Raw genomic sequence first — 42201 nt, 5'->3', positions numbered from 1 at the left:
GGATCAGCAAAACCAGGATAACAAGCAAGATCAAGATCAGCAGAAGAATCAGGATCAACAACAATCCGACAACCAGGACAGTGATTCGCAAGACGAGCAAAAACAAGATCAGCAAGACCAACAACAATCGCCTGAAAATCAGGATAAGCAGCAGGAAAAATCCGACGAAGAGAAAGCTGCTGAAGCCGCTCAGCGAGAAAAAGAAGAGCAAGAGGCTGCTGAAGAAAAGATGCAGCAAATGCAGGCAGGCGAACCAAAAGACGATGGCATGACAGATGAAGAACGTCAGGCGATGGAACAATGGTTACGCCGCGTGCCTGATGATCCGGGCGGATTACTACGCAACAAATTTCACTACGAATACAACAAGCGTAATCGGGACATATTGAACGGTGATTGGGAGCCGCCCAAAAACGGGGCTGAAAATCGCTGGTAGTAAAATACAAATTTAGAGTGATTAATATTTCGCTCAACATTGCATTGGAATAATACGATGAAACAGGCTCCATTAAATTTGCAGAAACAACTCAGTCGACTGGTTGGTTTTTTGCTAATGATCACCGGTTTGCATGTATACGCAGGAAACCTCACCGCCAGTGTGGATCGCGATACGCTCGGGCTGGAAGAGACTTTTATCCTCACACTTCGCTACGACGAACAAGTTAACGCGACGCCAGACTATGAGTTATTGCGCAAAGACTTTGATATTTTAAATACCCAAAGCGGAACGCAAATGAGCATTATCAATGGCAGCATGGAAGCCTCGACCGAATGGAAAATTGCGCTTGCCCCGAAGCGTATTGGCAAAGCATTGATTCCGTCATTTACGATTGACGGTGCTGTTAGCGATGCTATCGAAATGACCATTGAAGGAAAAAGTAAATCCCCTAAAAATACCGATAGCGATGTCACGGTAGAGATAGAAACCAGCAAAGATACTGGCTATGTGCAAGAGCAAATCATTATAACCCTGCGCCTCTACACCACCACGGGATTAAGCGGAATAGACCTGCAACCACTGCAAGTAAAAGATGCTTTAGTAGTACAACTGGATGAAAAACAATACCAGACAAAAATTAACGGACGCCCCGGTGCCGTAGTAGAAACACGCTACGCATTGTTCCCACAGCAAAGCGGCGAATTGGTTATTCCCAGCATGCTGTACCAAGTCGCCCTTGCATCAGGTCAGCGGGATATTTGGGATAGATTTTACGGCAACAGACAAAACAATATTTTACGCCTGCGCACAGAAGAACAACGCTTGAATATTCTTCCCGCTCCTGCAAACGTTGCATCTGGCGATTGGTTGCCCGCAAACAATGTCAGCCTGTCTGACCATTGGAGTACCAGTCTCGACTCGCTGAAAATTGGAGAACCTATTACCCGCAGCATCACTATTAAAGCCGACGGACTTACAGCGGGGCAAATCAATCCACTGCACTTTGATAACATTGACGGCCTGACGTTCTACAATGACCAGGCACAAAATGATGACCAAAAAACAGCAAATGGTGTGCAAGGCACGCGTGTTGAAACGCTTGCGATAGTTCCCACCAAGGCAGGACATTTCACCCTGCCTGAAGTTAAAGTCAATTGGTGGGATACCAAAAGCAATAGTGTGCGCACAGCCACCCTGCCCGCCGTTAATGTAACTGTTGGCCTTGGTGATATGACGCAAGTTCCCGCCGCACCGGTAGACCATACTGAAGCAGCCACTGACATTGCTAAAAACACAGATTCAATCCCCGCCCAATCGACACAAACGATTGTTCAGGCAAAAACGCCACTTTGGCTTTATGTCACCAATATTTTAAGTTTGTTGATTGCGATTTTCTTTGCGGTACGCTTCTTACAACTCAAGCGCGACCTGCGTAAAGCAAGCGATTCCGAGAGCAAGGAAAGAAATGAATTTAGCAGCAATGAAAGCGAAACCTGGAGCAACTTCAAGCGCGCCTTATCAGAACAGGAACTTGCCGGATTGCGTAAATCATTGATTTTGTGGGCGCAGGCTTACTGGAGAGATTCCACTATAAACAGCCTGCAAGCAGTCGCCGATCATGCGCAACAACCTGCGCTTACGGAAGAATTAAATAAACTGGATGCAGCAATTTTCAGCACCCATGCATCAGCACCGGACAAAGATGTACTTTTGCAATTATTAGCCAATTTGCGCATGAGCAAACGCAAGTCAGCTAGTGCTGAGGGGCTACAACCGCTTTATAAAAGTAAATAGCAGGATCAATTCAATTGCGGTAATACTGCAACCGATCTATTTGCCGATCAAACTGATCCAGCACATGCTCAATACAACGGGTTGCGAGACTAAAATAATCACCGGCTTGAATACTGGGCCTATCAACAACGAGCTGCGTTTCAATACAGCGCAGCAGTTGTTGGATTTCTGCGCGCGATTTATCCGGCCAGGAAGAGTCCACACTTGACGCAATTTTATTGCGCAAATGATTGAGCTGAATCCGCAACACACTGGAACACTCACCCTTTGCGGCAACCCCGGTACCCAAAGCCCGAGCCTGCCCAATGTATTCTGCAATCGACAATAAATAGCGCCAATCGGTATCCATCGCATCGCCTGTTATCTTTGACAAATGATGCACATCAGCAACGTCATCAATTAAATATAATAAGTTAGCAATTAGAAAATTGTGCTGCTTAAAGTTTTTATCTGCATCACCCTGTAAATAAATAGCCCCCAAGCGAGTCCAATGGTCAACCAGACTCGACCATTTAACGTTCTCACGCATCCAATCTCCGGCCGCATCCACATCATCTATAGTGCGTTTTACTTTTATCGCCAATGCTTCAATATCAACCTTTGCACCCTGATTGCCATTAATAAAACCAGTCGTCAATCCTCGATGCTGCTGCACATAGGTCAACAAGTTGCGCAGCAGTTTTATATATTCAATTCCCTGCGTGAATTGCAAGGTGGCATAACGTTTTTTACGGCTGAGTGAAGCCATTAAAAACAGTAAAACTCCCACCGGAAAAACCAATAAAATTACCATTAGTGAAACAGGAGTTTCCATAATGTTACTCCGATTGATGAGTCAATCTATGCAAGTGGTCGGCAATTTCGGCAGCTTGACCGGCGCGAAAACTATTTTGATTCGCCAGGTCCGCTACCGTTTCTATATGTTTTGAAATTTCTCGCGCTGCAACACTTTGTTGTCCTGCAGCTACTGAGATCTCATCAATCAACTCAAACACATCATCAGTTGTTGTTAGAATTGCTTTTAAAGATTCATCAGCACTGAATACACCTTGCAATGACTTATCTGTTTTATCTACCACGTTGGTCATGCTTACCAATACTTGCTGCATACTCTCCTGCACACGCGCAACATTGGCGGATATCTCACTTGCAGAGCCTTGGCTACGTACTGCCAGTGCCCGCACCTCATCAGCGACTACCGCAAAACCACGGCCGTGCTCTCCTGCACGGGCAGCTTCAATAGCAGCATTCAACGCAAGCAAGTTGGTTTGCCCCGCGATATCACTAATCACCTGCGACATTGCGGTAACATTTTGCATCAGTGTTCCCAACTGGCTAACCCGAACTTCAGTCTCACGCGCAAGATTTGCGACTGCAGTTACTTCGCGGCTAGCGCTCTTTAATGCATCCCCTCCTGTTTTACTATAGTCACACGCTTTCGTTGCTGCATCGCGAGCAGAGGCTATGCGACTACTAATATCATCAATACTGTGGCTAATTTCAGTAATCGCCGCCGCACTGGATGTAGTGGCATTGGATTGGTAGGCGGCACTTTTTGAAACTTCTTTCGCATTTTTCGCCAGCTCTAACGATGAATGCCCCATTTCTTTTACGGCATCACTGTATTCAGCATTACGCCGCTGCCGCGCTTTAAAAACCTCAATAAAAGTATTGTGCAAACCATTCAGGGGACCAGCGACCAAATGATTCCAATCCACTGACTCATCTTTATTCACCGAAATTAGATATTGCTTTATTCCACGCACATCCCTGGTTACACCACCAATAATGCCTAATATCAAAACCACTACTAACGCGAGCGGCATTAGCAACCAGTAGCTATTACTACCGAATAGAATCGCACCCGCCACCAAAATTAAATTACAGAAAATTGCGACTAGTAAAACCCATGATTTCACGGCCCCTACTGCTTGCCCCAAAAAACGCACCATCTCACAACCTCCAACCGCACCCTGCAAAAATAATCAGGCAAAAATGCGCACACAATTAGTGCGAACAAAATTATTATCGCCATCAATGCAACAAAAAGGGGCGCAACTTATCGCGAACGTTTACTTATTGGTAATACTGTAGGTATATCAATCAACATTCATGCCAGCCGCAATCGCTCGATTATTCAGCGAGCAAAATCTGGTGAGCAGGGTTATTGAGATAAAAGGAAATGCTGGCGGGAATTCGTTTTTTGACCAATAAAAAAGGCGGACAAATCTAATTTATCCGCCTTTTCAAGTCCAGTGATTGTTCTACACCAGGCTTTTACTTACCACTTCAAATACATCTTTGGAAAGATTTGGCTCAGCAATAATTCTTTCCAATTCTTTTTTCATTAATGCCTGACGTTCCGGGCTATATTTTTTCCACTTGGTTAGCGGTGTTAATAGCCGTGAAGCAATTTGCGGGTTTTGCGTATTCAGCAAAATAATCTGATCCGCAAGAAACTGATAACCTGCCCCCGCATTAGCATGGAAATTAATCGCATTGCCGCCACAAAAGCCGGCGATAAGTGCACGGATTTTGTTGGGGTTTTTTCCGTCGTAGGCAGCATGGTTTTGCAGCCCTTTGACTTTATCCAAAGTGTTAGGGAGCAAACAGGTTGCCTGCACACTGAGCCATTGGTTAACAACTAATGATTCATGCTGCCAACGCTGATAAAAATCAGCCAATGAGGTTTCAGCCAACTGCTGCGCTAGCGGAGCATCGGCATTTACCAATTGTGATAGCGCCGCCATCACATCAGTCATGTTGTTTGACTCGCGATATTGTTGTTCGCACGCACGAATTAAATCGTCTTCACCCAACAGCATTAAGTACCCAAGTGCAACGTTCTTTAAGCTGCGACTGGCAATTGCATCAGCAGTTGCGGCATACACTTGCTGGTGATCATAAGCATTATAAATACGCACAAAATGATCGCGCAGTGCGCGTGCAAGCGCTTTACGCACTGCCATACGACTGTGGTGAATTGCTTCAACATCAACCACGTCAGCTAATTCACTCAGGTAAGCTTCTGATGGCAGGCTGAGCATGTAAGCGACCATAGCCTGATCGAGACTATCGTCCTGCAGCACACTGCTGTATGCAGACAACAGATCAGCATCAAGTTGCAAACCAGCCAGACTTTCGCCACGCGCATAAGCTGACATTGCATGATAGATCGCCTGCAGACCTAACTGCTGACTCGCCTCCCAACGATTAAAACCATCGCTATCACGACTCATTAACACAATCAAATCATCGCGACTGTAGTTGTACTGTAATTTCACTGGAGCAGAAAAACCACGCAACAAACTCGGCACCGGTTTTTCCTGCACCCGTTGAAAGACGAAGGTTTGCTCTGCAGCAGTTAACTCCAATACTGTGTGAGTATTATCACCGGTTTCAAAGTCTGGTTCGGCATCTTTCAGATAGAGCGGCAAATCCCCTGCACTGCCTAAAAGCCCAAGTGCAACAGGAATATGAAATGGTAATTTCTGCTGGCATTCAGGCGTTGGTGGGCAGGATTGTTTAATGGTGAGCGAATATTCTTGCGCATCTTCATCGTAAGAATCGGTCACCTGCAAACGCGGAGTACCCGCTTGCGCATACCAGTTTTTAAATTGCGTTAGATCGCGCCCGGATGCATCGGCGAGCGCCGCAACAAAATCTTCCGTCGTCACTGCTTGACCGTCATGACGCTCAAAATACAAATCGGTGCCCTTACGGAAATCGTCTTTGCCAAGCAAGGTCGCTAGCATACGAATTATTTCCGCACCTTTTTCATACACGGTCATGGTATAGAAATTGGAAATCTCGATGTAGGACTCAGGGCGAATTGGATGCGCCATGGGGCCAGCATCTTCTGCAAATTGCAGCGTACGCAACAGCGTGACATCCTCAACCCGTTTTACGGTACGCGAGCCCATATCAGCAGAAAATTCCGAATCGCGATAAACAGTAAAACCTTCTTTCAAACTTAATTGGAACCAATCGCGGCAGGTGACACGGTTACCGCTCCAATTATGGAAATATTCGTGTGCAACAACGCCTTCTACTCGCTGGAAACCGGCATCAGTCGTTGTTTCCGGTTTTGCCAGTACGCAGGAGGTATTAAAGATATTCAGGCCTTTGTTTTCCATTGCGCCCATATTGAAATCATCAACGGCAACAATCATAAAAATATTCAGATCGTATTCACGGCCGTAGACTTCCTCATCCCAGCGCATAGAATTTTTCAGCGATTCCATTGCATGATCGCATTTATCCAGATCTTTTGGCTCGACGAAAATTTTCAGAGTGACATCGCGACCAGAGCAAGTAGTAAAGCTATCTTCAATGTGCGCGAGATCGCCAGCTACTAGTGCAAAAAGATAAGCCGGCTTTTTAAATGGATCGTGCCAAGTGGCGTAATGGCGGTTGTTTTGTGGATTGTTTTCAGCATCGCCTTGATCAATCAGGTTGCCATTGGACAAGAGCACCGGATATTTTTTATCAGCCACCACTGTTGTGGTGAATTCACTCATCACATCAGGTCGGTCAAGATAGTAAGTGATCTTACGGAAGCCCTCTGCCTCACACTGGGTGCAATACATAGTCCGCGAGCGATACAGACCTTCGAGCGAGGTATTTGCCTCGGGCTTAATGCGCGTGATAGTCAGCAATTTAAATTCCGCTGGCGTATCAAAAATAGTCAGACTCTCTTCACCAAATTCATAATCGCTAGTGCTGAGCTGTTTTCCATCGAGCGCAATCGAAATTAATTCCAGATCAGCACCCTGCAAAATCAGCTGCGTTGCAGGAGTTTGCGCTGTGGGATTTCGATACAAATGCAACATCGCACTTACAATGGTTTCACCATCATAAATTTCAAAACGTAAATCCGTTGTTTTAATAAGATAACCAGGAACCTGATAATCTTTCAGGTAAATTGTTTTGGGTTGATCTTTGGCAGGCAGTGATTGTTCAACGGCAGTCATGATGAAATCCTTAAAATTTATTCAACCCACTTGATTGGTTTATCGTGCGGTTCATGGTCGTGCTCATGATCGTCGTCGCCACAATATGTGTGTGGTTCTGGCGGGATGTAACCGGTGTGCTGGTCTGGCGGAAGATTTTTATGCTCATAAGCAATAACCGCTTGCATACACAATTGTCGCTGCTCAACCGACAATCGATTTCCATCAGGCCATTTTCCCAATTCAACGGCACGTTTTAGATTTTGGTAAATTTCCGGCGTAAGACTGGAAAGTAATTGTTGTAAATCCATAAATCATTCACTCAACTGCTGAAGCGCACATGATTAGCGCTGATATAAATTTTTAGTGAGTAGCGCGTACACAACACCGGCAATCAAACCACCCACATGCGCCGCATTGGCAACTGAACCGGAGATAAAATAATCCACTACTCCCGTCATACATAACACTAACCACACCAGCATAAAACCGATCAATGCTGAAGGCACAGCTACTAGCGGATGCGGAACCAAACGCTGGCGAACAGCAATAAAACCGACCAGCGCGTAAACCACACCCGACATACCGCCAAAATTAACACTACCACCCCACCAATATTGCGCGATATTTGCCGCTATAGCGGTCACTGCAAAAAACAGCAGAAAGTGCCAATGCCCCATCAAAAATTCCAGGCGACGACCTAAATCCCACATCCACAAACTGTTGAACAACACATGGAAAATTCCAAAATGCAAAAATGCCGGTGTAAGCAATCGCCAGATTTCTCCACCCACACTTGCATCACCAAAACCTGCAAAATAAAAATGGCTGGCGATTGGATGGCCGACGGCCAAGGCGCCCAATCCACTCAAAATAATAAGCGAGATAACAACAGGAGCCATTTTTGCCTGCTCAAACAATCCTGGCCCTGCATGCAGCACTTGCGGACTAACCACTGCAGGTTGCAACTCAACTTGACCTTGGGCGTATTGATTGAGGAAATCTTGCAGCGCGGGAATCACCGCCTCATCAAGCACCGCCAAACATTGCTGGCCATTTTCTTCGGTTATACGATGTTGTAGTCCGCGTTGGTGTAAATAATTGCTAAGCGCGCTCAAATCCTGATCAAGAGGGAAAAGTTTTACGGTAATCCAGTTCAATGATGAGTATCCAGTAGAAGAAAGTAATTGCAGATATGCGGCCCAAATCATGGGGATCAACCCAATCGCCACTAGGGATCGACATAAACCCATACAAATTTATCTGACTGCAATTGTGCCTCACCGTCCATACGATATGCCACCAATCGCCCGTATTTAACCGCACTGTAATCCAGGCAGGCGAGATTGGGAGCAAGCGGCCGTGGCTGCCCCTTGAGCCAGTAATGCCCAATAAACAATGGCGGTAAGGATTTGTCGTAGTGAACCATTTGCGCGCGATGCTCGTCCGAAATTTCGGCGCGGGCGATGTGCTCGGGGATGGGATCTGGCTGGAACAATAACTGCCCGTAGGTACGAGCGGTGTGCCCCCAAAACTTGGTGCGGAACGCGTGGCGCACGTAGCCATCAGAGGAAGTCATTGTCTCACCTTCCGGTAAGGGGATGTCGACTCCTCCCGTCAAACGCTGCTTGGTTCTGGCTTCGAGACTGCCTTTTTGGACGGAGCGGTTGATGAACTGCCAATCGATATGACCGTCACCATAGGTCGCGCGGTGTAAATCGATTAATTGCTGATCCCAACAGGCGTGCACTGCGCGGAAGATTTGTTGGGTGTTCGGATGCTGGATTTCCAGAAATAGCGGTAACTCCACAAACCAGCGCAAAAAAGCCTGCCATTCCTGGGAATAATTGGCGAACTGCTCAAGGGTTTCGGTCGCTTGGCGGACATTAGCAGGCGTATGAGGCCGCAAATATTCACCCATTGTCGCCGTGGGAGTTGAATAGGTGATTGCATTGAATTCGTGATTGCCCATCACCAACTGTGCGCTGCCCTTTTCCACCATATCGCGCACCAGATGCAAGGCTTCGCGGATGCGTGGGCCACGGTCAACAACATCGCCGAGAAAAATGGCTTGTCGGTTGCGATGGCGGTACACACCGCCAATCTTTTGATATCCAAGAAGTTGAAGCAAACGCTCCAACGTCTGGGCGCAACCATGTACATCACCGATCAAATCATAACCGCTCGCCTCACCCATCTGAGGCTTGAATCGGGCTACGCCTGACAAGGACTCGATCATATTACTCCTTCAGCAAATGACCACCCCACCCTAACTTGGAGCGGCAACGTTCATAAAAGTTGTAATCCAGCGGATGCAAAAGCTCCAGACGGTGAGGCTTTTTACGAATTGAAATTTCGTCGCCAGTTTGCACATCCACATGGGAATGACCATCACAGGTAACCATTGGTTCAGCGCGATTATGCTCACCCACTACGATACTAATTGCGCTATCACCCGCCACCACAATCGGGCGACTGCTCAGGGTGTGCGGGTTCATTGGCACCAGCACAATTGCGTCCAGCGTAGGATGCAGGATTGGGCCGCCACCGCTGAGCGAGTAAGCGGTAGAACCCGTCGGGGTCGACACAATCACACCATCCGAGCGCTGACTGGTCACAAATACACCATCGACTGAAATTTCAAACTGCAACATGTGAATAAATTGACCCGGGTGCAATACCACATCATTCAACGCATCCGCTGTAGCAATCACTTGCCCCTGGCGTTTGACCTCCATATCCAGCAAAAAGCGCTGTTCGGATTTGAATTTACCCGACAACACCTCATCGACCTTGTTCTCAATATTCTCCGGGGTGATGTCAGTCAAAAAGCCGAGGCGGCCGCGGTTAACCCCGAGCAATGGCACGTCATATTTGGCTAACGCGCGCGCGCCACGCAGCAAACTGCCATCGCCACCAACCACAATGACCAGATCACATACTTGCCCCAGTGCTTCCATATCCATGATTTGCTGTGCAGCCGACACCATTGATGCATCGGTAATCAGAGCAGCAGTTTCAGCTTCAAGCACAAAAGCTTTATTACGCGACTGCAAAAAGCGAATTAATCGCTTGATGGAGTAGACCGCACGCTCGTTATTAAGGTGACCAATCAGGCCAATCGTTGAAAAATGAGTCATATAGTTTCACTGAGTGAGCGGTTGCAGAAATGAATAATTAGTAAACAGCTTATGTAGGCTATTATAGCCTGCAGATCAACCAAGGCTTAAATTTATGCCAAATTCGATATATGAAGCATTCAAAACACGAATACATGAACTTGAGCACCAAGCCGTACGCGATCTCGCCTGGTGCTGCTTCAGTCCGCCGATAATAGATAAGTTGCCAGATATCGAGGCGACAATCTTGCATTTTGCTCATGACGATTTATGGGGTTGGCTCGAAGAACTTGATCAACACCCGGATGAGTTGCTCGCTCAAATTGCCCAAACCAAAAGCACGCGCCTCGGCATTTATTACGAAACCCTGTGGCGTTTTTTCTTTTCTCATCGACCAGACTGGAAGCTGCTACATCATAATTTGCAAGTTGAACGTAATGGCATCACGCTCGGCGCGTTTGACTTTTTATGTCGCCATCTGAATGAATACTGGCACATAGAAACCGCAGTAAAATTCTATTTATGTATTAGTGAAAATGCACAAGATGCACTCAAGTGGGAAAGCTGGATTGGCCCTGCCAGCCACGACCGGTTGGATCTAAAACTCAAACACTTGAGTCAGCACCAACTACCTTTGCATCAATCTCCTGAAGCAAAAACACAACTGCAACAAGCTCATCCTGAAAATACAAACTGGAAGACAGGTTTGTGCATGCAGGGCTATTTATTTTCGCCAGCTCCGGAAAGCTTCCACCCGAAACACAGCAATAAAAATCACGGCAGTGGTTACTGGTGGTTTCTTAGTGACTTCTTGCACTATATTAACAATCATGCGGAAACAAAATGGATCATTCTTGATCGACAACGCTGGTTGTCGCCCGCGCATAGCAGCGACAGCGATGAATTGATTCAAGGGGATAATCTAGTCGGACAATTGCAAAAACAAATTGGAGAAAACAAAAGGCCGCTATTGTTAGCGGCCATGGAAGAGAGAAAATTAATCAACAGTGAGAGAATTATCTGGCAGGAATTTTTGCGCTGTTTTGTGGTACCAGACAACTGGCCGGAAAACTAACCCTGCCCCAATACGGCAACACCATCGCGCAACACATAATTATTAGTGTCGGACAAATATTGCTGCACACCAGACGGAGTAAATAATTGCTGGCAATTTTCCAGCGCAAGGGTGCGATAGCCGTGCTGCGCCAACAAATGTGCTGCGGCTCGGCTGCGACGACCGGTATCGCAATAAAAAATATACAGTTTATCTTTAGCCAGTAAGCGCGATTTAATCGATAGAATATTCAAAGGAATATTCACCGCTTTTGCCAGATGCGTTTCGCTGTACTCCTCTTCACTACGCACATCAACCGCAACAATACCTTTAGCAATATTTTCTTCTAACTCACCTAATGCCAGCGTTGCCACACTTGGCTCTTTCAGCAAACGATAAAAATCCTGCTTTTCCAAGCGCATCAATACACCATCGGTGCGCATCATAACTGTGGCGTTACGCACAGTTTCGTTGACCAAGGCATCTTCACCGAAACAGCGACCAACACCAATGGCTGCAAGGTGCTGGCGTTTGTTGTCATTGTGGCGAGTCACGTCGGCCTCACCTTCTTTAATAAAATAACATTGATCTCCCATTTCACCCTGACGAATAATCACATCGCCCGCATACACAACTTGCGGGGTGAGGCGTGAAAAAATTTGCTCAACGTTCAATGGGGGAACCTTAAAAAACAAATTGGATTTTAAAACAACCATCATCCAATCCACATCTTCATCAAGATCGCGCTCGCGCGAAATAATCAACTGGAGATAATCAGCCACTTGGCTCCAGGTTAGCATTTTGTCCAGGCGCTCACTCTCAATACGCAACACGCTACAATCTGTTTCAGCGATAGCAGTATATTGGCGCGGCTGCTGGTGGGCGATGGGAAATAGTGAGGAGCGACCTTTGATGCGAGTGCGACTACCATCGTCAATCACGAGAGAGACATCACCGTGCAGCAGATAAACATGCTGAGCATCGTAACTACCGGCAGTAAAAAGAGTCTGCCCTGCGCAAACTACTTCAACCACTGCATCATCTAGTAAGGCCAGCAAATGACTTTCACTCATGTCCTTTAGCGGCACAAGTGTACGAGTTAAATTCAGATCGAATTCAACGGGCGGCACATTGGCAGTAGTTTGAGATGTAGCAGTTTTTTGAGCTTGCATAACAACATCCTTCAAAGTGAAAGCGACAACTTAAGACACTCACTCGCGTTACAATAATTATTTTATAGAGAGCCAAAACCACGTCGTCCTTGCAAGCCGCCGGAGTGGATCGCAACAATCCGGGAGCCACGCGACCAATAACCTTGTCGCGCAAGAGAAACAATTCCCCAAAATAGTTTCACGGTGTAAACAGGATCGAGCGCAATGCCCGTTTGACGCTCAAAATCCCGCCAGAATATCGATAAATAATCCGGATGCTTTTTGCCATAACCACCAGCATGAAACCCGGAAATCAAACGCCAATTTGCGGCCTCGTTTGAGGCACCAAGCTCGCGGTAATTAGCGGCAATCACTTCGCCTAAATCGCCCGCCCCCTTCAATACCGAAAACCCGATTGCCGGCTTTGCAACATCAATTCCAGCCGCCAATCCAGCCAAACTCGTTCCTGTGCCACAGGCTGCGCATATTGCAGTATAGTCACCTTTCAACTGCTGCTCTAGCGCCCTGCCAGCCACCTGCATACCTTGCGCGCCCGCTAAATTAGCACCGCCCTCGGGAATGAAGTAAAAATCGCCATACACTAACCGTAAATCTGCAATTAATTCGGCGCTGTTTTTATCGCGATAGTCAGTACGGCTCAAAAACACCAACTGCATTCCCCACGCCTCAGCATCGGCGAGTGTTGCACTTAACTGTGCTGGCCGCTCACCGCGCACCACACCCAAGGTTTTAAAACCGTAACGATTTCCTGCCGCAGCTAGCGCATGCAAATGATTCGAATAAGCGCCGCCAAAGCTTAGCAGGCAGTTCAATCCCTGTTCACGTGCAGCCTGTAAATTGAAAAACAACTTGTAAAACTTGTTACCGGATAATTGCGGATCAATCAAATCATCGCGGCGCACCAACAATTCAATCCCTGCCCCCGCCAATACGTCCAGCTCAACTCTCTGCACCGGTACACGGAGCGCGACACCCAATAAATCATCTGCAGAATCGATTAACAACACGCCAGCCTGCCCTTAACACATACAAATAAGGCAGGGTTAACGTCGCTCTGCCACCAATTGATAAGCTACCGCCTGATGCTGCGCACAGCGGTCACTCTCACCTGGATGGAATTCTATCGGAGTTTCGATGGTTGGGATGCTTTTGCCACATATTTGACCCCGTGCATCAACTGCACTGCAGCACGAGGTTTTGTGATGCTCCATCCACGCAAAATAAATCGCCTCGCTGACGCCGGCTTTATCCGCCGCATATGCTTGCGGATCTTCCAGGTAACGGCCGATATCATCCAGCGCTATTGCGACTTCGCCTAATCCCGGCAGGAATACCACCATGTTAACGCCAGCTTTGGTCAGGCGCCCAAGTAGTTGATCGCCGCTATTTTTGAGCAAGAGTTGGTTCTCACGTTTGAGATTAACAATCTCCTCTTTTAGCGCGCTTTCATTTTGGTGGCGATAAAACAATTCCACCTCGCGCATATCGAGCATTTCACGCAATTCCGCAGTTGCAGCGCGGATTTTTGCATCCATTTCCAAGGCAAAATTTTCTTGCAACACCTGCACCTGGCTGGATTCATCTTGCTGTTGCGCCTTGAGTTTGTGCGCAAAATATTCACGCATCCCTTCAATTTTGGTGGCCTGCACATCAAGGGTGTCTTTGAGATTGCGATTGCGCTCAGCCAGCTCCTTGTTTTGCTTCTCATATTGCTGATGCTTTTGTTGATAGGCCAACAATCGCTGCTGATGCTCATGTTGCACGCCATGGAATTTGGCCTGATGCTGATTCATCAGCGTCGCAATTCGTAAACGCTGCTCCTTAATTAGCAGCGCCATTTTGTCGCGCAGCTCCTGAGTGTAATGCTCATGAAGCTTTTGTTCGATTGCCGCCTGTTCGCGCTCAGCGTCCTCTATCGACCGAACAGCCTGAACCGGAGCGGCCGGCTTTTGGGGTTTCGCTGCAGGAGGCTTAACAATTAGCCCCAGACGATTTGCCTTAACCACCTTGCGCAACGCGACAAAACTATTCTTGCCACGCTGCATTAATGGATCCCACAGACTTTTCTGATGCCAGGCAACAGGACACTGGGAATAGCAAGCCAACCGAATAGCGCCCGCCCCCATATCTGGCCCAGTGCCAGCTGACTCAATTAGTTGACGCAATGGCACATTCCAACGGCGATCAACCATGCCTTTGGCATCAAACCCCAATAGGAAAAAGACCACTCCAGTTACACACAGGGAATGATCCACCTGAACATAAGCGGCCTTAGCCGAACCATTAGCGAAATCGGGAACAGGAATAAAACCATCCAGGATGGCTTCAAATTCGGGATAGAGTAGCTCGCGGGAAATCTGTTCTTCCTGAAATAGAAAGACCGCTTCGAGTTGCTCTGCGGGGGCATTTGGCATAGGTAGTCGCCTCAAACTATGCGGAAGATTACTTTCAGTATAAGAAAGCAACTACCGTGAAAACGTGAACAACTACCGGCAACCGGGACTTTTGCGCAGATTTGCGGCCTACTCGACGAAAAATGACCGCATCAAACCAGTCGTCAAAAACAACCAGTTATAGAGACCGACAAGAAAGAGGAAAAGGGTTATGAAAAATGGGGAAAAACATAAGGAGGGAATTGCTACCACGAGCCTTGCAGCAAATTGCTGCAGCAGCCCGGGTTAAATATCTGAGTAATCCTCAGTGATTTCATCGTCGGCATCGTCGTACAGAACATCCAACAGGTCTTCGATATAGTCTTGCATTAGCTTGTTACTCCTTTATGGAAATAGAGATGAGGCATTCTGCCCTATCAGAGACAGCCAAATGATGTGGCCGTTCAGGGACTTTACTCCTCGAAAACCAAATTACCAACAGAAGATGACAATATTATGTATAACAATTTTTTATTAGCTAATACCCAACGCCTGGCGGGCACTGGCGCGGGATAAAATAGGAAGGGGAATAACAGGCAATAAAAAACCCGCAACAAGTGCGGGTTTTTAAATAGTGGCGGACCGGACGGGACTCGAACCCGCGACCTCCGGCGTGACAGGCCGGCATTCTAACCGACTGAACTACCGGTCCGCATGCTTTTCTCAACACCTTCGTTTTGCTTTTTGCCCTTGTTCATGAGAGCGCAAAATGTGGTGGGCGGTACAAGACTCGAACTTGTGACCCATGCCTTGTAAGGGCATTGCTCTACCAACTGAGCTAACCGCCCCTCGTTGAGAGGTGCGCATTCTATCGAATCTGACATGAGTGTCAAACACTTTTTAGCGAAAGATTTAAACTTTTTCTAAATTGCTTAAAAGGCCATCAAGGATGGATAAAAATGCGGCGCATTCGTCCAGAAAACAACCCAAACACTTATCGCCATTGAATTCGGGTCGATATATTCAAGAGCAAAGAGTAGATTAGCCACAAAACAATCAAGACTAATGATGCTTATGAGCGCACAACCTATCATTACCGGCCTATCGCAGACTGACTCCGCCCCTTGGATGGGCATGATAGTAATACTGTTACTGGTCTTGCAGACCCTGTTGATCATCGGTCTGCAACGCAGTCGCCTGAGCAATAAACGCGCACGCAAAGCCTTGAAAGAATCGCAAAAAGCACTAGAAGAAAAAATTCGTGAACGCACCGAAAGTTTGTATACCACCAATAATTTATTAATTGATGAAGTCGCACGGCACGAACAAACCGGACGGCAGCTACGCGAGACCAAGCTTTACTTGCAAAGCATGATCAACTCAATGCCCTCGATTATTATTGGTGTGACGTCTGCTGGTGAAGTCACTCACTGGAATGCCTCAGCTGAAAATACTTTTGAAATTTTTTCCAATGAAGCACTCGGTCGAAAAATTATCGATTTATTGCCACTATTTCCTGTCACTATCAATGCGATCAAAAATTCCATTCGCAATGGCGAACCACATGCGATACAGCACACGCAATATGAAGAAGAACAGAAACGCTATTTTGAAATTACTATCTACCCATTAATCTCCAGCACCCAACAAGGTGCCGTTATTCGGGTCGATGACGTTACCCTAAAAATAACAATCGAAAATTTAATGATTCAAAATGAAAAAATGTATTCACTCGGAGAGGTTGCAGCCGGAATCGCCCATGAAATTAACAATCCATTAAGTGTGATTTTGCAAAACGTGCAAAATATTACGCGCCGTACCGATATTAATTTTCCGATTAACCACACTCGCGCACAAGAACTGAATATTGATTTTCCGCAGGTCAATAATTACTTGCAAGCGCGTGAAATTCCACAAATGCTCGATTCGATCCGCGAAGCCGGTGAACGCTCAGCAACCATAGTGCGCAACATGCTGGAGTTTTCCCATAATTCACAACGCAAAACCAGTTTGGTCGATATCAAACACTTAATTGAACAAACAATTGCGCTGAATCGCAGTAGCTATCCCAAAGCGGCAAGCGATCATTCATTGCAGATAAATACCGAATTCGCTGAAACATTACCTCCATTGCATGCATCAGCCCCTGAGCTTCAACAAGTTCTGCTCAACCTGTTGCGCAATGCAAAACAAGCACTCGCAGACAATAACATCGAATCACCTACAATCTGGATTAGAACCTATGCACAAGAACATCATCTTGTGATCGAGGTTCAGGACAATGGCCCCGGGATGACCGATACTGTTCGCCAGCATATCTTTGAACCGTTTTTTACCACCAAGGAATTGGGTTCGGGGACAGGCTTGGGATTGTCAGTCTCGTATTTCATTATCACCGAGCGCCACCAAGGAACGATTGATGTTAAAACTGCACCAGGTAAAGGCAGCAACTTTATTATCCAGTTGCCACTGCAGTAACCAGAATCTATAAATAAAATCATCGTTACCGAGGAAAAATAATGATCAACCAAAAATATTTGTACATTGCGGCATGTAGCGCACTTTTTATTAGCGGCTGCGGAACCCAACCCACAGCCCCGAGCGGAAACAGTTTGGAAATCGCTGCCACGCAAGTATTGAATGAAGCGGTTTATCACTCAGCATTATTTTCAACTTGCGCAGAGTTGGGTGGAGACATAGAGCTTGATGTTATCGACATTCAGCAAGATTGGCTCAATGAAAACTCAAAGCTCATCGCCGCTGCCGATAGTTATTACAGCCAGCAACACGCCAACCATACGTTTAACTACGATGGTAAAACATTAGCGCCAGCGGCCATTCGCCTCGCTCGTGAAGCGCGCACGCGTGCCATTAACGAGCTCGCACTGGCGCAGCGCAGCCCGGCCAATAAACAAAAGACCTGCAAATTTAGAATTGCACAAATCAGCGGTAGCAATTTACCCCTGGCAAACATCGCCTCAATCACTCCCTACGCAAGCGAGTTGCTGATGTACCTGCCACTAGACATCAAAGCAGCTGAAGCCCCCCAACTTGCCGCAGGACTCATAGGTACCACACCAGGCGCAACCTACTACAGCATTGCCAAAGTGCACGAAAAGAGCTGCCCAGCTGCCTACACCTTAAGCATTACCAACCAATGGCCAAATGAGGCTTATGCAAACTTCTGCGGGGAAAAGGCAACTGAAGTCCTCACCTGCGAATGGGGCAAATGCACCTCGAAGAAGTTATAATGGGTGATTGCGAGCCTCGCTGAACCGGGGCTCGATTATTTATTCATGAGCCCCAGTATGACGCCCACCGATTTTTCTACCGCGAGTTACCAAGCCCAGCTAGCGACAAAGCTCGCTAAAATCCAGCAAGATTTCGCCGAATTCTCTCTACCAGATATCACCGTTTTCGCTTCACCTGAAAAGCATTACCGCATGCGCGCCGAGTTTCGTGTATGGCATCAGCAAGAGCGCACTGAATATGTAATGTTCACCCAGGACGAATTCAAACGCCCCTACCCCATCCATGAGTTTCCAATCGGTTCGGCGCTGATGAATGAGCTGATGCAACGCTTATTGATTGAAATTAACAGCGATGAGTTGCTGCGCCACAAACTGTATCAGGTTGATTTTTTAACCACCCAGAGTGGCAAAGCATTAGTTACGCTGATTTACCATAAAGCGTTGAATGAAGAATGGATCGCCCGCGCGCAAATACTCAAGCAACAATTGGGAATTGATATTGTCGGACGCAGCCGCAAGCAACGTTTATTGGTCGAGCGCGATCATGTGATCGAACGCCTGCAAGTTGCAGGGCGTGAATATTCGTACCAGCAAGTGGAAGCCAGCTTCACCCAACCGAATGCAACGATTTGCGAGGCGATGCTTAGCTGGGCAGTAGAAAACAGCAAGGGCTTGAGCGGGGATTTATTGGAGCTGTATTGCGGCAACGGCAACTTCACTCTGCCACTGGCGCAAAATTTTGGCAAAGTGTTGGCTACCGAAGTGTCCAAAACCTCTGTTGAATCAGCGCAATTTAATATTGCGGCAAACAAGGTGGAGAATATTCAAATCGCGCGCATGTCGAGCGAAGAGTTTTCACAAGCGATGGATGGGGTGCGGGAGTTTAATCGTTTACGCCATGTCAATTTGGCCGAATACAATTTCACCACCATTTTTGTAGATCCGCCGCGCGCTGGTCTTGATCCACACACCACCAGCATCACGCAGCGCTTCGACAACATTCTTTATATTTCTTGTAATCCTGACACGCTGCGTGAAAATCTAAGAACCATCACGCAAACACATCAAATCAAGGCCTTTGCCATTTTTGATCAATTCCCATACACCCATCACGTTGAATGCGGTGTGGTACTGCAAAAGAAATAAACTCTCAATAAATCATCAGCAAATCAAATCACGCGTCATATAAATCGCAGGACCGGAATATGACGCGAGATTATGTTGCTGCAACTCATCCAATTGATCACATTCGTTAAAGCCCAATTTTTGCCAAAAGGATTTTGAGTTCTGCACAGAAACCAATGCAACATTACGCAGCTCGCGCTGACGCGCCTCAGCTAAGGCATAATTCACCAACATCGGCCCCAGGCCGCAACCCAGTGCAGATTTGCTGATCGCAAGATCGTGTAAATAAAGCGCAGTCGATTCATGTTTATGGGTGAACTCACTCCCCCAAGGTGTAACCTCACCTAATGCGGATTGATAGCCCACCAAGTAACCGCACACCTCACCTGCACGCTCAACAACCCAGGATGTGTCGGGTACTTGCTGAAAGCGCGCTTCGATCACCTCAGCAGTTTCCAAAATTTCGTCAACATAGGCCTCAGCCTGAATACGAACCACTTCAACCAAATCATTTAATTGCATCGCACGGCAACTAAAAGCGCCTGTGTTTTCTCGTACACTCATTGATCAGAATCCAAAAAAAGCTCTTCCTGTTCCGTAGGTTCCGCACCGGCATCTTCCAACAAATGACCAGCGATGGATTTTTTAGTTTTTGCACCCAACCGACGAATATCATCCACACGCTTGACCAAATTACCGCGCCCGTTCTGCAGGCGATCACGTGCTTTACTGTAGGCTTCCTGTGTTTTATTAAGCGAACTACCAATTGCATCCAGCGACTCCAACAACAGCACAAATTGGTCATGCAATGCACCCGCTTCTTTGGCAATTCGCTCGGCGTTTTTATTTTGCTTCTCATAACGCCAGATATTTTCTACCGTACGCAAGGTTGCCAGCAGCGTCGTCGGGCTTACCAAAATTATATGGCGATCATAAGCTTCGCGGTACAAACCAGGTTCATGCTGCAAGGCAAACATAAACGCGGCTTCTATCGGGATAAAGATAAACACAAAATCCAGCGCCTTGATGCCATCAAGCTTTTCGTAATCTTTGATGCTCAAACTTTTGATATGGCTGCGTAGCGAATTCACATGGGCATTGAGATAAAACTTCCGCTCGGCTTCATCGTCAGAACTGCAGAACTTCTCGTAATCAACCAACGAACATTTCGCATCGATCACTATGTCCTTGTTTTCAGGCAAATGAACAATCACGTCCGGCATCAAGCGCGAGCCATCGCTGCCGGTAAAATTAACCTGGGTATCGTACTCACGGCCTCTCTGTAAGCCGGACTCCTCAAGCAAACGCTCCAGCACTACCTCGCCCCAATTACCCTGCGCCTTGCTATTGCCTTTAAGTGCTTGTGCCAGATTAACGGCATCTTCACCAATTTTTTGCGCCTGCTTTTGCAACTCAACAACCTGCCCCGACAATCGATTGCGATCCGCATTTTCCTTTTCGTATACGTCTTCTACTTTTTTACGAAATTCGGTGAGCTGCAATTTCAGCGGATCGAGCGTGTGATCAAGCAGGCTTTTGCTATTTAAATTGAATTGCTGCTGTTTGTTTTCAAATATTTTGTTGGCAAGATTTTCAAATTCCTTGGCCAATTCCACTTTTGCATTCTGCAAAAGCGCCAATTGCTCGGCGAAGTTTTTGCGCTCTTGCTCCAAGCGGGTTTTGAGTTCGGTGGTTTCTTTTGCAAGCAACGTCAGCTGTTCATCTTTGCGCAGCGACTGCTGTTGCAGATCATCAAAGTGACGGGTTTTCTCACGCAGACCAGCAGCGTCTTGCCGGCTATCGCCAAGCGCTTGTTGCAAATCCTGCGCTTGCTGCTGGGTAGATTGCACCAATGCTTTTGTCTCGACCAACTGCAACTTGAGTTGCCCGATCTCGCCTTGCAGTGATGCCTCACGCAAGGCATGGCCGTGCTGCAACTGCTGCTGAGCTGATTCCAATTCATGGGTTTTAGCGATAATCGCTTGATCAAGGCGGCGGCCAATAATCCAATAGACTATAAAAGCGCCGATCACCAAGCCAATCAAGGCGGCAACAAGGGTCAATACCGATGGATTCACAAGAAAACTCCAGAATGTAAAACGCGGCTAGGCTTTATTGGCCACGACCGTTAAAATCGCGGCCATTTTAGCAACATATCGCCCCACTCAGGCCATTGATTTGATCCAGACAATGACGAATTCCACCTTATCATCTCCACCCACGCGCATTCTGGTATTCGATTCCGGCGTCGGCGGCCTGAGCGTCGCTCGTGAAATCCAACAACGCTTGCCGCAGAATCCGCTGGTATACGCATCGGATAATGCCTTTTTCCCCTATGGCACCAAAGGAGAGGCGGAGCTAATTGAACGCGTCGATCAGGTAATCAGTGAGCTTTTGGAGCGCTATCCGTCCGATATCCTCGTGGTCGCCTGCAATACCGCCAGCACCCTCACCCTGCCCCATTTGCGCAGCAAATTAAGCTTGCCAATAGTCGGTGTAGTACCGGCCATCAAACCTGCCGCGTTAATGAGCACGACCGGCGTAATCGGCCTGTTGGCAACACCCGCTACAGTTGCGCGCCCTTATACGCACGAATTAATCCGCGAATACGCAACTAACTCCACAGTTATTTCACTGGGAAGCAGCGAACTTGTGCAAATCGCAGAGCAAAAATTGCGCGGAGAAGAAATCGACTTGGATGCAATAGGCAGAATCGCACAGCAATTGATGCAAGCTGATCAAGCAGAAAAAATGGATGTGCTGGTTTTAGCATGCACTCATTTTCCGCTATTGAAAGATGAGCTGGCCGAGCACCTGCCAGAACAAATAAAGCTGATTGATTCGGGAGCCGCTATTGCGCGACGAGTAGAGTTTTTACTTGCGGATTGTGCAGAACCCGCCGAAGGATATACACCTGAGCATATCGCGGTATTTACCAAAGCAACTACAGCAGCAGAACAACTTGCTCCGGCGCTAACTGGTTTTGGGATTTATCAGCAGGCCTATTTAAATATCTAAGCAATATTTAAGTGCAGTTAAACAAAAAAGCCCCGCTGTTTTGCAGCGGGGCTTTTTAACATTCAACAACAGGTTATTAGAGATCAGTAATTGGTTTGTATTTCGGAACCAACATACGCATCACAAACCAGGCAATCAAATAAGCGGTTGCGCAGATAGCAAACATGATGGTGTAGCCCATCGCGATATTGCCGGCTTTTTCGAAGTGATCAAACAAACCGCCGCCCAACTTATTCAGCAATACACCACCCATACCGCCAGCAAAACCACCGATACCGACTACTGAACCGACCGCTTTTTTGGGGAACATATCAGACACAGTGGTAAAAATATTGGCCGACCATGCCTGGTGCGCAGATGCACCCACAGCAATCAGAAGTATTGGAATCCACACCGAGATATGCCCCAGCGGCTGAGCCAAGAGTACTACCAACGGAAATAGTGCAATCACGAACATCGCTGTGCGACGTGCATTAAATGCATCCATACCTTTCTTGATAAAGTAACCAGGAAACGCACCGCCACCGATACTACCGAACATCGTCAGCGTATAAATCAATGCGATAGGCAGAGCAATCTCGGTTTTTTCCATCCCGTGTTGCGCGCTCAAATAAATAGGCAACCAGAACAAGAAGAACCACCAGACACCATCAGTCATAAACTTACCAAAGGCAAACGCCCAAGTTTGTCTGTAACTCAAAAGCGTGAACCAGGAGGTTTTTACTTCTTCTTCCACGGCTTCAACCGCGTCAACATCTGAATTGATATAGGCGCGCTCGGCATCACCCAAACGTTTTTGTTCGCTCGGCTTGTCGTACCATACCCACCAAAAACCAATCCACACAAAACCGATAATACCAACAACAATAAAGGCCCACTGCCAACCCCACATCACACCAATTACCGGCACAGTCAAAGGTGCAAGAATTGCCCCGACGTTTGCGCCGGAGTTAAAAATGCCTGTGGCGAATGAGCGTTCTTTTTTGGGAAAGTATTCAGCAGTTGCTTTAATGGCCGCCGGGAAGTTCCCTGCCTCACCAAATGCCAGGACTGCACGTGCGATCATAAAACCCGCAACAGAATAAGCCGTAATAGCAGCAGCACCATTCACTGTGCCATTAGCCTGATCTATGTCTGCCAGGCCGATCCAACCCAACACAGTGTAAAAAGCAGCGCCCATGTCATAGGCAAACGCGTGAATAGCCGCTCCAAATGACCAAATGGCAATTGCAATAATGTAGCCGTTTTTGGTGCCGAATTTATCGATGAAGCGACCAGCAAAGATCATCGAGATCGCATACACAAAGGTAAACAACGCGGTGATGTTGCCGTAATCGTTATTGTTCCAGCCATAAAGATGCATAAGCTCGGGGGACAATAAGCTTAAAACCTGGCGATCAAGATAATTAACAGTGGTGGCGAAAAACAACAGACCACAAATGGTCCATCTGTAGTTGCCAGTAGCAGTAGTTGGCTGGTTCATAGGGTCACATGCTTATAGTTATGGAATACAAAGGGAATCATAGTCGCACTTTCTCCGCCTCACTCATCAGAAGCGAAAAAATAATGCACAGATGACGCTCTCACCTAAATTTGTATTGACCTTATTTGCCTGATACTTATCTGCCAGATAAGTTTGCCTGTTCGGCTTATTGATCCAATCCTTTTGGGCCAGCCACTGATGGAAGCGGATGGGGATAACGCGGTGCGTCCAAGCTGTTCTTTATTGTGTGCCAGAAAAGTAACATGTTTCATACGGCCAAACAAGCCAAACACCGGGGTAAATCCTTATGTGACAATGGCTTATAACCAAAATTTACGCAGATGTTCGCTCCCTGTACAGAAGCCAACAGAGACGCGCTAACAAGGCCTAAATTTCTGTTGCCGACGCAATCCCGATGCCATAATACGGCACTATTTCCGGCTACTGAAAAATCATCATGGTTGATACCTATTTCAATATTGATTCCTATCTGCCCGCCATAGCATCCGGCGAGCTGATCATCACCGCCAACAATCGCCTGCGCAATCATATGCTGCGCGCCTATGGGCAACAGCAGCAGGATAAAACCAGCGTGTGGCCGAGCCCGCGCATCTATTCGCTTAGCCAATGGATTGGATTGAATTGGGAGCTACTGCAACGCCGTGCTTATGCACCTGCGGCCAAACGGATTATCAACAACCTGCAACGCCAAACCTTGTGGGAAAAAATTATCGGTGAATCATCACTCGCTGCCGCGTTGCTGCAACCGGAGCCATTAGCGCAAGCTGCCGATAGCGCCCTGCGCAATCTCGAACTCTGGCAATTGAACGAAGAACAAGTGCGTGCTGCAGAGCCACTGCTAAATAACCAAAGCAACACCTACTGCTGGCTCACCTGGTTAGGCGAATTCCGTGCGCGTTTGGCGCAGTTGGGATTTATCACTCAGGAAATGGCAAACCAGATTCTCATCGATGCATTTAAAAATGGGCAGATTGCACAAGAGGCGATCATCCATCTCACTGGTTTTGATGACATTCCACCGCAACACCAGGATTTAATTAATAGCGCTTGTCATGAATTAACCAATATCAAATCGGATAATTCACAAACACAACTAATCCGCACCGAAACACAAAATAGCGAAGCTGAAATTCGCGCATCTGCCCTGTGGAGCAAACAACAACTGGAGCAGAATCCTGCGGCGATGATTGGCATCATCGTGCCCAACCTTGGCCAATGCCGCGATCAGGTTGAACGCATATTTGTAGAAGTATTTGAACCGCTCGCCGCGCTACCTGATCGCCCGCGTTACACATTGCCATTTAACTTTTCTGCCGGTACCCCACTCGGCGCCACGCCAATTATTACGGCGACGCTGGATTTGCTGGAACTGCAAAAATCATCTTGGGATTTGGAGGCCATTTGTAATTTATTGCTTTCTCCCTTTTTTGGTAATGCCGATCAAGAATTGGTATTGCGCACCCATCTGATCCAAACATTGCGCAAGCTTGGGAAATTCACCATCAGCCTGAGTGATTTGCGTTATCACTGTCAAAAGCTGTCAAGCAAGTTGGGCATCGCTGAAAGTGACACCAATCTCGCTACACGATTAGTGCAATTGGAGAATTATCGTCGCCAAACCTTTAGCAATCGCACAGCACAATACTGGAGTGATTTCTTCCAGCAACATTTGCAGCTGCTCAATTGGCCAGGCACAAGGCGACTGGATAGTCAGGAGCACCAACAGTTAACGCTCTGGAACCAAGTGCTGGAACAATTTCTACAATTGGATGGTACTGGCATTCAATTTAGTTACGCAGGCGCGATCCAACAATTACGCAGCATTGCTGGCAAAACACCGTTCCAGGCACAAACCCCGAATTCACCGATTCAAATTCTCGGTGCGCTGGAAGGCGCCGGTTTGCAATTCAGTCATTGCTGGGTGATGGGATTGCATCATCGCCAATGGCCGCCAGTGCCCGCCCCCAATCCTCTATTACCGAGTAATTTGCAACGCACACAAAAAATGCCGCACGCGAGTGCCGAACGGGAATTGCAGTTTGCACGCGCACTCACCGATCACTATCGCCAATGCGCACCCATTGTCGTTTTCAGTTCTGCACACAGTGATGACGACAGCGAACTTAGCCCAAGCGCATTGATTCGCCATTTACCGCTGACTCCGCTCGACAACTTGATTGGAGCATCAGAAAGTATCAGCGCAGAAAATTACCGCGCAATGGCAGCAGCCAATACTCTGGAAATAGTTAATACCGCGCAAGCACCGCAATTAATTATCGGAGAGGAACCCGTGCGCGGCGGAGCTAATATCTTTAAAGAACAAGCTGCCTGTCCGTTTAATGCATTTGCACGTTTACGTTTAGGTGCGACGAGCATTGATGATCCCGTCGCCGGTTTTTCTGCTATCGAACGCGGCAACTTATTGCACGATGCTCTCGCCATGATCTGGCGCGAACTCAAAGACCAGACCAGTCTGCTGGCGCTGGACGAAAGCGCGCTAACCGCACTAATTAGCCAAACAACACAAATTGCGGTGGATTCACTTAAACAAAAACGCGGTACCAGTATCGGTGTATTTTACGCGCAACTCGAACAAGAACGACTAACACACTTAATTGCGGAATGGCTTGCACAGGAAAAAACTCGCCCGGCATTTTCTGTGGTCGCAATAGAACAGGAAGTCGTACTCGAATTTGCAGATCTACCACTGCGCTTGCGAATAGACCGTATTGATCAACTGCAAAATGGCGAACTGCTTTTGATTGACTACAAAACCGGCCAACCAAAATTGCAAAGCTGGTTGGGCGAACGTATGGATGAGCCACAATTACCGCTCTATGCGGTAACAGCCACCAACCAGGTTGCCGCAATCGCCTTCGCACAAATTAATGCGAAGGCAATGAAATGGATCGGCACCGGTGAATTGAGTATTCAACATGAGGGAATTTTCCCCGGCAAGCAATCATGGGAACAGCAATTACACGATTGGCAAATGCACTTACATCAGTTGGCCGCTGATTTTATCCAAGGCGATGTAAGGGTCGATATAAAAAGTCCGGCTGCCGCGCAATACGCTGAAGACCTACTGCCATTGAATCGCCTGCAAGAAAAAGATGCGCTCGATGCGTTTATCCGTCGCATGCAGGGAGCGGTGTAATCAATGACAAATAATCAAATACAAACCACTCAACCAATCGATCAACAAGTTCGTTTTGATGCGCTCGATCCACAAACGTCTTTTGCCGTTTCTGCACCCGCTGGTTCAGGAAAAACCGGATTATTAACCCAGCGCGTACTAACCCTGCTTGCCTATTGCGATGAACCGGAAGAAGTATTAGCAATTACCTTTACGCGCAAAGCCGCTGGCGAAATGCAAGACCGGATTATGCATGCACTGTGGCAAGCTGCTGATCAACCAGAGCCACAAGATCCCCACGCGCATCGCACCTGGCAACTTGCGCAGAAGGTATTACAGCGCGATCGCGAATTACAATGGAATTTATTGCAAAGCCCGCAGCGTTTACGCGTGCAAACTATCGATAGTTTGTGTCGCTCTATCACCAAACAATTACCGCTCGCCAGCGGCATAGGTGCGCAGCCAGACACATTGGAAGATGCTGATCAAGCTTATCGTTTGGCAGTGCGTGAACTCTTTAAATTGCTCGAACAAGAGTCGCCGCTGCGCGATGAACTAACCCGCTTGTTGCGCCATTTAGATAACAACTTACAAGCAGTAGAAAATTTATTAATCAGCTTACTCGCCAAGCGCGAACAATGGCTCGGCGTACTATTACAAGCACGCCATGAGGATGCGCGCGAATACCTTGAGCGCGTATTGCGCGATGTGGTGTGCGAACATCTTGAGCAAGTCGAAGCTGCGTTGCTCATTCACAGCAGCGAGCTATGCAACATTGCTGACCGTGCTGCGACGAATCTACAAGAAGAAGGTGAACGTAAAAATCGCATTCACGAATTACTTGGCATTAATGCCCTGCCCCAAGCCGAACCTGAATCACTCAATCATTGGCTTGCGCTTGTCGACTTACTTTTAACCAATGGTGGCACCTGGCGTGCACGCCTCACCAAAGCAGAAGGATTTCCAGCGGGCAAAGAAAATGCAGAATTAAAAAATCGTTTTAGTGAGCTAATCGCCGCGATTACCGATACCGCGCCAGAAGCAGAGCAATTATTACAAGAGGTTCGCTCATTACCATCTGCCGCTTATGCAGACAGCCAATGGCAATTACTCGACAGCCTCACCAGCATTCTGCCAATTCTTGTGGCACAACTGACTATCGTATTCAAACAACAAAGCGCAACTGACTATACTGCCATTAGCCAAGCTGCGTTACTGGCGTTAGGTGAGGAAGATTCGCCAACCGATTTAGCGCTGCAACTGGACTATCGCATTCGCCATATTCTGGTAGACGAATTCCAGGACACAGCCAGTCCGCAACTTGAACTACTACGTAAACTCACCAGTGGTTGGCAAGCAGGTGATGGGCGCACATTGTTTATCGTAGGTGACGGCATGCAATCCTGTTACGGATTCCGCAACGCCAATGTCGGTCTATTTTTAGATGCTCGTCAACAAGGCATAGGCACCGTCGATTTAACAGCGCTGGATTTGCGCGTGAATTTCCGCTCACAGGCCGGTGTCGTCAATTGGGTAAATGGTATTTTCCAAAACGCATTTCCGCTGCAAGACGATATCAGTCGCGGCGCAGTATGCTATTCGCCTTCGGTAGCATTTAAACCTGCCATTGATGGCGATGCGGTTAGTTTTTATGCATGCACCTATCCGTCTGAAAGCAAGAATGCCGACAGCAGAAATAGCGATGATAATGACGAAGAAATTCCATCACGCCTGAATGCCCAACAACAAGAAGCAGAAAAAGTTGTCGAGTTGGTACAACAATCGCGCTACGACAATCCCGCAGGCAGCATCGCCATTTTGGTGCGCACACGCAATCATCTCGCACGCATATTGCCTGCACTCACTGCTGCAGGATTACATTACCAGGCCACTGAAATTGATCGTCTCGCCAGCCGTATGGCAATTATGGATTTGCTATCACTCACACGCGCACTATTAAATCCATCTGATCGCATCGCGTGGTTGTCGTTATTGCGTGCCCCCTGGTGCGGCTTGGATAATAACGACTTACATAAAGTTTCAACCTTTGATCTCGCCGAAGAAAATCCGCGCGTTAACGACACAGCGTTTGCTGTTATTTGGCCGCAATTGCATTTGCATGAGCAGATAAATGGTTTGAGCAGTAATGGAAAAGCGATCCTTGCACGTGTTGTACCTATTCTCGAACAAGCACTACAAGAACGCTATCGCAAACCATTGCGTCAATGGGTTGAAGGAATCTGGTTTGCATTGGGTGGTCCTGCAACTTTGCTTGATGCGAATGACCAAGACAATATCAGCAGCTTTTTCGCACTGCTTGACAAACACCAACAAGGTGGAAGTATTCGCGATTGGCAAGCCTTTAATAACGCTATCGATCGACTATTTGCAGCTCCGCGTGCAGACGCAGATCCAAAACTGCAAGTAATGACCATCCACAAATCCAAAGGTTTGGAATTTGATACCGTTATAATTCCCGGGCTTGATCGCAGCGCCCGTAAAGACGATAAACAATTGTTGCTCTGGCAAGAACGTATTAATCACCACGGCGAAAAACAATTGTTGCTCGGCTCGCTGGCGGCCGCAGGAAAAGAAGAGGATGGCCTCTACACCTTCATGCGCCGTGAGGCCGATAAACAACAGGCTTTCGAAGCTACACGGCTTTTATACGTCGGCTGCACCCGCGCCATTAAGCGCTTGCATTTACTTGCTTGCATCAGAACCAAAGAAGAAGAGCTTGAAGCGCCCGCAAAAGTATCCTTGCTCCACAGCATTTGGCCTTTTGTAAAAGAAAATGCAATCACGGTGAATAGCGCGAGTTATTCAAGCCGCAATGAATTATCGAGCATTGAAAATACAAAACCCGGTTTACAACATATCTTGCGCCTGCCAGCGCAATGGCAAGCACCTGCATTAACCGATGTAACATTACTAAAAGAGTATCGCGGCCACGAATTCAGCATGAGTGAAGATGACAATCCACTCAATATTCCTGAAGTAGAAACCACCAGCGCCCGCCTCGCCCGCCATACCGGCACAGTGATTCACGGCGCACTGCAAGCCTTGGTGGAAAACAAACTGATCACCAACTCCAACTGCATTCCAGCAGCAGAGTTTATTAACCAACAACAAGATTTTTGGAAAATCCAGTTACAACAACTTGGCTGGAGCGATGAAAACCTGGCGCGCGCGCTACAAAAAGTAGCCACCACCATCTCCGCCACACTCAGCAGCGAACAAGGCCGCTGGTTACTCAATAGCGACCACGAACGAAGCGCCTGCGAACTCTCGTTAATGCAAAAAGATAAACAGGATGTACGTGAATCCATTATCGACCGTACTTTTGTTGCAGATGGCACCCGTTGGATTGTGGATTATAAAAGCAGCGAGCTGGAAGCTGGACACACTATGGAAGAGTTTATCGCACATGAAACTGAAGCCTATAAAAATCAGCTGCAGCGATATAAAAATCTGTTAAGTTCGATGGAAAATCTACCAATAAAGACTGCGCTTTATTTGGTTACGTTCGGCATGTTTATTGAGGTTGAATAAGCGATATCTAAACCTATTTAAAACATAAAATATTTACACCCGCTGGAAAGATTTTGCCAGGGATATGGCCGCTTGAATTGCAGCGCGAGCTTGCGGGCTATTCTTCCAACATGTAGAACCCAGCATGGCTGATGCTTGAGAAACAATGTCTACCGTATCAGCTTGACTGAGTTGTGCTAGCGAACTAAAACCCATTTGCTCAAGGCGAGTAACCACGGTAGGCCCTACACCTTTAATATTCAATAATGCGTTCCGCTCCTCTGCCGAAAATGCCATATTTTTCTCCAATAGAAAGAATCCAGAGATTTTCTATTTAGTTCTCTTCCAAATAAAAAAACCTAACCATAAAAAGCCACCAGAAAATATCAGCGCAATTAAGTGACTGCCTTTAAAACCCACTACGATTACAGAGTCAGTGTAATCCTCAGGATTTACATAGACCTTAACTGTTTTGCCCGACATCTCCGCATCCGTTGTTTTGCTTATGCCATAACCTATACGTGAGTTCTGATACTTTCTGCCTTCAATTTCATAAGAGTAACTGAACAGACTAGTGCCATATAAACCACTCAGCGCTGAAACACTTGACCTGCCGCTGCCATCAACCACTCCAGAGTAGGTTGGCCAATTTTCAGCAGCCATACTATTGAGAACATTTTTACTGGCAGAGAGAAACAAAAATCCCGCCGCCAATATACATAAGCCAAAAAACAATGAGCGTAAGCGCTGGTATTTTTTCTCCATATCATTATTCATTCATTACCCACCAAGATTGTCGTTTTCTGACTCAAAAAATCATTCATCAATTATGTAAACTACTTATTCCATTGCGAGTCCACTCAAATTCCATTTGTTTTGCTGTACGCTCAGCTAACGGCAAACCTGCAAAGCGTTCAATAAGGTGCAGGCTCATATCAATGCCTGCCGAGATTCCTGCGGAGGTTACCACTGAACCTTCATCTACCCAACGCACATCACTAATAACATCCAGCGACGGGAACATGTTTTTCAAATCGTTTTGATCTTCCCAATGTGTGGTGACTTTGTGTGTCGTAAGCAATCCCGCTTTGGCTAATAAGAACGCGCCAGTACAAACAGATGCAGTAATCGCAGTAGAACTAGCCGTGCGACTTATCCAGTCTTGCACATAAGGCTTTTGCATTTCAGCATTCACAACACCGCCGGGAATAATTAATACATCCAAACCAGGATGCGTATTCAATTGGAAATCAGGAATAAACTTCAGCCCTGCCCTCGCAGTTACGGGCTCCAGACTCTCAGCGATTGCATAAACATTAAAAATTGGCGGCAGTAGAGTGCCTTCTCGCGCAGCTACTCGGGTTGCTGTCGTGAAAACTTCATAAGGACCTGCGAAGTCCAGAACTTCAATTTCCGGAAATAAAAAAATGCCTATATTGAAGCTCATCTTAATTCTCCCCCTAAATGATGTTATGGCTTATTAAAATGATGGCAAATTGAGAGTAAAATGACCACAAGTTTAGTCAATTACTAGATTATCAGCCTTACCAAACCTCTTATTACATCCCCTCTCATATTCAATTGCAGCATACTAATCAGCATTGAATAACCATCTTCTCAGGATTTACCTATGAGCGTCACGATTATTACTACCGGCGGTACTATCGATAAAATTTATTTCGATGCCAAGAATGATTTTCATATTGGACAACCCCAAGCGCCCAAAATTCTTGAGCGCGCCGGTGTAACACTGGACACACCAATCATCCCCTTGTTCCGCAAAGACAGCCTGGATATGACCGATGAAGATCGCGCGCTGGTATTTGAAACCGTTAAAAATGTGGAAGGTAAGAAAATCGTAATCACTGATGGCACAGACACAATGGCAAAAACGGGTATAGCGTTAAAAGGCATTACCGGGAAAACGATTGTGCTTATGGGTGCGATGTATCCGGCAGAATTTCGCGATTCAGATGCAGTGTTTAACTTGGGTGCTGCAGTAATGGCCGCACAGACCTTACCAGAAGGAGTTTATATTGCTATGAATGGCCGAGTATTTGACCCTGAGCGTTGCGTTAAAAATATTGAAGAGAATCGCTTTGAAGAAATTTAAACGATGAAATGACTAAAGAAAGGATTTAAAAGTTCGCCTCCAATAACAGAGGCGAACTTTACTGTGAGTTTAGATAAACAACCTACCCACTTAGATAAACAATGTACCTATGTAAAACAGTCCACCAGAGAGCAAAATAGTCACTGGCAAGGTAAATACCCAAGCAAGAAGGATGGTTTTAATAGTAGAGAATTGCAAACCGGAACGGTTGGCAACCATAGTACCGGCAACCGCAGAAGACAAAACGTGTGTAGTCGATACCGGCATTCCGGTCACACTTGCCACTCCAATTGCAGTCGCTGCTGTAATTTGCGCCGACATACCTTGTGAGTAAGTCATACCGGTTTTACCAATTTTTTCACCCACGGTATAAACGATACGCTTCCATCCCATCATGGTGCCCAAGCCTAACGCCAGCGCTACCGCGATAATTACCCAGAAAGGCGCATACTCGGTGGTTGCAGTAATGTCTTTACGCAAATTACCGAGGTCTTGTTTGTCTTTGCTTGAAAGCGCATCAATCTTGGATACTTTTTTCGCAGTGTCATCAATACACAGCAGTAAACGACGCACATCACGACGGTCATCAAGACTCAAATCTTTGTAATGAGCAGTGCCCTTCAATTCGCTAAGCAATGCATCAATCACCGGAATCGCATCATTCGCATTACATTTGAATGAACCAGACGGTATTTCCATCTGGGTTTTATCAATATCGATCAAACTGGAAAGATTGGCTTTGTTCTCGCGATAAAGGGACTTCAAATGTACAGCGGCATCGCGGGTGCGCTCGATCTCATAGGTGCTGCTATCAAGATTCAGTACGAATTGCGCGGGCGTAAGGCCGATCAACACCAACATAATAAGGCCGATACCTTTTTGGCCATCGTTCGAGCCATGCACGAAGCTAACGCCCATTGCAGATGCAACCAAGGTTACGCGAGTCCAAAACGGTGGATGTTTTTTACCGTCAATCTTTTCGCGCTCTAATGGGGTTTTGTGAATTTTAGGGCCGGTGAAAATACGCTTGAGTAACAACAAAACCAGTGCTGCAACACCGAAACCTACCAGAGGTGAAATCAGCAGCGAGAGCATAATGTCGATCGCTTTTTTGACATTCACACCTTCGTTGATTGGAATCCCGTTAATCAGTGCATTCGCAAGGCACACGCCTAACAATGAACCAATCAGAGTATGTGAGCTGGAGGCAGGGATACCGAAATACCACGTCCCAAGATTCCAGATAATCGCAGCGGTTAATAAAGAAAAGACCAACACCATGCCGTGAACCGATGTGATATTGAGCAGCATATCGACCGGCAACAAATGCACGATGGCATAGGCAACACCCAATCCACCCAGAATCACACCGAGGAAGTTGAAAATACCGGATGCGATAACCGCCGTGTAAGGCGACATCGCTTTGGTGTAGATCACGGTTGCCACAGCATTAGCGGTGTCGTGGAAGCCGTTAATAAACTCGTAAGCCAATACAAACAGCAAGGCAAAAAACAGGCTGAGGCCCATGACAAAACTGAGCCCAGTGAACATATCTAACATAAGTAATCCACTTGATTATCGAGAAAAGTGAATGCAACAAACCCGTCCCTGCCATTGCATTGAGCAAACCAGCGAGAACTGGCTAAAGACCCAGCTCAAGGCCGCATTTGGGCTAAATCGAATGGAGCGCCCACGTGGATTAATCCACATGACAATTATATTTCAAACGCAGTAACCAGTAACAGCTAGACAAACTTGGGGTAAATCTGCATCAAGGACAATTATTCAACTATTTCTGCTTTTGAGCCGTTACCAGGGGTAAATTCAAAAACAATGGGCAATAAAAAACCGCCCTTAGGCGGTTTTTCTGTCGCTATCGGTTATATCAACCAGATTAGAGACCGATTACGTTTTCAGCCTGTGGGCCTTTCTGGCCAGGCTTAACATCAAACTCTACTTTTTGGCCTTCAGCCAGGGTTTTAAAACCTGAACCGGTGATAGCGCTGTAGTGAACGAATACGTCTTGGCCAGCTTCGCTAGCGATAAAACCAAAACCTTTAGATTCGTTAAACCATTTAACAGTACCAGTACTTCTAGCCATATAAACCTCGTTGTCTTTTTATAAATAATGAAGTGAATACCCCAAGTGGAGCTTCGCTGGCGGATTCAGATGTTACTTATGAAGAACAAACCGAGGTGCTAATAGATGACTGCTAGAACAACGAGGTGACTTACCATAAATAATGCTGCGAACAGACCAGCCGGCCAAATATATTCCGCCGCCACATCCGTGTAAAGGGCTTATTGTGCGGAAGATTATGCGATTTTGGTTATAACGGATTTAGCATGCGGCAATTTGTCACTCCCGCAATCCGGCTTGACTGGATACTATTAAGCAATCCAATTTGGTTAGTTATTCACCATCTTTCACTTAACCGGGTCCCCGGTTAATCTCCTTCGGGCTGGTTCGCCAGCCCTTTTTTATCGTGCTATTTACCCTTATACCCAAAGCTGCAACAATCACTACCTCAAACTATCGCTGCCAATACTTTATCGGCGATAGCCGCTTCTTTGAGGTTAATGCCCCATGACTGTTCCACATAACATTGTGAAAGCACAGGACTCCAACTGCCCACACGATAAGAGAGTTAGCTGTGGCAATTGTCGATTAAACACCATCTGTCTGCCCATCAGCCTGCATATTGACGACATTGATCGTCTCAACAACATTATCCAGCGCGGCAAGCCCCTGCAGAAAGGCGATTTTTTATATCGCGCGAATGACCATTTTGATTCTGTCTACGCAATTCGCTCAGGTGCAGTGAAAGCCATGACACTCAGTGACAATGGCGAAGAGCAAATTACGGGATTTTATTTACCGGGCGAAGTTGTCGGGATGGATGGTATAGCAGACAACCGCTACACCAACTCGGTGATTGCATTGGAAACAGCATCGGTATGCGAGATTCCATTCAATCGCATGGAAGAATTAAGCTTGCAAATTCCAAATTTGCAACGTCACTTCTTTCAATTGATGAGCCGCGAAATTACCCAAGACCAACAAATTATTACACTGCTCAGCAAAAGCAGCGCCGAAGAGCGAATTGCCGCCCTGCTGCTCAGCATTTCCAGCCGCAATAGCCGCCGCCAATTATCAGCCAACGCTTTTCGCTTACCCATGTCACGCACTGATATAGGCAATTATTTGGGGCTGACAATTGAAACTGTGAGCCGCATTTTTACGCGTTTGCAAAAGCAAGACGTCATAGTGGTCGATAAGAAAGAAATCCTGATTAAAAATATGGATCAGTTACGCAACATCGCGAATGGCGACGCCGCTAACTAGACCAAACGAGTAACGATGAATGACCGACCTTAGCCGATTGGAAAAAACCCTCGCCGCATTCGATGCAGCAAACTTGCAAGATCCAAACACCGAAATCGTTGACGGCAAAGCAGTTGCCAAAGAATGGATTTATGCACAGCGCATGAGCGCGCAGCTGCATAAGTTTTGCGATGCACCTTCTGAAGCTCTGCAACTTGCAACCCGCAGCCAACATATTTGCCGCTGGAAAAGTCCGCGCAGTGATTATCCGATGGATAGAAGCGGCTATAAAAAATGGCGACTTGATCTGGCGCAGTTACACGGTGATATCGCCGGTGAAATAATGGCAGAGCAAGGCTATGACGAAACCATCATTGCACGCGTAAAAGATTTACTGCTCAAGCGCAGTTTAAAACGCGACGAAGAAGTCCAAGCACTGGAAGATGTTGTGTGTCTGGTGTTTATCGAATTCTATCTTGAAGACTTTGCCACCAAACACGATGAAGCAAAGCTCATCGATATCATCCAAAAAACCTGGAACAAAATGTCCCCCAAAGGCCATGAAGCCGCATTAAAACTGCCGCTATCCGATGCTATGCTCGAGCTGGTTGGCAAAGCACTGAGTGCGGCTTAAACGTTTATCGCAAGACCATAACAATTCACTTCTACAAGAAGGAAAATACCGTGTACCTAGCCCTTAAACATATCCACCTTACTTTTGTTTTTTTATCACTGCTCGCCTTTTTTGTGCGTGGACTCTGGCTGTTTATGAATTCCAGCATGCTCACTAAAAAGTGGGTCAAAATTCTTCCGCACATCATTAGCACCATCTTGCTGGTGAGTGGCATTGTGCTCGCGGTGCATTTAGGTATGTCGCCTGGCAGCCAACCGTGGTTGATGGCAAAAATCATTGGCCTGATTGTTTACATCGGCTTGGGGGTAGCAGCGTTTAAAGTACCCAACCCAACTGCGCGCAAATTGTTATGGGTAATCGCGCTAATTGTGTTTGCTTACATGGTCAGCGTGGCGATGAGTAAAAACCCAATGGGCTTTTTCGGCTAATGTTCTTTACCGAAACCCCAAATAAAAAAACCGGCCACAAAGGCCGGTTTTTTTTGCGCTCCAAGTTGCGGAGTCGCATCAAACTATGAGCTTTTTTTCAGAGAAAGCGTTGAACGCTGCGGTTTATCAGGGCGATCAGCAAAACGCTTGGCCAATTCTTCGCGGGCTTTAATTGCCTCGCTTTTTGCATCTTGTGCAGGACTGGACTGCCATGATTTGGGAGCACTACCACCTGATTTTGCCAAAAACTCCAATCCGGAGCGCAACAGGCGAGCTTGATCAACAAAACTCAACCCTTCAGGAAATTTGCCGGGAAACACTTCCGAAGGGTCTTTAGGATTACCTTCGATACGAATGTTAAACCCACTGGCATGGGTCGCTGTGCCTGTAGCCAAATCGGCCGTCCAATCATCAAAATTCATAGGTACCACTGATATTTATTAATGGAAGCTGGCATTAAAGCATAAAGTATTTATGTGACAAAATAGCTAAATGCTATTTAGTGACTTCAAACAAACATCTTCACACATCTATAGAAAGCCAAGAACGGATACGCGCGCGCGATAATTATCCCTGCTTGGCTTCAGTTCTGGACTTCAACGAAAGCTGACGCTGCTCTTCACGATGCTCAAGCTTTTGCGCACGACGCAATTGACGCTCCGGCGGCAACACACCTATGTGTGCCTGATTGCGTTGCTTGGCCAACTCGATTTGCTTTTGGCGTTCGGCAAAACGTGTGGTTTGCTCAGGGGTCAGCTTATCAAAGCAGCGCGGGCAACATACACCCATCATATATTGCTCGGATTGCTTATCTTCCTCGGTGATCGGATAGCGACAACCGTGACACTGATCGTAAACACCTTTCTCCAACTTATGATTTACCGCAACGCGATTGTCGAATACGAAACACTCGCCACGCCACAAACTTTCTTCTTCTGGTACATCCTCCAAATATTTAAGAATACCGCCTTCCAAATGGTAAACCTCATCAAACCCCTGCTCCTTCAAATAGGCAGTGGATTTTTCACAGCGAATACCACCGGTGCAAAACATGGCGACTTTTTTGTGCTTCGCAGGATCAAGATTTTCTTTCACATAAGCCGGAAACTCGCGGAAGGTTTCCGTTTTAGGATCTAACGCGCGCTCGAAGGTGCCAATCTCATACTCATAGGAGTTGCGTGTATCTACTACCACCACATCCGGATCGCTGATCAATGCATTCCAATCGCGCGGCTTAACATAGGTGCCCACAATTTTTTGCGGATCTATACCATTGACACCCATGGTGACGATTTCTTTTTTAAGCTTGACCTTCATCCGATAAAACGGCTGCGCCTCGTAAAATGATTCCTTGTAACTCAAGTTATCAAAGCGGCCATCAGCACGTAAAAATGCGGTCAGACTATCAATCCCCTCGCGTGAACCCGAAACAGTTCCGTTGATTCCCTCTTCTGCCAACAATAGCGTCCCCTTGATTCCCAACTGATCACACAGGTCTTTCAACCGGGGAACCAGCGCTTCGTAATCAGGTAGTTTGACAAATTTGTACAGGGCGGCAACAACAATTGGGTTCATAAATATCACTTCAGGGTTTATCAGTAATCAGATTTACGTATTCAAAAAACCAGCGGATTACGCAGGGCGCGCATTATAGGCGTTTAGTTTTTGCACAACCAGCACTTATTGATGGTCGTGTTTACTGCCGCCAAGACATTGCGGCGATGCCGGAACCAGCCCGCTCGCCTGCCACTCTTCCGGGCTAAAGGTATGCAATGCCAGTGCGTGAACACCCGATTGCAGCTCAGCCGCCAAGCACGCATAAATGGCCTGATGGCGCTGAACCTGGCGCTTGCCCGCAAATTGGGCCGCAGCCAAAACCACCTTAAAGTGGGTTTCTGAGCCGGGAGCAACCGAGTGCATATGGCTCTCGTTGATTACTTCCAAATGGGCCGGCGCGAACTCAGCACCCAATTTGGCAATAATTCGATTTTCGATAGGACGGTCAGTTGTGGGATGACGTTCAACAGGATTCATAAATTCACCGCTCGTTCTCAACAGCAAGCCATAATACAGGTATTCATGGATAGACGATGACTATCTATGAGTTGCCGTTTATGCAAAAAAACTTGGCGCATTTTAGCGGCAAAGATCTACACTGTGTTGACTTGGAACAATCAGTTTCCATTTAGAACCAAGGTTATAACGATAAACAGCCCGATAGAAGACGTAGCAATTATGAGTGATCACAAGTTTTTCTTTGATCGTCGCAAAGGTAATGATCGCCGACTCGATCTTGACCCCTGCAAGAATATGCCGCTGGATATCTACCACCGCAAACGCCGCAAATCCACTGAGCGCCGCACAGAAGAACGCAGCATCACCGACGACTACCTGGCCTTTGCGAACGAGGCAGATGGCACAGGCAAAACCCGGCATTAATAAAGGATGATGAGAAAGATTGAGATGTGTAGAGGGCGCTGCTTGCTGCGCCCCTACCGAAAGAAGAGATAACTAGGAAAACGCACCAGCGCTGGCTTTGGCGAGAATTAGCGTTGGCACACAGCCGGTTTTAGCTTGGTATTGCGCCTCTACCGCCGCCGCCAATTGCGGGATAACCTCCGCAGGTGCAACAGCAACAACACAACCGCCAAAGCCACCGCCGGTCATACGTGATCCCGCTTTACCCCCACCCGCCGCGGTAAGAATCTCCACCAGAGTATCGATTGCCGGAACCGTGATACTAAAGTCATCGCGCATAGAGATATGCGACTCTTTCATCACCTTAACCAAGCCCGAGAGATCGCTTTTCGACAGCGCCTCAGCTGCATCCAACGTGCGCTGGTTTTCGGTCAATACATGGCGCGCGCGACGGAAACTCAAGTCATCCAACTTGCCTTCCGCAGCAAGCAACTGATCCAAGGCAACACCACGTAGCGATTGCTGCCCAAAAAATGCGGCGGCTTGCTCGCATTGCTGGCGACGCTGGTTGTATTCGCTATCGACAAGACCGCGTTTAACACCGCTATGTACAATCAGGATTTCCCAATCAGCAGGAACCGGAACAGCGCGGGTTGATAAATCTTCGCAATCAATCAGCAGCGCAGCATGTTCTTGTCCGCGCGCGGAAATAAGCTGGTCCATAATGCCGCAATTACAGCCGACAAAATTGTTTTCTGCCGCCTGCCCCATCAAGGCCGCCTGGGTGGGATCAACTGCCTCACCGCTCAAGGTCGTAAGCGCGCGGATTAATGCCATTTCCAAGGACGCAGAACTACTTAAACCTGCACCGGAATGTAGATCACCTGCCACATATAAATCACCGCCAGCCAGCTTGAAGCCCTGCTTACGCATCTCTTGTACAACACCACGTACATAGTTGCTCCAGGATTCATTAGCATCCTGTTGCTGCTGCGCATCAAGATCAACACTGGCTGACGCGTTATCAAAGTTATACGCCACCACATTCAGGCTGCGATCGGCACGCGGCGCAAAGGCGATGTAGGTGTGATAATTGATAGCGGCTGGCAATACAAAACCGCCGTTGTAATCGGTGTGTTCGCCAATCAGGTTTACGCGCCCGGGCGCCTTAACGACAGCCTGCGGAGCAACACCAAAATGGGCTTCAAATAATTCGCTCACACGAGCGTTAGAGAGAGTCTTCACGCTCGTACTACCTCAATCGAAAATGAACAGGACTTTGTTGACGCAAACGTTCAGCGGCTTGCTCGGGCGATAAATCGCGCTGCGGCTCAGCCAACATCTCGTAACCAACCATAAATTTACGCACGCTGGCACTGCGCAACAGCGGCGGATAAAAGTGGGCATGCAATTGCCAATGCGCGGTGTCATCAGACTTAAACGGTGCGCCATGCCACCCCATCGAATAGGGAAAAGAACATTCGAACAGATTGTCGTAGCGGGCGGTGATATCGCGCAAAATAGTGCTGAGACTGTGCTGCTGCGCCTCATTCAATTCGGTGATGCGCGCTACTTTTTGTTTGGGCAACAACAGCGTCTCGTAAGGCCATGCAGCCCAAAATGGCACCACTACCAACCAATGGTCGTTCTCGACTACCACTCGCTCGCTGGCAGCAGACTCTTTCTGCGCGTAATCAAGCAATAGCGGAACCGCGTGCTGATCATGATAAATGCGTTGGTGCTCATCCTCTTTGCTCACCAGTGTTGGCAACTGTGACTGAGCCCAGATTTGCCCGTGCGGATGAGGATTGGAACAGCCCATCACGGCACCCTTGTTCTCGAAAATCTGCACGCTTGCGTATTCTTTGCCAAGATCTGCAGCCTCTGTCATCCAAGTATGGATAACAGCTTGCATCTCCTCATCATTTAATAAAGGCAAGGTTTTGCTGTGATCCGCAGAAAAACAAATAACGCGGCTGGTGCCGCGTTCCGCCTGAATCTGGAAGAGCGAATCACCGCTGGCTGGCGCATCCGGAACTTCCGGCATCAGCGCCGCAAAGTCATTGGTAAAGACAAATGTCGTCTTATAAGGAGGATTAACCTCTCCGCCTGCGCGCACATTACCTGCACATAAGTAGCAGGTTGCATCATGCGATGGACTGTCAGGCCATTGGTTTTGCTCCTGCTGTCCCTGCCAGGGGCGCTTGGTGCGATGCGGTGAGATCAGCAGCCACTCACCCAACAATGGGTTGTAGCGACGATGCGGGTGTTCGTTGACCGAAAATGATTCTTTCATAGTGTTAATTACATAACTCTTCTTATTGGATCTTACTTGGGCATATAAATATGATAATTAAACATTAACGCTAATTTACTCTAAATACATAGGCTTAGCAATCTGCAAATGCAGTTTTCGTGTTTTCTCCGCACAGAAAAAAGCCCCGATAAATCGGGGCTTTTTCAAAATCTGCAAAACGGGATATTTACCATCCCACAAACCGATTAAACGCAACGATTGCCCAGACCACCGCCAGCAATACCAGACTGACAAACACCAAGGCCGAACCTATATCTTTGGCGCGACCCGACAAATCATGGTGCTCGGAGCCAGTGCGATCCACAACCGCCTCTACCGACGAATTCGCCAACTCCGCCATCAATACCCAAAATACACTGCTGATTAATAGAATCAGCTCTATATGGGATTGCGCCAACCAGAATGCAGTCGGAATCAAAACAGCCGCCAACGCAACCTCTTGTCTGAACGCGGCTTCATATTTCCAGCTCGCGGCCAGCCCCTTCATGGAATATCCAAA

At 47.2% G+C, this 42201-nt stretch carries 37 protein-coding genes, 2 tRNA genes and 1 pseudogene (1 of these 40 cut by a window edge); 14 read left to right on the top strand and 26 right to left on the bottom strand.

All coding sequences use genetic code 11. The annotated features are described in order from the left end of the window. Together AAGC78_RS02895 and AAGC78_RS02890 are read left to right on the top strand one after the other, a co-directional pair. A pseudogene (locus tag AAGC78_RS02895) lies at window positions 1–436 on the top strand (hypothetical protein); the annotation flags it as partial. Between the two features lie 57 nt (window positions 437–493). After that, window positions 494–2233, top strand: coding sequence for a BatD family protein (locus tag AAGC78_RS02890; protein ID WP_435782527.1), 1740 nt, complete (start codon window positions 494–496; stop codon window positions 2231–2233). Between the two features lie 10 nt (window positions 2234–2243). Here AAGC78_RS02890 and AAGC78_RS02885 read toward each other — a convergent pair whose 3' ends face one another. From AAGC78_RS02885 to AAGC78_RS02855, 7 genes are all read right to left on the bottom strand, one after another. Continuing rightward, window positions 2244–3047 carry a nitrate- and nitrite sensing domain-containing protein gene (locus AAGC78_RS02885; protein WP_435782526.1) on the bottom strand — a complete coding sequence of 268 codons (804 nt, stop codon included), beginning with the start codon at window positions 3045–3047 and terminating at the stop codon, window positions 2244–2246. A 4-nt stretch (window positions 3048–3051) separates the two neighbouring features. Beyond that, window positions 3052–4152, bottom strand: a complete 1101-nt coding sequence (locus tag AAGC78_RS02880) for a methyl-accepting chemotaxis protein (protein WP_435782525.1) — start codon at window positions 4150–4152, stop codon at window positions 3052–3054. 345 nt (window positions 4153–4497) lie between these two features. Beyond that, entirely contained in the window at window positions 4498–7206 is a 2709-nt protein-coding gene (gene pepN, locus AAGC78_RS02875) for an aminopeptidase N (RefSeq protein WP_435782524.1), read from the bottom strand. Between the two features lie 17 nt (window positions 7207–7223). Beyond that, on the bottom strand, window positions 7224–7496 hold the full coding sequence (locus AAGC78_RS02870; RefSeq protein ID WP_435782523.1) for a YeaC family protein: 273 nt from the start codon (window positions 7494–7496) through the stop codon (window positions 7224–7226). A gap of 33 nt (window positions 7497–7529) precedes the next feature. After that, entirely contained in the window at window positions 7530–8396 is an 867-nt protein-coding gene (locus AAGC78_RS02865) for a rhomboid family intramembrane serine protease (protein WP_435782522.1), read from the bottom strand. Window positions 8397–8416: 20 nt separating this feature from the next. Continuing rightward, entirely contained in the window at window positions 8417–9424 is a 1008-nt protein-coding gene (locus tag AAGC78_RS02860; protein WP_435782521.1) for a metallophosphoesterase, read from the bottom strand. A 1-nt stretch (window position 9425) separates the two neighbouring features. Next, window positions 9426–10325, bottom strand: coding sequence for an NAD(+) kinase (locus AAGC78_RS02855; protein WP_435782520.1), 900 nt, complete (start codon window positions 10323–10325; stop codon window positions 9426–9428). A gap of 94 nt (window positions 10326–10419) precedes the next feature. On the opposite strand from AAGC78_RS02855, the gene AAGC78_RS02850 reads away from it, so the two are divergent. Next, on the top strand, window positions 10420–11379 hold the full coding sequence (locus tag AAGC78_RS02850) for a DUF1853 family protein (protein ID WP_435782519.1): 960 nt from the start codon (window positions 10420–10422) through the stop codon (window positions 11377–11379). On the opposite strand, the gene AAGC78_RS02845 is transcribed toward AAGC78_RS02850, so the two are convergent. From AAGC78_RS02845 to AAGC78_RS02825, 5 genes are all read right to left on the bottom strand, one after another. Next, window positions 11376–12530 carry a cyclic nucleotide-binding domain-containing protein gene (locus tag AAGC78_RS02845; protein ID WP_435782518.1) on the bottom strand — a complete coding sequence of 385 codons (1155 nt, stop codon included), beginning with the start codon at window positions 12528–12530 and terminating at the stop codon, window positions 11376–11378. The two genes, AAGC78_RS02850 and AAGC78_RS02845, sit on opposite strands and share 4 nt — an antisense overlap. 62 nt (window positions 12531–12592) lie before the next feature. After that, a complete protein-coding gene (locus AAGC78_RS02840) occupies window positions 12593–13537 on the bottom strand; it encodes a 1-aminocyclopropane-1-carboxylate deaminase/D-cysteine desulfhydrase (protein WP_435782517.1) in 945 nt (314 codons plus the stop codon). A 36-nt stretch (window positions 13538–13573) separates the two neighbouring features. After that, complete coding sequence (locus tag AAGC78_RS02835; RefSeq protein WP_435782516.1) at window positions 13574–14944, bottom strand: hypothetical protein; 1371 nt, start codon at window positions 14942–14944, stop codon at window positions 13574–13576. A 593-nt stretch (window positions 14945–15537) separates the two neighbouring features. Continuing rightward, window positions 15538–15614 (bottom strand) — tRNA-Asp (locus AAGC78_RS02830). A 60-nt stretch (window positions 15615–15674) separates the two neighbouring features. Beyond that, window positions 15675–15750: transfer RNA gene (locus AAGC78_RS02825), tRNA-Val, on the bottom strand. A 226-nt stretch (window positions 15751–15976) separates the two neighbouring features. Here AAGC78_RS02825 and AAGC78_RS02820 point away from each other — a divergent pair. From AAGC78_RS02820 to trmA, 3 genes are read left to right on the top strand one after another with little or no spacing between them, the layout of a single operon-like run. After that, window positions 15977–17380 carry a two-component system sensor histidine kinase NtrB gene (locus tag AAGC78_RS02820; protein ID WP_435782515.1) on the top strand — a complete coding sequence of 468 codons (1404 nt, stop codon included), beginning with the start codon at window positions 15977–15979 and terminating at the stop codon, window positions 17378–17380. A gap of 41 nt (window positions 17381–17421) precedes the next feature. After that, complete coding sequence (locus AAGC78_RS02815) at window positions 17422–18153, top strand: hypothetical protein (protein ID WP_435782514.1); 732 nt, start codon at window positions 17422–17424, stop codon at window positions 18151–18153. Between the two features lie 57 nt (window positions 18154–18210). Further along, on the top strand, window positions 18211–19299 hold the full coding sequence (gene trmA, locus AAGC78_RS02810; protein WP_435782513.1) for a tRNA (uridine(54)-C5)-methyltransferase TrmA: 1089 nt from the start codon (window positions 18211–18213) through the stop codon (window positions 19297–19299). A gap of 15 nt (window positions 19300–19314) precedes the next feature. On the opposite strand, the gene AAGC78_RS02805 is transcribed toward trmA, so the two are convergent. Together AAGC78_RS02805 and rmuC are read right to left on the bottom strand one after the other, a co-directional pair. Beyond that, the gene (locus tag AAGC78_RS02805; RefSeq protein ID WP_435782512.1) at window positions 19315–19842 is read right to left on the bottom strand and encodes a GNAT family N-acetyltransferase; all 528 of its coding nucleotides are present in this window, start codon (window positions 19840–19842) and stop codon (window positions 19315–19317) included. Next, window positions 19839–21356 carry a DNA recombination protein RmuC gene (gene rmuC, locus AAGC78_RS02800; protein WP_435782511.1) on the bottom strand — a complete coding sequence of 506 codons (1518 nt, stop codon included), beginning with the start codon at window positions 21354–21356 and terminating at the stop codon, window positions 19839–19841. Before rmuC ends, AAGC78_RS02805 begins: the two co-directional genes overlap by 4 nt. Before the next feature lie 112 nt (window positions 21357–21468). On the opposite strand from rmuC, the gene murI reads away from it, so the two are divergent. Then, window positions 21469–22296 (top strand): glutamate racemase, encoded by an 828-nt coding sequence (murI, locus tag AAGC78_RS02795; protein WP_435782510.1) that lies wholly within the window; start codon window positions 21469–21471, stop codon window positions 22294–22296. A gap of 76 nt (window positions 22297–22372) precedes the next feature. Here the strand turns inward: murI and AAGC78_RS02790 are convergent, their stop codons facing one another. Beyond that, complete coding sequence (locus tag AAGC78_RS02790) at window positions 22373–23779, bottom strand: MFS transporter (RefSeq protein ID WP_435782509.1); 1407 nt, start codon at window positions 23777–23779, stop codon at window positions 22373–22375. Between the two features lie 457 nt (window positions 23780–24236). On the opposite strand from AAGC78_RS02790, the gene AAGC78_RS02785 reads away from it, so the two are divergent. After that, a complete protein-coding gene (locus AAGC78_RS02785; protein WP_435782508.1) occupies window positions 24237–26957 on the top strand; it encodes a PD-(D/E)XK nuclease family protein in 2721 nt (906 codons plus the stop codon). Window positions 26958–26960: 3 nt separating this feature from the next. Then, entirely contained in the window at window positions 26961–30488 is a 3528-nt protein-coding gene (locus tag AAGC78_RS02780) for a UvrD-helicase domain-containing protein (RefSeq protein WP_435782507.1), read from the top strand. A 33-nt stretch (window positions 30489–30521) separates the two neighbouring features. Here AAGC78_RS02780 and AAGC78_RS02775 read toward each other — a convergent pair whose 3' ends face one another. From AAGC78_RS02775 to AAGC78_RS02765, 3 genes are read right to left on the bottom strand one after another with little or no spacing between them, the layout of a single operon-like run. Beyond that, entirely contained in the window at window positions 30522–30764 is a 243-nt protein-coding gene (locus AAGC78_RS02775; protein WP_435782506.1) for a helix-hairpin-helix domain-containing protein, read from the bottom strand. A 33-nt stretch (window positions 30765–30797) separates the two neighbouring features. Then, window positions 30798–31244: a DUF3592 domain-containing protein gene (locus AAGC78_RS02770; protein WP_435782505.1), complete on the bottom strand. Its 447-nt coding sequence runs from the start codon at window positions 31242–31244 to the stop codon at window positions 30798–30800. A gap of 46 nt (window positions 31245–31290) precedes the next feature. After that, window positions 31291–31914: a DJ-1/PfpI family protein gene (locus AAGC78_RS02765; protein ID WP_435782504.1), complete on the bottom strand. Its 624-nt coding sequence runs from the start codon at window positions 31912–31914 to the stop codon at window positions 31291–31293. Window positions 31915–32097: 183 nt separating this feature from the next. Between AAGC78_RS02765 and AAGC78_RS02760 the strand changes: the two genes are divergently transcribed. Further along, complete coding sequence (locus AAGC78_RS02760) at window positions 32098–32580, top strand: asparaginase domain-containing protein (protein WP_435782503.1); 483 nt, start codon at window positions 32098–32100, stop codon at window positions 32578–32580. Window positions 32581–32670: 90 nt separating this feature from the next. Here AAGC78_RS02760 and AAGC78_RS02755 read toward each other — a convergent pair whose 3' ends face one another. Together AAGC78_RS02755 and AAGC78_RS02750 are read right to left on the bottom strand one after the other, a co-directional pair. Further along, entirely contained in the window at window positions 32671–34140 is a 1470-nt protein-coding gene (locus AAGC78_RS02755; protein WP_435782502.1) for an inorganic phosphate transporter, read from the bottom strand. Window positions 34141–34474: 334 nt separating this feature from the next. Continuing rightward, complete coding sequence (locus AAGC78_RS02750) at window positions 34475–34681, bottom strand: cold-shock protein (protein ID WP_039913407.1); 207 nt, start codon at window positions 34679–34681, stop codon at window positions 34475–34477. Between the two features lie 486 nt (window positions 34682–35167). On the opposite strand from AAGC78_RS02750, the gene fnr reads away from it, so the two are divergent. From fnr to AAGC78_RS02735, 3 genes are read left to right on the top strand one after another with little or no spacing between them, the layout of a single operon-like run. Further along, on the top strand, window positions 35168–35926 hold the full coding sequence (fnr, locus tag AAGC78_RS02745; RefSeq protein WP_435782501.1) for a fumarate/nitrate reduction transcriptional regulator Fnr: 759 nt from the start codon (window positions 35168–35170) through the stop codon (window positions 35924–35926). Between the two features lie 19 nt (window positions 35927–35945). Next, the gene (locus tag AAGC78_RS02740) at window positions 35946–36539 is read left to right on the top strand and encodes a DUF4202 domain-containing protein (protein ID WP_435782500.1); all 594 of its coding nucleotides are present in this window, start codon (window positions 35946–35948) and stop codon (window positions 36537–36539) included. Between the two features lie 50 nt (window positions 36540–36589). Then, the gene (locus AAGC78_RS02735; protein ID WP_435782499.1) at window positions 36590–36967 is read left to right on the top strand and encodes a SirB2 family protein; all 378 of its coding nucleotides are present in this window, start codon (window positions 36590–36592) and stop codon (window positions 36965–36967) included. A gap of 83 nt (window positions 36968–37050) precedes the next feature. Here AAGC78_RS02735 and AAGC78_RS02730 read toward each other — a convergent pair whose 3' ends face one another. The 3 genes from AAGC78_RS02730 to AAGC78_RS02720 form a co-directional block, all read right to left on the bottom strand. Then, window positions 37051–37389, bottom strand: coding sequence for a hypothetical protein (locus tag AAGC78_RS02730; RefSeq protein WP_435782498.1), 339 nt, complete (start codon window positions 37387–37389; stop codon window positions 37051–37053). 145 nt (window positions 37390–37534) lie between these two features. Then, entirely contained in the window at window positions 37535–38542 is a 1008-nt protein-coding gene (locus AAGC78_RS02725) for a rhodanese-related sulfurtransferase (protein WP_435782497.1), read from the bottom strand. Between the two features lie 105 nt (window positions 38543–38647). Continuing rightward, window positions 38648–39001 (bottom strand): BolA family protein, encoded by a 354-nt coding sequence (locus AAGC78_RS02720; RefSeq protein WP_435782496.1) that lies wholly within the window; start codon window positions 38999–39001, stop codon window positions 38648–38650. Window positions 39002–39202: 201 nt separating this feature from the next. Here AAGC78_RS02720 and AAGC78_RS02715 point away from each other — a divergent pair, with 201 nt between their 5' ends. Continuing rightward, entirely contained in the window at window positions 39203–39406 is a 204-nt protein-coding gene (locus AAGC78_RS02715) for a hypothetical protein (RefSeq protein ID WP_435782495.1), read from the top strand. Window positions 39407–39478: 72 nt separating this feature from the next. Here the strand turns inward: AAGC78_RS02715 and galK are convergent, their stop codons facing one another. From galK to AAGC78_RS02700, 3 genes are all read right to left on the bottom strand, one after another. Beyond that, a complete protein-coding gene (gene galK, locus AAGC78_RS02710; RefSeq protein ID WP_435782494.1) occupies window positions 39479–40630 on the bottom strand; it encodes a galactokinase in 1152 nt (383 codons plus the stop codon). 7 nt (window positions 40631–40637) lie between these two features. Next, window positions 40638–41681 (bottom strand): UDP-glucose--hexose-1-phosphate uridylyltransferase, encoded by a 1044-nt coding sequence (locus AAGC78_RS02705; RefSeq protein WP_435782493.1) that lies wholly within the window; start codon window positions 41679–41681, stop codon window positions 40638–40640. A gap of 187 nt (window positions 41682–41868) precedes the next feature. Further along, on the bottom strand, window positions 41869–42201 hold the 3' portion of the coding sequence (locus tag AAGC78_RS02700; RefSeq protein WP_435782492.1) for a diacylglycerol kinase. The gene runs 45 nt beyond the window's last position; only the last 333 of its 378 coding nucleotides appear in the window; its start codon lies off the right edge, out of view — the gene reads right to left on this strand; it ends in the stop codon at window positions 41869–41871.

The sequence above is a fragment of the Cellvibrio sp. genome, assembly GCF_039207905.1.
Taxonomy (GTDB): domain Bacteria; phylum Pseudomonadota; class Gammaproteobacteria; order Pseudomonadales; family Cellvibrionaceae; genus Cellvibrio.
This window is presented reverse-complemented; position numbering and strand designations above follow the sequence as displayed.

Bases quoted from the DNA above. Each gene is read 5' to 3' on its own strand.
- AAGC78_RS02890 (WP_435782527.1), top strand. From the start codon at position 494: ATGAAACAGGCTCCATTAAATTTGCAGAAACAACTCAGTCGACTGGTT.
- AAGC78_RS02885 (WP_435782526.1), bottom strand. From the start codon at position 3,047: ATGGAAACTCCTGTTTCACTAATGGTAATTTTATTGGTTTTTCCGGTG.
- pepN (WP_435782524.1), bottom strand. From the start codon at position 7,206: ATGACTGCCGTTGAACAATCACTGCCTGCCAAAGATCAACCCAAAACA.
- AAGC78_RS02870 (WP_435782523.1), bottom strand. From the start codon at position 7,496: ATGGATTTACAACAATTACTTTCCAGTCTTACGCCGGAAATTTACCAA.
- AAGC78_RS02865 (WP_435782522.1), bottom strand. From the start codon at position 8,396: ATGATTTGGGCCGCATATCTGCAATTACTTTCTTCTACTGGATACTCA.
- AAGC78_RS02860 (WP_435782521.1), bottom strand. From the start codon at position 9,424: ATGATCGAGTCCTTGTCAGGCGTAGCCCGATTCAAGCCTCAGATGGGT.
- AAGC78_RS02855 (WP_435782520.1), bottom strand. From the start codon at position 10,325: ATGACTCATTTTTCAACGATTGGCCTGATTGGTCACCTTAATAACGAG.
- AAGC78_RS02850 (WP_435782519.1), top strand. From the start codon at position 10,420: ATGCCAAATTCGATATATGAAGCATTCAAAACACGAATACATGAACTT.
- AAGC78_RS02845 (WP_435782518.1), bottom strand. From the start codon at position 12,530: ATGCAAGCTCAAAAAACTGCTACATCTCAAACTACTGCCAATGTGCCG.
- AAGC78_RS02835 (WP_435782516.1), bottom strand. From the start codon at position 14,944: ATGCCAAATGCCCCCGCAGAGCAACTCGAAGCGGTCTTTCTATTTCAG.
- AAGC78_RS02820 (WP_435782515.1), top strand. From the start codon at position 15,977: ATGAGCGCACAACCTATCATTACCGGCCTATCGCAGACTGACTCCGCC.
- AAGC78_RS02815 (WP_435782514.1), top strand. From the start codon at position 17,422: ATGATCAACCAAAAATATTTGTACATTGCGGCATGTAGCGCACTTTTT.
- trmA (WP_435782513.1), top strand. From the start codon at position 18,211: ATGACGCCCACCGATTTTTCTACCGCGAGTTACCAAGCCCAGCTAGCG.
- AAGC78_RS02805 (WP_435782512.1), bottom strand. From the start codon at position 19,842: ATGAGTGTACGAGAAAACACAGGCGCTTTTAGTTGCCGTGCGATGCAA.
- murI (WP_435782510.1), top strand. From the start codon at position 21,469: ATGACGAATTCCACCTTATCATCTCCACCCACGCGCATTCTGGTATTC.
- AAGC78_RS02790 (WP_435782509.1), bottom strand. From the start codon at position 23,779: ATGAACCAGCCAACTACTGCTACTGGCAACTACAGATGGACCATTTGT.
- AAGC78_RS02785 (WP_435782508.1), top strand. From the start codon at position 24,237: ATGGTTGATACCTATTTCAATATTGATTCCTATCTGCCCGCCATAGCA.
- AAGC78_RS02780 (WP_435782507.1), top strand. From the start codon at position 26,961: ATGACAAATAATCAAATACAAACCACTCAACCAATCGATCAACAAGTT.
- AAGC78_RS02775 (WP_435782506.1), bottom strand. From the start codon at position 30,764: ATGGCATTTTCGGCAGAGGAGCGGAACGCATTATTGAATATTAAAGGT.
- AAGC78_RS02770 (WP_435782505.1), bottom strand. From the start codon at position 31,244: ATGAATAATGATATGGAGAAAAAATACCAGCGCTTACGCTCATTGTTT.
- AAGC78_RS02765 (WP_435782504.1), bottom strand. From the start codon at position 31,914: ATGAGCTTCAATATAGGCATTTTTTTATTTCCGGAAATTGAAGTTCTG.
- AAGC78_RS02760 (WP_435782503.1), top strand. From the start codon at position 32,098: ATGAGCGTCACGATTATTACTACCGGCGGTACTATCGATAAAATTTAT.
- AAGC78_RS02755 (WP_435782502.1), bottom strand. From the start codon at position 34,140: ATGTTAGATATGTTCACTGGGCTCAGTTTTGTCATGGGCCTCAGCCTG.
- AAGC78_RS02750 (WP_039913407.1), bottom strand. From the start codon at position 34,681: ATGGCTAGAAGTACTGGTACTGTTAAATGGTTTAACGAATCTAAAGGT.
- fnr (WP_435782501.1), top strand. From the start codon at position 35,168: ATGACTGTTCCACATAACATTGTGAAAGCACAGGACTCCAACTGCCCA.
- AAGC78_RS02740 (WP_435782500.1), top strand. From the start codon at position 35,946: ATGACCGACCTTAGCCGATTGGAAAAAACCCTCGCCGCATTCGATGCA.
- AAGC78_RS02730 (WP_435782498.1), bottom strand. From the start codon at position 37,389: ATGAATTTTGATGATTGGACGGCCGATTTGGCTACAGGCACAGCGACC.
- AAGC78_RS02725 (WP_435782497.1), bottom strand. From the start codon at position 38,542: ATGAACCCAATTGTTGTTGCCGCCCTGTACAAATTTGTCAAACTACCT.
- AAGC78_RS02720 (WP_435782496.1), bottom strand. From the start codon at position 39,001: ATGAATCCTGTTGAACGTCATCCCACAACTGACCGTCCTATCGAAAAT.
- AAGC78_RS02715 (WP_435782495.1), top strand. From the start codon at position 39,203: ATGAGTGATCACAAGTTTTTCTTTGATCGTCGCAAAGGTAATGATCGC.
- AAGC78_RS02705 (WP_435782493.1), bottom strand. From the start codon at position 41,681: ATGAAAGAATCATTTTCGGTCAACGAACACCCGCATCGTCGCTACAAC.